Below are 56,028 nucleotides of genomic sequence, written 5' to 3' on the forward strand. Positions count from 1 at the left end.
CCTCGACCTCACCGGTATCCGGCCGCAGATCGGCAAGGAGCTGCCGCTGTCGGAGGCCGCCGAGGGCTTCCGGCTGATGCAGGAAGGTGCGACCGCGGGCAAGATCGTGTTCACCGCGGAAGCGCGCTGAGCTGCGCAGACGCTTTGTTGACATCGCGCCGACACGAGTTTGTGATCAACCTTTTCTGAGCCGAACCCGAGATTTCCTCGCTAATCTGGGTACATGACCGCAGTGCAGCGGGAAATCGAGGCGGCGCCGGGCTCCCGGATCGCCGGCCCGGAGGACATCTGGGCCGGCCACCGGAGTTTCGCCGGCGTGCGCACCAGGGTGCTCGAGGTCGGTCCGAAGCCGAAGCGGGGCACCGGAAGACTCGTCCTGCTGCACGGCTACTGCGACAGCGCCGACACCTGGCGCCCGGCGCTGGCCGAACTGGCCGCCGCCGGCATCCCCGCGGTCGCGGTCGACCTGCCCGGCTTCGGTGAGGCCGATCCCCTGCGACCGGGCGCGATCCTCGCCCAGCTCGACGCGTTCGTCGCCGAGGTCACCCGCTGCTACGCCGACCGCGGCAAGGTCGTGCTGGGCGGCAACTCCCTCGGCGGCACGATGAGCCTGCGCGCGGCCTGCCGCGAGCAGCTGCCGATCGCCGGTGTGGTGTCGATCGCCGCTCCCGGGTTCGTGGACTCCTGGCTGGTCCGGACCGTCGGGAAGTACCCGCTGCCGCTGCGGCTGGCCGCGTCGCTGCCGTTGCCGGTGCCCGGGTTCGTCGTGCGGACCATCGCCGGTCTCGTGGTGCCGTGGCTGCTCTACGCCGACCGCTCGGCCGCCGACATCGCGCACGTCTCCCGGTTCACCGGGCTGTTCCCCGACTTCCGGTCGACCACCACTCGCCTGGACCAGGCGCGGCGGCTGGTCGCCGAGCTCGCCGACGCCTACGACGGGCTGGAGTCGATCAAGGTCCCGCTGCTGGTCGTCGCGTGCGGCAAGGACCGCCTGGTGACCGCGGCCGCCGGTCAGCGCCTGCACACCCTGGTGCCGCACAGCCAGCTGATGCTGCGCGAGGAGTGGGGCCACTGCCCGCAGCTGGACGACCCGGTCGCGATCGCCGAGCTGCTGAGCTACTTCCGGGCCGGTGCCCTGCACAAGAAGCCGCGGCGGCGGGCACCCGGCGTCGCCCAGAAAGCGGCCGGCTGATCCCGTCACATCCGGCCGCGCTGTTCCGTCAGGGAGGTGTAACCCCAACGGAACAGGAGTTCATCGTGGACGCTCGTCTGAACCTCTTCGCCAGCCCGACCGCGGCAAAGTTCGTGAAGTACATCCTGTCGGCCGGGAAGGTGCTCGAGAACTCGACGCTGCCGATGACCACACAGGCGCTGGTGACGTTGCGCGCCAGCCAGATCAACGGCTGCGGCTACTGCACGGACATGCACTTCAAGGACGCGCTGGCGGCCGGCGAGGACCCGCTGCGGCTCAACCTGGTCGCGGCGTGGCGCGAGGCGACCGTGTTCACCGAGGCCGAGCGCGCGGCCCTGGAGCTGACCGAGGAGGGCACCCGGATCGCCGACGCGGCCGGCGGGGTCAGCGACGAGGTCTGGGCCAACGCGGCCAAGCACTACGACGAGGACCAGCTCGCCGCCCTGGTGGGCGCCATCGCGCTCATCAACACGTGGAACCGCCTGAACGTGATCACCCGTAACCCGGCCGGGGACTACCAGCCGGGCCAGTTCGGCTGACCGGGCGAGCTCCGGGACCGTCAAACGGTCCCGGAGCGCCACCGTCCCTAGTAACGTAGTCCGGTCTTTACCCGGACGAGTGATTGGGGACAATCAGTGGCCGTACGCGAGCTGTTCCGGCGCAAACCCGTCGAGCAGATCGAGGCCGAGGACGGCGGCGGGCTCCAGCGAACCCTGGGCCTGTGGCAGCTGACCGCGATCGGCGTGGGCGGGATCATCGGGGCGGGCATCTTCTCGCTCGCCGGCGCGGTGGCGAACGAGACCGCGGGACCCGCGGTGCTCATCTCCTTCCTCGTGGCCGGCGTCGCCAGTGCCGCCGCCGCCTTCTCCTACGCCGAGTTCGCCGGCCTGATCCCGCGGGCCGGCTCCGCCTACACCTACGGATACGCGGTGCTCGGCGAGCTGGTCGGCTGGTTCATCGGCTGGGACCTGCTGCTGGAGTACACCGCGATCGTCGCCGTGGTGGCGATCGGCATCTCGGGCTACTTCAACGATCTGCTGGGTTTCCTGCACATCCACCTGCCGCTGTGGATGTCCGGCGCGCCGGGCACCGAACCGGCGGGCGTGGCCTCGGGTTCGTACAAGGTGAACCTGTTCGCCGCACTGCTGTGCCTGCTGATCGCGTTCATCCTCAACCAGGGCATGCGGTCGGCCGCGCGGTTCGAGACGCTGCTGGTGTACCTCAAGGTCGCGCTCGTGGTCCTGGTGATCGTGGTCGGCGCGTTCCACGTCAAGACCGGCAACTGGTCGAACTTCTTCCCGTTCGGGATCAGCGGGGCGTTCACCGGCGCGGCGACGGTGTTCTTCGCGGTGTTCGGCTACGACGCGATGTCCACCGCCGCCGAGGAGTCGACCGATTCGCAGAAACACATGCCGAAGGCGATCCTGTACTCGCTCGGGATCTCCATGGTGCTGTACGTGCTCGCCTGCCTCGTGCTGACCGGCATGGTGCCCTTCACCGACATCAACCCGGAAGCGGCTTTCTCCAGCGCCTTCGCCTCCGTCGGGATGCGCTGGCTCGGCGCGGTCATCGCGGTCGGCGCCATCATCGGCATCCTGACGGTGTTGTTCACCTTCCTGCTCGGCGCGACGCGCGTCGGGTACGCGATGAGCCGCGACGGCCTGCTGCCCAAGTGGTTCTCCGGCACGCACCCGGTGCGGAAGGTGCCCAGCCGGATGACGTGGATCCTGGGCGTGGCGGCGGCGGTGATCGCCGGGTTGCTGCCGATCGGCGAGGCCGCCGAGCTGACCAACATCGGGATCCTGCTGGCCTTCGTGGTGGTGTGCGTCGCCGTCGTGGTGCTGCGGTACCGCCGGCCGGACCTGCCGCGCACGTTCCGCTGCCCCGGGGTGCCGGTGGTGCCCGCGATCGGGGTCGCGTTCTCGCTGTGGCTGATCACGTTCCTCAAGCCGGAGACGTGGCTGCGGTTCGTGATCTGGTTCGTGATCGGGATGGTGGTGTACTTCGCTTACGGGCGACGGCATTCGCTGCTGGCGCGTCACCACCAGAGGTAGACGTACCCGGGTGCGCCGGGTGCGCCGGCTGTGCCGCCGGAACCGATCCCGCCGGGCGGCTCGCTCGGGATCACTCCCGCTGTCCCGGGCTGATCGGCCGTGCCGTCGCTGCCGGCGGACACCAGTCCGGGCGAGGTCCCGCAGTCCGCGGTGCCACCGTGCCCGGACGCCCCGGACGTTCCGGCTTGCCCGCCGTGGGCCACCACGAGTGGCGGGCTGCCGGTGACGCCCAGGCTCGAGTCACCGCCCGGTGCCCCGGCGGCGCCACCCGTGCCGACGGTGACGACGTACTCGGTGGCCGGCGTGACCGCGACCGAGCACCAGGCGGCGCCCCCGCCACCACCGGTGGTGCCGGGCGCGTTGGGCGGCTGTTGCGCCGGGGTTTCCGGGGGTTTGGGTGCGGCGGCCGGCGGGACCGTCACCCCGCCCCCGCCGCCCGCGCCCCACAGGGCGATGAACACCGAGGTAACGCCCTCGGGCGCGGTGAAGGTGCCGCGGGTGGTGAAGGCCCGGTCCCCGTGGGCGGGTTCGGCCCCGGTCACCGGGGCGGTGGCCGTGATCAGGACAGCCGCGAGGGCCACGGCCTTTCCCAACACCATGCTCGAAAGGGTGCGCCGTCCGGCGGACTCGCGCACTTCTTTCAGCCGATGGGGTGAGCCCGCCGGCCGGGACCGGCGGGCTTCCCCGGCCGCCGGTCAGCCGGCGTGGATCAGCTCGACCTCGAGCTCCAGGTCGATCTCCCGCGACACGAGGAGGCCGCCCTTGGCCAGCGGCATGTTCCAGGTCAGCCCCCAGTCTTCGCGGTTGATCCGGCCGCGGGCGGAGAACACCGCGCGGTGGTTGTCCCACGGGTCCTGTGCGTAGCCGAGGTAGTCGACCGTCAGGGTGACCGGCTTCGTCACGCCCTTGATCGTCAGGTCGCCGGTCATCGAGCCGCCGTTGCCCTCCCAGCGGACGCCGGTGGACACGAAGGTGGCGACGGGGTTGCTCTCCACGTCGAAGAAGTCGGCCGAGCGCAGGTGGTCGTCCCGGGCCTGGTCACCGCTGTTCACCGACGCCATCTCGATGGTCACGGAGACTCTGCTGTCCGCGGGGTTCTCCGCGACCTCCACTGCGCCGTCCACGGCGGTGAAGCGCCCGCGGACCTTGGTGAGCATGAAGTGCCGGCCGATGAAGGCGACCTCGGCGTGACCCGGGTCGATCCGCCACGTGCCGGCGGCCGGCAGCTCCACGCCCTCCAGGACACGGGTGGGGATCACTGATTCGGTCATTGGGAACTCGCCCCTTTCTGGGTGTCTCGTACTCCCCAACCATATATGTGCGTGCGCACGCACGCAATGCGGTATGCTTCCGGTCATGGGCACGTACGAGGACAACGGCCTGCAAGCCTGGCGCGCCATGCTGCTGGCGTCCAACGCCGCGCTGCGCGCCATCGACGCGGACCTGACCAGGAGCGGCACCATCCCGCTCACCTGGTACGACGTGTTGCTCGAGCTCAACGCCGGCCCGGATCGACGGCTGCGGATGAACGACCTGGCCGACCGGGTCGTGCTCAGCCGGACCCGGGTGAGCCGGCTGGTGGACGAGATGGTCATGGCCGGGCTCGTGACCAAGGTCCGCGACGAGACGGACCGCCGGGTGGTGTGGGCGGCCATGACCGACGAAGGCGTGCGCGCCTTCCGCACCACCGCCCCGCAGTACCTGCGCGGCATCGAGCAGCACTTCTCGCAATACCTCACCGACGAGGAGAAGAACGTCATGGCAGCCGCCCTGCAGCGGGTCCGGGAGGCGCACGGGAACGTGATCGCCACACCGGATTCCCTGCGGCGCAACGGAAGGAAAAGCTGATGATCCAGTCGGTCGACGTCGCCCCGGGTGATCCCCGGCTACCCGCGGCGCCGAACGTGATCGTGGTCTATTCGGACCTCAACTGCTCGTTCGCCCACGTCGCCGTGCACCGGCTGCACGAGACGCGGGAACGGCTCGGGCTGACCGGCGAGGTGCACTTCGACCACCGCGCCTTCCCGCTCGAACTGTTCAACCTCGGCGTCAACGAGCGGCCCGGGGTCGACTCCGAGATCGCCGTACTCGGCGCGCTGGAGCCGGACGCCGGATGGCAGCTGTGGCAGGAGAAGGACTGGCGGTACCCGGTGACCATGCTCCCGGCGCTGGAGGCCGTGCAGGCCGCCAAGCACCAGGGCCTGCCCGTTGCGGAACAGCTCGACCGCGCGCTGCGGAAGGCGTTCTGGGCGCAGAGCCGCTGCATCTCGCTGCGCAACGTGATCCTGGACGTGGCGGCCGAGATCGGTGTGGTGGACGTGACCGACCTCGCCCGGCGGCTCGACCGCGGCGAGGCCCGCGCGGCGGTGCTCCAGCAGTTCGAGTCGGCACGCGACGACCGGGTCATCTGCAGCCCCCACCTGTTCCTGGCCGACGGCACCAATGCAGCCAATCCCGGTATCGCGGCGCGCTGGGTCAACGGTGACTTCGGCATCGGCTTCCCGGTGATCGACTCGGACGAGCCGGACATCTACCGGACGCTACTGGAGAAGGCGGCGAGCCTGGCGTGATCACCACTGCTGACGGCCTCCGGATGGTGGCCGACCTCGCCGCTCCGGAGCGGTGGCTCGCCGTGCTGGTTACCGCCGGGTCCGGCGGCCGGCCTGCCGTGTCCGTCGTGAACGCGGGAATCCTCCCCCACCCGGTGACCGGCGAGACCGTGGTCGCGTTCGTCTCGCGCGGCCGCACCGCGAAGCTCACCAACCTGCGCGAACGTCCACACGCGACACTCGTGTTCCGGTCCGGCTGGGAGTGGGTGTCGGTGTCCGGGCCGGTGGAGCTGGCCGGTCCCGACGACGACCTGACCGGCCTGCCGGACCTGCGCACCCTGCTCCGCGACATCTACGCCGCCGCCGGCGGTGTGCACCCGGACCTGGACGAATACGACCGGGCGATGGCCGAGGACCGCCGCACCGCGGTGCTCCTGCGGCCGGAGCGCTTCACCACCAACCCACCTGGCACCGAACACAAGGAACCGGCATGACCAACGCACCGTCCACCGTCCACCGTCCCGCGGCTGCCCCGGGCACCATCCAGGTCTGGTCGGACCTGCTCTGCCCGTTCGCGCACGTCGCGCTGCACCGGCTCCGGGTGGCCCGCGAGCGGCTGGGCCTGCAGGACCAGGTCCGGATCGACCACCACGCGTTCCCGCTGGAGCTGTTCAACGGCCCGCACCCGCGGCCGGGTACCGACAGCGAGGCCGTCGGCCTCGGCGCGATCGAACCGGCGGCCGGGTTCCGCCTGTGGACCGCGGCGGACTGGCTGTACCCGAACACCGTGCTGCTCGCCAACGAGGCGGTGGCCGCGGCCAAGGCGCAGGGCCTGGGCCCGGCCGAGGACCTCGACCACGCGCTGCGCCGGGCGTTCTGGGTGGACAACCGCACGATCGGTCACCGCACCGTCATCCTGGAGATCGCCGCCGAGACCGGCACGGTCGACGTCGGCGCGCTGACCGAGGCGCTCGACACGGGCCGGCACCGCGCGGACGTGATGGCGGACTACGCGGTCGCGCAGACCGACGAGGTGAACGGCAGTCCGCACCTGTTCACGGCGGACGGCACCGACGTGCACAACCCGGGCATCGCGGTGCACTGGGAAGGCCCGTGGGCGTCCGGGTTCCCGGTCGTGGACGCCCACGACTCGGACTGGACCGACGCCCTGCTGAAGAAGGCCGCCGGGTAGCTCCGGCGGCCCGGAACAGGGCACGGCGGCCTGTCGGCGAGTTCCGCCGGCAGGCCGCCGGTCCGGTCAGCACTCGATCACGTTCACCGCAAGTCCGCCCCGCGCGGTTTCCTTGTACTTGACGTGCATGTCGCGCCCGGTGTCCCGCATGGTCTTGATCGCCTTGTCCAGGCTCACCACGTGGCTGCCGGTGCCGCGCAGCGCGATCCGGGCCGCGTTGATCGCCTTCACCGAGGCGATCGCGTTCCGTTCGATGCACGGGATCTGCACCAGGCCGCCCACCGGATCGCAGGTGAGGCCCAGGTTGTGCTCGATGCCGATCTCGGCCGCGTTCTCCACCTGCCGGGGGCTGCCGCCGAGGACTTCACACAGGCCCGCCGCGGCCATCGAGCACGCGGACCCGACCTCGCCCTGGCACCCGACCTCCGCGCCGGAGATCGACGCGTTCTGCTTGACCAGGATGCCGACCGCTGCCGCGGTGAGCAGGAACCGCACGATCCCGTCGTCACCGGCACCGGCCACGAACCGCGTGTAGTAGTGCAGGACGGCGGGGATGATGCCCGCCGCACCGTTCGTCGGCGCCGTGACGACGCGGCCGCCCGCGGCGTTCTCCTCGTTGACGGCGAGGGCGAACAGGGTGACCCAGTCCATCACGTCCAGCGGATCCCGCGCGGCTTGTGCGGACGTGAGTTCGCGGAACAGGCCGGGTGCGCGGCGCGGCACCCGCAGACCTCCCGGCAGCACCCCTTCCCCGTGGCAGCCGGCCCGGACGCAGCCGGCCATGACCCGCCAGATGTGCAGCAGCCCGTCCCGCACCTCGCGTTCGGTTCGCCACGCCAGTTCGTTGGCGAGCATGACGTCGCTGATCCGGAGGCCGCGCTCGGCGCAGATCCGGAGCAGGTCGGCGGCCGTGGCGAACGGGTACCGCACCGGCGTGGTGTCGGCCACGATGCGATCCGCCCCGGCCGCCTGCTCGTCCACCACGAAACCGCCACCCACCGAGTAGTAGGTGCGCTCCCGCAGCACCTCGCCGCCGGCTCCGCGGGCGGTGAAGGTCATGCCGTTGGGGTGGACGGACAGGGACTTCCGGCGGTGCAGCACCACCTCGACACCGGTCTCGTGCACCCCGTTGAGCGTCAGGGCGCCCCGCTCCCGCACCCGCGCGGCCCGGGCTTCGGCGGTGCGGGTGTCCACAGTGGCGGGATCTTCGCCCAGCAGACCGAGCAGGACCGCCTTCTCCGACCCGTGGCCGTGCCCGGTCGCGCCCAGCGACCCGAACAGTTCGACCCGCACCAGCTCGGGCCGCAGCCCCTCCCCCGTCAGACCGTCGGCGAACCGCTTGGCCGCCCGCATCGGTCCCACCGTGTGCGAGGAGGACGGGCCGATTCCGACGGTGTAGAGGTCGAACGCGCTCAGCGCCACTGCAGGGCCCTCACATCTCCGGGTAGAGCGGGAACTTCGCTGCCAGCGCCGCCACGCGGGCACGCAACCCGGGCAGCACATCGTCCGGGGTGGTAGTGACGAGCGCCGTCGCGATGATGTCGGCGACCTCGGCGAACTCCGGCGCGCCGAAACCGCGCGTGGCGAGCGCGGGCGTGCCGATCCGCACTCCCGACGACACCATCGGCGGGCGCGGGTCGAAGGGCACCGCGTTGCGGTTCACGGTGATGCCCGCCGCGTGCAGCCGGTCCTCGGCCTGGCGCCCGTCGAGCGACGAGTGCCGCAGGTCCACCACGACGAGGTGGACCTGCGTGCCGCCGGTGAGGACCGAGATCCCCGCCTGCCGGACGTCGTCGGCGAGCAGCCGGCGGGCGATGACGCGGGCACCCTCGAGGGTGCGGCGCTGCCGGTCCCGGAACTCCTCGGTGGCGGCCAGGTTGAACGCCACCGCCTTCGCCGCGATCACGTGCTCCAGCGGACCGCCCTGCTGCCCGGGGAAGACCGCCGAGTCGATGCGTTTGGCCAGCGCTGCGTCGTCGGTGAGGATCACACCGCCGCGCGGGCCGCCGAGGGTCTTGTGGGTCGTGGTGGTGACGACGTCGGCGTGGGGCACCGGGCTGGGGTGCAGGCCGGCCGCCACCAGCCCGGCGAAGTGCGCCATGTCCACCATCAGGCGCGCACCGACGCCATCGGCGATGCGGCGGAACGCGGCGAAGTCCAGGTGCAGCGGGTAGGCCGACCAGCCGGCCACGATGAGCTTCGGGCGGTGCTCGGCCGCCAGCCGCTCGACCTCGGCCAGGTCCAGCCGGAAATCGGTGTCCCGCACGTGGTAGGGCACGACGCGGTAGAGCCGGCCGCTGAAGTTCGCCCGCATCCCGTGCGTCAGGTGCCCGCCGTGCGCCAGGTCGAGGCCGAGCACGGTGTCACCGGGTTCGAGCATCGCGAACATGGCCGCAGCGTTGGCCTGCGCCCCGGAATGCGGCTGGACGTTGGCGAAACGGGATCCGAACAGCCGCCGCACCCGGTCGATGGCGAGGCGTTCCACGGTGTCGACGTGCTCGCAGCCGCCGTAGTAGCGGCGACCGGGATAACCCTCGGCGTACTTGTTGGTCAGGACCGAGCCCTGCGCCTGCAGCACCGCCACCGGCGCGAAGTTCTCGCTGGCGATCAGCTCCAGGGTGTTCCGCTGACGGTCCAGTTCGGACGTCAGCGCGGCGTGCACTTCGGGGTCTACTTCGGACAGCGGGAGGTCGTGCGTGCCCATCAGGCACCTCCGGTCCGGGCCAGGTAAGCGGCCGCGTCGAGCAGGTCGCCCGCCCCGGTGACCTTCATCCGGAACAGCCAGCCCTCGCCGAACGGGTCGGTGTTGAGCAGTCCGGGGTCGTCGGTGACCTTCGCGTTGACCTCGACGACCTCGCCGTCCACCGGCGCGTAGAGCTCGCTGACCGACTTGGTGGACTCGATCTCACCGCACGGCTGCCCTGCCGCGACGGTGCTGCCGGCGGCGGGCAGGTCGAGGTACACCACATCGCCGAGGGCGTCCGCGGCGAAGGCGGTGATCCCGACGGTGGCGGTGTCCCCGTCGAGGTCGAGCCACTCGTGCTCGGCGGTGTACTTCAGCTCGGCCGGAACGGACACGGGCATCTCCTCGGGTGATCGGGCCGGCACGGCGGCGTGCGGCATCGGGTCCGGAGTGGACCGTGTGGTGAGCGGGCCGGACGGGCCGGCGGATCGCGCGGGCGTCCCGGCACGGGACGCGGAAACGGAGTTCACGGCAGGAGGCTCCCGGTGTCCGGCACCGCACCGACGCGGCACCACGGCTAGGTGGGCCTCCCCGCTCTGTCATCGATACCTGAGAGCTTCACCGCCGGAGCGGTTTGCACCGTGGGCGCAGGACCGGGTCCTGGCTTTCCAGAGTTCGCCTCGCCGGAGCGGTGGGGGTGCCTGAGAGATTCTGGGGAGTGTTGCTCCTTCGGCGTCCCGCCCGCGGCGGGAGCTCTCCCGCTCCGGTTCGAACGGCGCGATATGCAGTTTGACGGATGCCGAACCTAACGGGACCGGTCCATGCCGGTCAAGAGGCCGGCACGGCGCATCAAAAACGCCAACTGACTCTTGCTGATATCTCAACCCGAGTTTACTGTGATCCCACTTACTCGTTCAGCGAAGGAGATCCCGTGGCTTCCCGTCCCGATCCCCGACCGGCCGGCTGGCGAGTCGGCGCCGACATCGGCGGTACCTTCACCGACGTCATCGCGCTGGGTCCGGCCGGCGAGGTCGTCCCGATGAAGGTCCCCTCCACCCCGCCGGACTACGGCGCGGGGGTGGTGTCGGCGACCACCGGTGTGCTGGCCACGGCCGGGGCGCGACCGGAAGCCGTCACCGCGATGCTGCACGGCACCACCGTGGCGACCAACGCGATCCTGGAGATGACCGGTGTCCGCACCGCCGTCGTCACCACCCGCGGCTTCCGCGACGTGCTGGAGCTCGGCCGGCTGCGGCGGCCGGTGCTCTACGACCTGTCCTGGTCCAAGCCCGCGCCCCTCGCCCGGCGCCGGCACCGGTACGAACTCGACCAGCGCATCACCGCCGACGGGCAGCTCGATCCCCCGGCCGGCGAAGACGAGGTCCGCGCCCTGGCCGCCCGGCTGCGGGCGGACGAGATCCGGGCGGTGGCCGTCTGCCTGATCAACTCCTACGTCCGGCCCGACGAGGAACGCCGGGTCGCCGACCTGCTGCGGGCCGAGCTGCCCGGCGTCTACGTCACCGCGTCGGTCGACGTGTCGCCGCAGCCGCACGAGTTCGAGCGCACGAGCACCGCGACGGTCAACGCCTACGTCGGCCCCGCCGTGCACGGGTACCTCACCCGGCTGGAAGCCGGGCTGCGGGCGGCCGAGGTGACCGCACCGCTGCTGGTCATGCAGTCCAGCGGCGGGCTGCTGGACGCGGCTTCCGTCGCACAACGTCCGGTGCAGATCATCGAATCCGGTCCGGCGGCGGGCGTGACCGCGGTGCAGAAGCTGGCCCAGCTGATCGGACTGTCCACAGTGGTCGCCTTCGACATGGGCGGCACCACGGCGAAGGCCTCCCTGATCGAGGACGGCGAACCATTCGTCTCCGCCGACTACGAGGTCGGTGGCGGGATGAACGTCGCCCGCGGCCTCAGCTCCGGCGCCGGGTACCCGGTGCGCGCCCCCTCGATCGACATCGCCGAGGTCGGCTCCGGCGGCGGCAGCATCATCTCCGTCGACCCGGCCGGCGCGCTGCACGTGGGCCCCGCCAGCGCCGGATCCCGGCCCGGCCCGGCCTGCTACGGGCAGGGCGGTGAGCTGCCGACCCTAACCGACGCCAACGTGACGCTCGGGTACCTCAGCCCGCACGCCCTGGCCGGTGGCCGCGTGCCGGTCCACCCCGACCTGGCCGTGAAGGCGCTGAGCCCGGTCGCCGAGCAGCTCGGCGACGACGTGGCGGGCACCGCGCGGGGCGCCTACCAGGTGGCGGTGTCGAGCATGACGACCGCGGTCAAGGCGGTGACCAGCGAACGCGGCCGCGACCCGCGCGAGGCCACCCTGGTCGCCTTCGGCGGCGCCGGCCCGCTCTACGCCGCCGCGCTGGCCCGCGAACTGGGCATCTCCACCGTGATCGTGCCCCTGTACCCGGGCCTGTTCAGCAGCCTGGGCCTGCTCGTCGCCGACACCGAACGGCACGAGCTGACCCCGTACCGCGACGAGTTCGCGCAGACCAGCGCGCTCGCCGCGGAGTTCGGCCGCCTCGCCGCGAAGGTGACCGGCGAGCTGGGGCCGGACGCCGTGGTGGACCGGCTGCTGGACATGCGCTACCGCGGGCAGCGGTTCGAACTGCGCATCCGGGTGCCCGACGGTGAGCTCACCGGCGACCTGCTCGCCGAGGTGCGGTCGCGGTTCCACGCCGAGCACAAGCGCACCTACGGCCGGGCCGGCACGGACGAGCTGGTGGAGCTGGTCAACCTCCGGGTCCGCGGCCGCGTGCCCACCCCGGTGTCCATCGCCGACGTGCTGAGCCTGCCCGCTGCCGCCGACCGCGAACCCACCACCCGCGACTGCCGGTTCGCCGAAACCGTGCCGACCCCGGTCGTGGGACGGTCCGCCCTCGGCACCGAACCGGTGGCGGGACCGGTGGTCATCGAGGACATGGACGCCACCACCCTCGTCCCGCCCGGTGCCCGGGTGCACCGCGACCGGTTCAACAACATCGTGATCACCTGGAGTGCCGCATGATCCGCGACGCCGTGACCTTCGAGGTCTTCCGCAACGCCGTCACCGGGATCGCCGACGAAATGGCGATCACGATCCTGCGCACGGCGCACTCGCAGCTCGTGGCGTCCAGCATGGACTTCTCCGCCGCGCTGTGCGACGCCCACGGCCGCGTCATCGCCCAGGCCAACACCCTGCCGGTGCACCTGGGGTCCATCCCGGACGCGATGGAGGAGATCTTCGCCGAGTTCGGCGACCGGATCCAGCCCGGGGACGTCTACCTGCTCAACGACCCGTCCCGCGGCGGCATGCACCTGCCCGACATCTTCGCGGTCGCCCCGGTGTTCGCCGGCGCCGCGCTGCTGGGGTTCGCGGTCACCGTCGTCAACCACACCGACGTGGGCGGCTGGGCCGCCGGTTCGATGGCCGTCCAGTCGACGAGCATCTTCGCCGAAGGCATCCAGATCCCGCCGTCGCGGCTGATCGAGGCCGGCACCACGAACGAGACGTTCCTGCAGCTCATCCTGCGCAACGTCCGCGAACCCGACCTGCTGCGCGGGGACCTCGAGTCCCAGCTGGCGGCCTGCCACACGGGCGCCGAGGGACTGCGTGCCCTCGCGGCGCGGCACGGTGTCGAACGGCTCGCCGCCCTCAACGGCGAACTGCTCGACTACTCCGAAACCCTGCTGCGCGCCGCGCTCGCCGAAGCGGTGCCGGGGACCTACGAGTTCACCGACCACATCGACGACGACGGGCTCGGGTCCGGGCCGATCCCGATCGCGGTGAAGGCGACGCTGTCCGGGTCCGGGATCGAGCTCGACTTCACCGGTTCGGCGCCGCAGGTCGGCTCCGCGCTCAACGCGACCGCGTCGTTCACCCGCTCCGCCTCCTACGCGGCCCTGCAGGGTGTCCTCGCCGCCGACATCCCGGCCAACAGCGGCTTCTACCGGCCGTTCACCTTCGTCATCCCGGAGGCGTCGATCCTCAACGGGCAACGCCCCGCCGCGCGCGGTGCCCGTGGTCTGGTGGGTTTCCGGATCATCGACGCGGTGCTCGGCGCGCTCGCCCCGGTGTTCCCCGCCCGGGTGCCCGCGGCCGGGGACGGCGGACCCGACGGGATCGCGATCGGGGTGGTCGGCGCGGACGGCGAATCCGCCGTGCTGTGGGATCCGCTGGCCGGCGCGTGGGGCGCCCGGCCGGACCGGGACGGGGTGGACGGGATCAGCTCGCTGGGCGCCAACCTGACCAACACCCCGGTCGAGGAACTGGAACGCTCCGGTCAGCTCCGCATCGACGGGTACGGCTACCTGCCGGACAGCGGTGGCGCGGGCCGGTGGCGCGGTGGTCTCGCGACCTTCCGCGACATGACGCTCCTGGCGCCCGAGGCCGCCGTACAGATCAGGTCCGACCGGCGGAAGTTCCTGCCCTACGGACTGGCCGGCGGCGCGCCGGGAACACCCTCGCTCAACGTGCTCGACCCCGGTGGCCCCGGCGAACGGGTACTGGAGTCCAAACCGCACTTCGTCATGACCGCGGGCACCCGCCACCGCCACGTCACCGCCGGCGGCGGCGGCCACGGCCACCCCTTCGAACGCGCGCCGGAACGGGTCCTCGACGACGTCCTGGACGGCAAAGTGACCCGGGAGGGAGCCGAGCGGGACTACGGCGTCGTGATCACCGCGGACGGTGCGATCGACGCGGACGCCACCGCCCGGTTGCGCGGGCAGCGCTGAAACCCATGTCCACCAACACCACGGAGACACCAGCCCTTCTCACCGATTGGACCTCCCGATGGACTCCACCGCCGCTACCACCCAGGACGTCGTCGCGCCACGCACGTGGCGCAAGGTCGGCTTCCGGATCATCCCGCTGGTCGGCCTGGCCTACGTGGCGAGTTACATCGACCGCGCCAACGTCGGCTACATCGCCGCGCCCATGTCCCGGGACCTGCACCTGACGAGCGGCCAGATCGGGCTCGCCGCGGGTCTGTTCTTCATCGGCTACATCCTCGTGGAAGTGCCGAGCAACATGATGCTCAGGCGGTTCGGCGCGCGGAAGTGGATCGCCCGGATCATGATCACCTGGGGTCTGGTCACCGCGGCGACCGCGGCGGTGAACTCGCCGGCGACGCTGTACCTCGCGCGGTTGCTGCTCGGGCTCGCCGAAGCCGGCCTGGCCGCCGGCATCCTGCTCTACCTGACGTTGTGGTTCCCGCGCCGCCAGCGCTCCTGGGCGTTGTCCGCGTTCTTCCTGATGACCCCGGTGTCCTCGGTCATCGGCTCCCCGCTGGCCGCCGCGCTGCTGGCGTGGGGTCAGAACGTGTTCGGCATCGCGGGCTGGCGGTCGCTGTTCCTCGTCGAAGGCGTCCTGACGATCGTGGTCAGCATCCTGATCCTCGCCTTCCTGCCGGACCGCCCGGCGAACGCGCGCTGGCTCGACGACCGGGAGAAGGCCGCCATCGAGGCCACGCTGGCCGCCGAAGCCGACGAGCACCGCGCCCGCGGGGCGCTCACCGGGCTGCGCCAGGCGCTGACCAGCGGCCGGGTCTGGCTGATGGCCGTGACGTGGTTCGCGATCGCGTTCGGGCTGTACCCGCTCCAGTTCTTCCTGCCCACGATGATCCGGTCCATCACGCACAGCATCGGCAAGTCCGGCGATGTCAGCAGCGTGCTGCTGTCCGCCATCCCGTACGCGGTGGCCGTGATCGCCCTGCTCCTCTGGGCCCGCTTCGCCGCGCGCCGGACGGCGGTCGCCGCGACGGCCGTCCCGATGACGGTCGGGGTGGCCGGCCTGCTGCTGGCCACCTTCACCAGCAGCGGCACCCTGTTCGTGGTCGCGGTCTGCGTGAGCGTCGCCGGGATCATGACCGCGATGCCGCAGTTCTGGCGGATCCCGGCGATCGGCCTGACCGGCGCGGCGGCCGCGTCCGGGATCGCACTGATCAACTCGGTCAGCAACGTCAGCGGGTTCGTCGGCCCCTACTTCACCGGGGCCATCGCGTCCGCGACCGGCAGCTTCACCTGGGCACTGCTGGCCATCGCGATCATCATGACCGCCGGGCTGGCCGTCCTGCTCAGCGTGGGCCGCCGGATGGAGCGGCTGGACGGGAGCCTGTCGTGACCACCGCACTGATCATCGGCGACATCCAGCGGGGCATCACCGACGGCTACCCGTTCGCCAGACAGGTCGTGCCCCCGCTGACCGAACTGCTCCCCAGCGCCCGCGCGGCCGGTGTCCTCGTGGTGTTCGTCCACTTCGGATTCCGCGCCAACGGGGCCGACGTGCCGCCGGACAACGCGATGTTCCGGACGTTCTTCGACGCCGGGGACGCCTTCCACGAGGGTTCGGATGGCACCGCGATCGCGCTGCCGGTGACCGGCGAGGACGTGGTCGTGCTCAAACGCCGCGCCAGCGCCTTCGCCGGCACCGACCTCGACCTCGTGCTGCGCGCCCGCGGTGTCCGCACGCTCGCGGTCGCCGGGGTTGCCACGAGCGCGATGGTGGCCGCGACCTGCTACGACGCCGCCGACCGCGGCTACGGGGTGACCGTGCTGCGGGACGGGTGCGCCGACGGGGACCCGGCGATGCACGACTTCTTCATGGACGCCGTCTTCCCCAGCCGGGGATTCGGCGTGGTGCCCTGCGCGGGCTGGACCCCGGGACGGGACGCGTGAACGCCGCATTGCTGCAGCGGCTCCGGACGGAGCTGGACGATCGCCGGGCGAGGACCGGGTTGCGACGCGACCTGGTGGTCTCCGGTCCGCAGGGGCCGGTGCTCGGCGTGGACGGCGAGACGTTGGTGAACTTCGCCGCCAACGACTACCTCGGGCTCGCCGCGGACCCCGAGGTCCTCGACGCGGCCCAGCAGGCGCTGCGGGAGCTGGGACTCGGGGTCACCGCGGGACGGGTGCTGTGCGGCACGCGGGAGGTCCACGGCCGGCTCGAGGCCGCCATCGCCGAGCTGGTCGGCGCCGAAGACGCCGCGCTCCACGGTTCGTGCTTCGACGCGAACCTCGGCGTGTTCGACGCCCTGCTCGGCCCGGACGACGTCGTCTTCAGCGACGCGCTCAACCACGCCAGCCTGATCGACGGCATCCGGCTGGCACCGGCCCGGCGGCGCGTGTTCCCGCACGCCGACCTCGACGAGCTCGAACGCGGCCTCGCCGGGGCCGCGGACGCGCGCCACCGGGTCGTCGTCACCGACGGCGTGTTCAGCATGGACGGCGACATCGCCCCGCTGCCAGGACTGTGCGAGCTGGCGCGGCGCTACGACGCGGTGCTCGTGGTCGACGACTCGCACGCCACGGGCGTGCTGGGCGCGACCGGCGCCGGCACCGCCGAGCACTTCGGGCTCGCCGGTCGCGTCGACGTGCTGACCGGGACGCTGGGCAAGGCGCTGGGCGGCGGCGCCGGCGGTTTCGTCGCCGGTTCCCGTGCGGTCGTTTCGACGGTGCGCCAGGTGTCGCGTCCCTACGTCTTCACCAACGCGATGGCTCCGGCACTGGCCGTCGCGGCGCTGACCGCGATCGGCATCGCGCGGCGGCGGCCCGATCTGCGGGAGCGGCTGGCCGCCAACACCGCGTGGCTGCGCGGGGCGTTGCGCGACCTCGGGTACGAGGTGCTGCCGGGCGAGCACCCGATCATCCCGGTCATGCTGCGGGGCGGCTCGCTGGCCCGTGACGTGTCGGCGGCGCTGCGGCGCGACGGTGTCCTCGCCTTCGCGCTGGCCCACCCGGTCGTCCCGGCCGGTGCGGAACGGATCCGGGTGCAGGTCTCGGCGGCGCACACGCCGGCCCAGCTCGAACTCGCGGCCGCCGCCTTCGCCCGCGCACGTGCCGTCCTGGCGGCCGCATGAGCACCGCACCGGGGCTCGGCGCCCCCACCAGCGCCGACAGCAGCGAACTCGCCGGCCGGGTCGCGGTCGTCACCGGCGGCGCGAGCGGCATGGGACTGGCCACCGCGCACGCCCTCGCCCGCCGCGGAGCGACCGTCGCCGTGTTCGACCTCGCCGCACCCGGCCGCGCCGACCTGGCGGCGACGCTGGAGGTGACGGCCGACCGGGTCTGCTCGACCGCCGTGGACATCACCGACGCCGACGCGGTCCGCCACGCGTTCGACGCGCTGCTGGCCGGCTACTCGCGGCTCGACATCCTCGTCAACGCCGCGGGGGTCGCGCCGCCGACCCCGTTCGACGACATCACCGAGAACGAGTGGAACCGGGTGCTCGCGGTGAACGTGCACGGCACGTTCCTGTGCTGCCGGCAAGCGCTGCCGGCGATGCGCGCCGGCCGGTGGGGGCGGATCGTCAACTTCTCCTCCACCGCGGGCAAGACGATCAGCACCGCGGGCGGCGCGCACTACACCACGGCCAAGCACGGGGTCCTCGGCCTGACCCGGCACCTGGCGAAGACCTGCGGACCCGACGGCGTCACCGTGAACGCCGTCTGCCCCGGCCTCATCGACACGCCGATGGCCCGCGGCCTGCTGCCCGACGAGACGCTGGAGCGCGTCACCCGGTCGTTCCCGGTGCCCCGCGTCGGGCAGGCGTGGGAAGTCGCGGAACTCGTGGCGTTCCTCGCCTCCGACCGGGCGGCCTACATCACCGGCGCGGCCGTGGACATCAACGGCGGCGACCTCATCATCTGACGCCGTCCGACGCGACCGCGCGCGGACGACCCCACCAGAAAGCGAGCACCATGACAGTCCGGACGATCCTCCACCACATCGACGGCCGGGAGACCGCGGGCGCGTCGAGCCGCACCGCCCGGGTCTGGGACCCCGCGTCGGGCGAGCACCAGGCCGACGTGCTCCTGGCCGAAGCCGCCGACGTCGACGCCGCCGTGCGGGCCGCGCGCGCCGCACTGCCCGGCTGGGCCGACACGTCCGTGATGCGCCGGTCACGGCTGATGTTCGCCTTCCGCAACCTCGTCGAGAAGCACCTGGACGAGATCGCCCGGCTGGTGTCCACCGAGCACGGCAAGGTCCTCGACGACGCCAGGGGCGAGGTCGTGCGCGGCCTGGAGGTGATCGACTTCGCCTGTGGGATCCCGCAGCTGCTCAAGGGCGACTACTCCGACCAGGTTTCGACCGGCGTCGACCTCTTCTCGTTCCGCCAGCCGCTCGGCGTGTGCGCGGGGATCTCGCCGTTCAACTTCCCCGCCATGGTTCCGATGTGGATGCACCCGATCGCGATCGCGACCGGCAACACGTTCGTGCTCAAGCCCTCCGAGCGCGACCCGTCGGTGTCGAACTTCGTCGCCGGGCTGTACGCCGACGCCGGGCTGCCCGGTGGCGTGTTCAACGTCGTGCACGGCGACAAGGTCGCGGTCGACGCGATCCTGGACCACCCGGACGTCGCCGCGGTGTCGTTCGTCGGCTCGACACCGATCGCGCAGTACGTGCACGACCGCGCGAGCTCGAAGGGCAAACGCGTGCAGGCGCTCGGCGGGGCCAAGAACCACGCCGTGGTGCTGCCCGACGCCGACCTCGACCAGGCCGCCGACCACCTGGTGTCGGCGGCGTACGGGTCGGCGGGCCAGCGCTGCATGGCGATCTCGGTCGCCGTCGCGGTCGGCGACGTGGCCGGACCGCTCGTCGATCTGCTGCGGAAGAAGGCACAGGCGATCAAGGTCGGGCCGGGGCTGGCGGCCGGGTCCGAAATGGGCCCGGTCGTGTCACGGGAAGCGCTTTCACGGGTTACCGGCGCTATCAAGTCCGGGGTCGACGCGGGCGCCGAGCTCGTGCTCGACGGGCGCGAGCTCGACGTCCACGGCGGCGGGTTCTTCGTCGGCCCCACGTTGTTCGACCGCGTCACACCGGAGATGGACGTCTACCGCGAGGAGATCTTCGGCCCGGTGCTCGTCGTCGTGCGCGCCGACTCGCTGGCCGAGGCCATCGACCTCGTCAACGCCAGCGACTGGGCCAACGGCACGGCCATCTTCACCACCAGCGGCCAGGCGGCGCGCACCTTCCAGCGTTCGGTGCAGGTCGGGATGATCGGGATCAACGTCCCGATCCCGGTGCCGATGGCGTTCTACTCCTTCGGCGGGTGGAAGCAGTCGCTGTTCGGCGCCCACCACATGCACGGGCCCGAGGGGGTGGCGTTCTACACCCGCGCGAAGGCCGTCACCAGCCGCTGGCCGGAGGACGGTGCGCACCAGCGCAGCGACCTGCACTTCCCGACCGCGGTCTGAGCGGAGCCCGTCGCTCCCGCCGGCTAGGCCGGCGGGAGCGCGGGGGCCGGCATCTCGATGTGCGCCCTGCTCACGGAGGCGCTCCCGGCGAGGACCTGGATGACGTCGTGCCGCACACGCTCGCACCGGTTGCGCATCGCCGTCTCGGCGCCGTCCGCGTCGCGTTCCCGCAGCCGCTCGAAGATGGCTTTCAGCTCGCCGGGCGGGCTCGCGGCGCCGGGCGCGATCAACGCCGCCATCCGCAGGACCCGTTCCAGCTCGTCGACCACGTCGACGATCGCCTTGGCGAGGCGGTTGTTGCCGGCACTGTTGGCGATGACGGCCTCGAACTCGACCGCGGCCCGCAGCGCCTCCTCCTGTTCCACCTCACCCGCCGCGAGTGCGAAGTGGACTTCGGACAGCGCTTCCAGCCGCGCGAGCGCCGGCGCGGGCACCCCGCGGCGCGCGGCCTGGGCGGCGGCCTCGCCGGACAGCAGTGTCCGCAAGGCGCAGAGGTCGTCGGTGTCCTGGAGCGTGATCGGGCTGACGACGTACCCCGCGCGCGGCAGCGCCGTCACCAGCCCGTCGCGCCGCAGCCGCGCGAGCGCCTCGCGCACCGGCGTCTTGCTGATGCCCCACTGCTGCGCCAGCGAGGCCTCGGTGAAGCTGCTGCCGGGCGGCAGCGTGAGGTCGATGATCTGGCGCCTGATCGCCCGGTACGCCTGGCTGGTGCGATCGAGTCCGGCGTCCGCCCTGCCGACCAGCAGCAGAGCGGGGATGTGGGGCGTTCCCGTGATCACGGAATGGATGTCAGCCACCCGGTCAGTGTATCACCAGCTCAAAGCAAGATATTTCCCCTTAATTTTGATATCTCACGATGGTAGGGTGATCCCATGCTGCGTTCCGCCTCGGAGTCCTGGTCCCTCCCCGCCGCGACGCTTCTCCCCACGATGGGGGCGATGGCCACGCGCGACCGGGCAGCCCGTGCCGCGCGCGACGGGGTGGCGGTCCTCCCGCTCGTGGGCGCCCCGGTCCTGCCGATGCCGGAGCACGTGCGGCAAGCGGTCCGGCAGGCGATGGACCAGCCCGACCCGCGCGACACCCGCGGCCTGCCCGAGCTCCGCGCCGCGATCGCCGCCGAACTCGCGCGCGAGCACGGTCTGCACGTCGATCCCGAGCGCCGCCTGCTGATCACGCACGGGGCGATGCAGGGCCTGTCCCTCGTGCTGCGCACGGTGCTCGCCCCGGGCGAGGAGGTGATCGTGCCGACCCCCACCTTCTTCTTCGACGGCCCGATCCGTGAGGCCGGTGCGACCGCCGTGCACGTCCCCGCGCACGAGCGCGACGGCTGGGCGCTCGACCTCGAAGCGCTGGAAGCCGCCGTGACACCCCGCAGCCGCGTTCTGCTGCTGTGCAACCCGAACAACCCGACGGGCTACCTCCCCGATGCCACCACCGTCGCGGCGGTCGCCGACCTCGCCGCCCGCCACGGGCTCCTCGTCGTCTCCGACGACTCGTGGCAGCACTTCACCTTCGACGGCCGCCGCTACCAGCCGGTCGAGGCGTTCGCCGCCCGCTGGCCGCACCTGGTCACCGTCACCAGCTTCAGCAAGTACTACGCGCTCGCGAGCTGGCGGGTCGGCTACGTCCTGGCGCCACCGCCGGTCATCGAGGCGATCGAGCGCCGGTTCCAGTGGGAGGCGGTCTGTTGCGGCGCGGTCCCGCAGCACGCCGCGATCGCCACCCTCACCGGACCGCGCGACTGGCTCGACCAGGCGCTGTCCACCTACCAGGCCAAGCGCGACCGCGTGTGCGACGGCATCGCCGCGAGCGGCCTCCCCGAACCCGTGCGGCCGGCGGCGGGCGCGTTCCTCCTCGTCGACTGCGCGAGCCTCGGTGACACCCCGGACGACATCGACCGCGTGCTCCTGCGGCACGGCATCACGAGCATCCGCGGCGGCGACCTGCAGGCGCCCGGCACGCACGTCCGCCTCACGTTCGGCTCGCCGGAGCCCGTGCTCGACGAGCTGGTCCGCCGCCTCGCCGCGGCGCGCCGCGACGCCGGCCGTCGCCGGTGACCCGCCGCGCGGGCACGCGCGGCCGGCCCGGCGGATCGCGTCAGGCGCTGGGTTGCCGAATGCGGCCGGTCCCCGTCCGGGTGAGCGGCGCGGTGAGCTCGGCCTGCCGCCGCCGGTAGCCCGCGACGGCGGCGAGCTTGATGTCCTCGTAGCCGCGCACCATGTCGGGCAGCCCGGCGAGTTCGAGCAACGCCGCCTCGTCCATCCCGTCCGCCAGCGCGCTCGTGATCGCCTCGCGGTACTCGCCGATCAACTGCCGCTCGACGCGCCGCACCCCGGCGTAGCCGAAGACGTCCCAGCGGGTGCCCCGCAGTCGTCGCCCCGCCCGAAGCAGCCGCAGCGCGGGCCGGGCCCACCGGCCGAGCGCGATCTTGCGGTCGAGGCCGAGCGCGCGCAGCACGGGCGGGTGCAACTGGTGGGCGTAACGCGCGCCGGCACCGAACTGGGCCTCGATGTCCGCCTGGAGCGCGGGGTCGAGGGACAGCCGGGCGACCTCGTACTCGTCCTTGTAGGCCATCAGCTTGTACAGGTTGCGGGCGACGGCCTGGGTGACCGGACCGTCCCCGGCCCGCGCCCGCACCTGCTCGACGAACTCGGCGTAGGTGCGTGCGTAGTCCTCGTCCTGGTAGGCGACGAGGTCGGGCACCCGCACGTCGAGCAGCCGCGCCAGCTCACCACCCTCGGTGCGCACCAGGGACCGCACCCGGCGGACCGCCTCCGGATCGGTGACGGGTCCGGGCGCCGGGCGGGGCGGGGCGAGCTCGGCGGCCAGTGCGTCCGGATCGGCGACGAGCTGGCGGCCCCGGCGGAACGCCTGCAGGTTCGCCGGCACGGCGGTGCCGTTGACCTCGATGGCCCGCTCGATCGCAGTCGCGCTCACGTTCAGCGCGCCGGTCTGGCAGGCGGCGCCGAGCTGGAGGATGTTGGCGAACTGGTCGTCGCCGAACAGCGCCTCGGCCGCGGCCCGCGCGTCCAGGTAGTGGCCGCGGGCGGTCGCACCGTCCAGGACGGACCGGATGCTCGTCTCGTCGGGGAAGGACACGGCGGTGTCGACGATCATCCGGCCGGTGGGAACCTCCGAAGTGGACACCACGGCGACCGTGCGGTCCGCGTCGGCCACGCCCAGGTGCACCGGATCGGCCGCCACCAGCGGGTCGCAGGCCAGGTACAGATCGCACTCCCCCGCGGCGAGCTTGGCCGCCTGCTCCACCGGTGCACGGGTGATCTTGACGTCGGAGACCACGGCGCCGCCCTTCTGGGCGAGCCCGATCTGGTCGAGGGTGCGCACGTGACGCCCGTCGAGCACGGCGGCGGTGGCGAGGATCTGCGCCACGGTCACCACGCCGGTTCCGCCGATGCCGGTGATCCGCACGGCGACGTCCCCGGCCGCCACCGCCGGCTCCGGCAGCGCGGTCGCCGCCAGCGGCGGAACGCCCTTGCGCTGCTTGGCTTTGCCGGGCACCACGGTGAGGAAGGACGGGCAGTCGCCCTTCAGGCACGAGTAGTCCACATTGCACGACGCCTGGTGGATGCGGGTCTTGCGGCCGAACTCGGTCTCCACCGGCTGCACGGACAGGCAGTTGGACTTCACCCCGCAGTCGCCGCAGCCTTCGCAGACCCGTTCGTTGATGAACACCTTGGTGGCCGGGGTCTCCAGCTTGCCGCGCCGCCGCTTGCGGCGCTTCTCGGCGGCGCACTCCTGGTCGTGGATGATCACGGTGACCCCCGGGACCGCGGCCAGCTCCTCCTGCACCCGCAGCAGGTCGTCGCGCGAGCGGACCGCGACGCCGCGGGGGAACCGCAGGCGGCGCAGCCGGCGCGGCTGGTCGGAGGTGACCACGACCTTGGCGGCTCCCTCGGTGAGCAGCAGCGCGGCGAGCTTGTCCACCCGGAGCGCACCGACGGCGTCCTGACCGCCGGTCATCGCCACCGCCGAGTTGTGCAGCAGCTTGTAGGTGATGTTCACGCCCGCCGCGACCGCGGCCCGCACGGCGAGGCTGCCGGAGTGGGTGAAGGTGCCGTCGCCGATGTTCTGCACCAGGTGCCGGGATTCGACGAACGGGGCCATCCCGATCCACTGGGCACCCTCGCCGCCCATCTGCGTGATGCCGATGACGTCCCCGACCTGATCGGGTTCCATGAACAACGCCATCGTGTGGCAGCCGATCCCGGCGCCCACCAGCGTGCCGTCGGCCACCTTGGTGGAGGAGTTGTGCGGGCAGCCCGAACAGAAGTAGGGCGTGCGGGCCAGCAGCGGCACCGCGATCCGTTCCCGGCGTCGCCGTCCCCGCCACGCCTGCACCGGTTCGAGGTCCCCGAGCCGCCCGGCAAGACCCCTGGCGATGACGTCCGGATCGAGCTCGCCCAGTTCGGTGAACAGCACCCGGCCGTCCGGGCCGGTCTTGCCGTGCACCCGCGGCGCGGCGGTGCGGCCGTAGAGGATTTCCTTCACCGCCGGTTCCACGAGCGCCCGCTTCTCCTCGACCACCACGATCTCGTCGAGCCCGTCGGCGAACTCGGTGACGATCGACGGTTCGACGGGGTGGATCACGCCCAGTTTGAGGATGCGGATGCCGTAGCGGGCGAGCGCGGCCTCGTCGAGCCCGAGCGTCCGCAGCGCCTGCCGCAGGTCCAGGTAGGACTTTCCGGCGGTGATGATCCCGATCCGGTCGGCCGGGCCGGATTGCACGATCCGGTTGACCCCGCTGACCCGCAGGTACTCCAGCGCGAGCGGCATCCGCACCCGGTGCAGGCTGTGCTCCATGGCGACCAGCTCCGCGCCCACGAGGCGGCTGTTCGGCCGGTGGCCGTAGGCGCCTTCGGACAGCACCGGCGCGGCCCACGACGGCTCGACCACGGCGGTACCGGCCGCGTCGGCGACGTTGGCGACGATCTTCAGCGCCGTCCACAGCCCGCTCGCCCGCGACAGCTCCACCGCGTGCCGCCCGTGCTCCAGGATGTCCTGGGAGTCCGCCGGGAAGAACACCGGCATCGCCAGATCGGCCAGCGCGTGCTCCGAGGCGCACGGCACGGTCGACGACTTGGCGTTCGGGTCGTCCCCGACCAGCGCGACCGCACCGCCGCGGGGATGCGTGCCGGTCAGGTTGGCGTGCCGCAGCGCGTCGGTGGCCCGGTCCAGGCCCGGCGCCTTGCCGTACCACCAGCCGGTGACCCCGTCCCCGCGCAACGAGCCCACGCCCGCGGCCAGCTGACTGCCCATCACCGAGGTCGCGGCGAGCTCCTCGTTCAGGCCCGGCCGGTGCACCACCGCGTGCTCGTCCAGCAGCGCCGCGCGCCGCGCCAGCTCGAGGTCGAACCCGCCCAGTGGCGAACCCTCGTAACCGGACACGAAGGCGGCGGTGTCGCTGCCGCCGCGGCGGTCGTGCCGGACGCGGTCCAGCACCACGCGGACCAGGGCCTGCACACCCGTGAGGTAGACCGTTCCCGCTTCGCGCACGTACCGCTCGTCCAGGGTGAAAGTGGTCATCGTCGACCCTTCCTGCGTCACTGCATCACTGCGTCACTGCACCGCCTCGGTGAGACGTGGACCACTTCAACCGACGGCGGCGGGCGCACACAACAATGCCGGGACAACTGCCGCTGATTGCGCAAAGATCAGAAGCGGACAGCCGCTTTCCCTGAGATCTGTTGCGTAGGATCCGGTGCCATGACCGCGGAGCCGCTCGACGCGACCGACCACGAGATCCTGGCCCTGTTGCGCGAGGACGCGCGCCGGACGCTGTCCGACATCGCCGGCCGGGTCACCCTGTCCACCGCCGCGGTGAAACGGCGCATCGACCGGCTGCAGGAGGCCGGGATCATCACCGGGTTCACCGTGCAGATCGACCACGCCAAGCTCGGCTGGGGCGTCGAAGCGTTCGCGCAGTTGCGGTTCTTCGGCACCACCAACGTCGACGAGATCGTCCAGAGCACCACCCGGATGCCCGAGGCGCAGGCGGTGTTCACCATCGCCGGCGACCCGGACGCCCTGGTCTGGTTGCGGGTGCGCGACCTGCAGCACCTGCAGCGCACGGTCGACGAGCTCCGCCGCAGTCACCGGATCACCAACACGAAGACGCTGATCGTGCTCGACTCCTGGACGCGGGGTCAGCAATGGCCGTCCGCCGAGGCCCCCTGACCCCAGCCCGTCAAGCCGTGAGCAGGTGCTCGATCCGGCGCGCGGCGGCCATCACCTCGGCGGCCGCCAGGCCGGTGTCCAGGCCGTCGATGGCGACCACGCCGATGCTGCGCTCCAGGGTGCCCGCCCGGATCCCGGAGGCGAGACCGACCGCGCCGCGCTCCAGTTGTCCCCGGGTCAGGCTGTAGCCGTCCCGACGCGCCTGCCGCACCGCCTCCGGCTCACCGGGTACTTCCGGCCGCGCGGCCAGGATCGCGATCCCGGCCGCGCCCCGCGTCAGCGGGTGCCTGCTGCCGACCCGGTAGCCGACCGTCAGCACGGTGCCTTCGGGTTCGGCAACCATCGCCACCACGCACTCGTTGCCTTCCACCGCCGACAGGTAGGCCGTTGCGCTGGTGCGGTTGGCCAGGTCCTGCAGCAACGGCAGCACGTCCTGGTTGAAGTGCGGCTCGAACTTCGACGCGAGGTTCGCCAGCCCGGAGGCCAGCCGGACCCGGCCGTCGCCGGTGCGCGCCACGAGCCGATGGCTCTCCAGGGTGGCCACGATGCGGTAGCAGATGGCCCGGTGCACGTCGAGTTCGCGCGCCAGGTCGGCGACCGAGATCCCGGCGGGCGATTCCGCGACCACTTCCAACGCCCGCAGACCGCGGTCGAGCGTCTGCAAGGTGCTCATGCCGCTCCTCCGCCTCTCGATCTCGGCCGGACCCCGACTCTACCGACGGGCCTTGACGGTCCCCGCTCCCCCACTTACGCTCACTCCGGTTCGCTCAACGCTACACATTGTGCGTTATCAGTAAAAGAGCCGGTCACCGGGAGGCAGAACAGCATGAGCACAGGGGCGTGCCCGATCGACCACGGAGCCTCGGCGGCCGGACGGTGCCCGGTCTCGCCCCGGGCGAGCGCCTTCGACCCGTTCGGCGCCGAGTACCAGGCCGACCCGCCGGCCGCGGTGCGCTGGTCCCGGGACGAGGAGCCGGTGTTCTTCAGCCCGTCCCTGGGCTACTGGGTCGTCACCCGGTACGACGACGTCAAGGCCGTCTTCCGCGACAACATCACGTTCTCGCCCTCGATCGCGCTCGAAAAGATCACGCCCGTCTCCGCGGAGGCCACCGCCACCCTCGCGAAGTACGGCTACGCCATGAACCGGACGCTGGTGAACGAGGACGAGCCCGAGCACATGCCGCGCCGCCGGGTCCTCATGGATCCGTTCACCCCGGAGCAGCTCGTCCACCACGAGCCGATGGTCCGGCGCCTCACGCGGGAGTACGTCGACCGCTTCATCGACGCCGGCAAGGCCGACCTCGTCGACGAGATGCTGTGGGAGGTCCCGCTCACCGTGGCGCTGCACTTCCTCGGCGTCCCCGAGGAGGACATGGCGACCCTGCGCAAGTACTCCATCGCGCACACCGTCAACACCTGGGGCAGGCCCTCACCCGAGGAACAGGTCGCCGTCGCGGAGAACGTCGGCAAGTTCTGGCAGTACGCCGGCACGGTGCTGGACAAGCTGCGCAAGGACCCCTCCGGGCACGGCTGGATCCCGTACAGCATCCGCGCCCAGCGCGAGCACCCCGACGTCATCACCGACTCCTACCTGCACTCGATCATGATGGCCGGCATCGTCGCCGCCCACGAGACGACGGCCAACGCCGCCGCCAACGCCATCAAGCTCCTCCTGGAGAACCGCGAGGTGTGGGAGGAAATCTGCGCCGACCCGAGCCTGATCCCCAACGCCGTCGAGGAATGCCTGCGGCACTCGGGTTCGGTCGCCGCGTGGCGCAGGCTGGTCACCCGGGACACCGTGATCGGCGGGGTGCCGGTCCCGCGCGGCGCGAAGCTGCTCATCGTGAACTCGTCGGCGAACCGCGACGAGCGGCACTTCGACAACGCCGACGAGGTCGATGTCCGCCGGGACAACGCCACCGACCACCTGACCTTCGGCTACGGCAGCCACCAGTGCATGGGCAAGAACCTGGCGCGCATGGAACTCCAGGTGTTCCTCGAAGAGCTGACCCGCCGGCTCCCCCACCTGGACCTGGTGCCCGACCAGGAGTTCACCTACGTCCCCAACACCTCCTTCCGCGGCCCGGAACACCTGTGGGTGCAATGGGATCCGGCCGCCAACCCGGAGCGGGCCGACCCCTCGATCCGCGAGGCGCAGCGGCCGGTGCGCATCGGCGAGCCGTCGAAGCGGGGCGCCGGCCGGAACGTGACCGTCGTGTCGGTCGAGCGCGCCGCCGACGAGGTCGTCGAGGTGACGCTGGCCGCGGCCAACGGCAAGCCCCTGCCGAAGTGGACACCGGGCGCGCACGTGGACGTCGAACTCGGCGACGTGTCCCGGCAGTACTCGCTGTGCGGCGACCCGGCCGACTTGAGCACCTACCGCATCGCGGTGCTCAAGGACCCGGCCAGCCGCGGCGGTTCCCGGTACGTGCACGAGAACCTGCGGCCCGGCAGCACCCTGCGGCTGCGTGGCCCGCGCAACCACTTCCGGCTCGATCCCGCCGCCCGCCACTACGTGTTCGTGGCCGGCGGGATCGGCATCACGCCGATCATCGCGATGGCCGACCACGTCAAGGCGTCCGGCGGCAGCTACGAACTGCACTACTGCGGCCGCGCCACCTCGGCGATGGCCCTGCTGGACCGGTGCCGGCGCGACCACGGCGACCGGCTGCACATCCACTGCACCGCGGCCGGGACCCGGCTCGACCTCGCGGCGCTGCTCGCGAACCCGGCCGAGGGCACCCAGATCTACGCCTGCGGCCCGGAACGGCTGCTCGACGCCCTGGCCGGGGCGAGCGCGCACTGGCCGGAGGACACGCTGCACGTCGAGCACTTCACCACCACGCAGCAGGCCCTCGATCCCGCCGTCGAGCACCCCTTCGACGTCGACCTCGCCGACTCCGGCCTCACCGTGCGCGTCGCCGCAGACCAGACGGTGCTCGCCGCGTTGCGCGCCGCGGGTATCGACGTCCCCAGCGACTGCGAGGAAGGCCTGTGCGGCACGTGCGAGGCCGCGGTCCTCGACGGCGAGGTCGACCACCGCGACGTGGTGCTGACCAGGACCGAGCGGGCGGCGAACAACAAGATGATGACCTGCTGCTCGCGCGCCCGCGGCGACCGGATCAGCCTCCGGCTCTGACTCAACTCTCCCGTGTGGACATTCGAAAGGAACTGACAATGACGTCGACGGTGGATCACCGAGTCCGGTCCGCCACCAGCTTCCGGCGCGTGCTCGCCGGCGGCATGGCCGGGTCGGTGCTGGAGTGGTACGACTTCGCCATCTACGGCGTGCTCGCCGCGACGGTGCTCGGCCCGCTGTTCTTCCCCGGCAAGAGCGGGGTCGTCCAGCTGCTCCTCGCCCTGGCCACCCAGGGTCTGGGGTTCGTCGCCCGCCCCCTCGGCGGCGTGGTGTTCGGGCACCTGGGCGACAAGTTCGGCCGCAAACCCATGCTGGTGGTGACGTTCCTCCTGCTCGGCACCTCGACCGCGGCGATCGGCGTGCTGCCGACCTACCACCAGGCCGGGCTCTGGGCGACCGTGCTGCTGGTGGTGCTGCGCATGACGCAGGGTTTCGCGCTGGGCGGCGAGTTCGGTGCGGCCGTGCTGATGGTGAGCGAGTACGGCGAACCGAAGCGGCGCGGCTTCTGGGCCTCCTGGCCGCAGGCCGGTGCGCCGCTGGGCACGGTGCTGGCGACCGTCGTGGTCACCATCATCGGGCTGGTCTTCCCGGGTGACGCCTTCGACACCTGGGGCTGGCGGGTGGCGTTCCTCGTCGCGATCCCGCTGCTGATCATCGGGTTCTGGATCCGGCGCAGCGTCGAGGAGTCGCCGGTGTTCCAGGCCGCCAAGGCCGGCGCGGAGCAGAAGGCCGCCGGGAAGAAGAAGTCGAGCGTGCTCGAAGCGTTGGCCCGGCCCCGTGCGGTCCTGCAGGGCCTGGGCATGCGGCTCGGCGAGAACATCGCGTTCTACATCTACACCGTTTTCGTCATCGCCTACGCCACGAGGTACTTCGGCTACGCGCGCGGGGACGTGGTGCTGGCCGTGACGTTCGCGTCGGTGTGCCAGTTCGCCGGGATGATCGGCGGCGGCGCCTGGTCCGACCGCGTCGGCCGCAAGATCGCGATGCTCGTACCCGCCGTCGCGCTCGTGATCTGGGCGCCGGTCTTCTTCTGGATGGTGGGCACCTCCAGCGTGCCGATGCTGTGGCTCGGCGTCTGTCTGGGCGCGTTCTTCCACGGCATGCTCGCCGGTCCGGAAGCGGCCTGGATCACCGAGCTGTTCCCCACCCGCTACCGCTACGCGGGCTCGTCCCTGGTGTTCCAGGGTTCGTCGATCATCGCCGGCGCGCCCGCGCCGCTCATCGCGGTGTGGCTCATCGACAGCTTCGGCGTCGGCGCGGTGGTGGGCTACCTCGTGATCACGATGGCGATCACGGTGATCGCCCTGGTGACCAGCCGGGAAACGAAGGCCGTCGACCTCGACCGCGTCAGCTGAGCGGACCGGTGATGCCCGCGCCCGTGCGCACGGCCGGGCATCACCTCCTGATCGGGCGGGCTCATCAATGCACACTCCTCGCCAGCACGTTGTGCCAGCCTGAGCACTTCCGCCCGCCACCCGGGGAGAACTCACCCGAGGAACGTTGACTGCTCATCCGCACATCCTCCAGCCGAAGGCACCGGACCAGGGCGGTGATCGCCACCATCGGCCTGGCGTTCGCCGCCCTGATCGCCCCCTTCCGCATCCACGATTACCACTGCCAGACGGGGAAGCACGTTTCCGAACCGGGCCACACCGACAAGTGTGCCGAGGCGGAGGTCTACGTGAAAGACCGGAAGGCAGACAGCCGCGCCGCACTGGCAGCCATCCGGTCCTACGCCGCCGGCGACCCACCGATCCGTTTCTGCCGCAACAATCACGGCAACGGAACCTGGGCCGTCTGCACGTTCAACTGGCCGGAAGGCCCCAAGAAAGAAGTGCACGTCGGCGCGCTGGTGAGCTACACCAACCTGCACACCGACTACAAGTGCTCCTTCTCGAACAACTGACATCGGATGCCGATGAACAAGACCCCTTGAGTCGCCCGGCGATTCAGGGGTCTTCGCTACGCGGGCCCAACCAGCCGCCCGCTCTGTGGGGCCGCTATGAGCAATGGTCCCGCACACGCCGACGGCCTGCCGGCGAAGATCGCCGGCAGGCCGTCTGAACAGCGAAAAAAAACCGGTGGGCGATACTGGGATCGAACCAGTGATCTCTTCGGGCTGAACTACGTGCGTGATACCGCGCTGACCTGTAGGAATATGACTCTTGCAGCTCAGCGCTGGTCGATTAGGACTGTTGAGCCTTGTTGTGGCCCATCCAGCCCGTAGCCCTGCTCGCAGCTTGCTCCCCACGCTGCTCCCCGACGGCGTAATGGCGCTTCACCGGGTGCTCAAGTATACGTGACCTGGGTGGTGTTGTTGGCGCTGGTCCAGGTGATGTAGCCGTGTTGGAAGTCGCTGCGGCGGCCGCCGGGGATGCTGTACTCGTCACTGGACGGGTAGCCGAGGCGGCTTTTTTCCCAGCCGAGGGACGCCCAAGTGTCGCGAATTGTTCCGACGACTGCGTGCGGGCCGGTCGCGGGGCTCCAGTAGATGGAGGTGTGGTTGGTGAAGTGGTTGTAGCGCCCGATGCCATCGGGTGGGGTGGATTCGTCGGTGGTGGGGTATCCGGCGCCGGTTTCCCAGCCCAGCTCGACCCACTTGGTGCGGATGCCACCCTGGATTTCGTGTGCGCCGGAACCGGGTGACCAGTACATGGAAGCTCCGTCGCGGCCAATTCCAGCGATAATTGGCGAACTGGACCCTAGGGCACACCGGTTAGCGACCACCGGGTTACCGGACCTGGCCAGTCCGATACTGTCCAGCGATGGCATTCCACTCCCGCTCGACGTCGTGTCCCTCCGCAAACCCGAGGTCCTGATTGATGAGAGTCAGCACTTCTCTGGCACGCGCAAGCGGAATACCGACCTCCTGAGTAAGCACCCTGAGAAGATTGAAGGGTGTAGCCGCGAACGGCGCCGACCTCATGTACGAGGTCAGTTCGGTGAGTGAACCGCCGGCTACGACTAGTCGCCCGGCCTCAGCGAATGCCTCGTCCACGCCACTCGTATCTGGTGAAGATGACTTCGACATCAGTGCAGCTTCCCCGCAGTCCTGCCTCCTTGACAACCTGAGCCTTACAAGCTCGAGATGCTCCTGCAGGCCATCGAGTACCGCAAGATCGGCGTCCAGCGAGTTCAGGGCTGGATCGACAGCGCTCAAGGGCCTGTCTACCGAATCCGCCCGGCTCGTCGCCGAAGCAGCGGTCTCCGTGTCACCCCTCGCCTGGCGAGACCGGTAAGCCCGGTCGAACCACTTCAATCGCGAATAGGCAGTGGAGAATCAGCGGAATAACACCACGGGTCCCGAAAGGAACGCGTACACGTTGCCAACACGGAATTATTCCCATTCGCTTACGGGGCGAGACCGCAGAGGATCGTCACGGCGGCACCGAGCAGCAGATAGGGCGCAGAGGCCTCGGGACACCACGAGGAAGCCGCCGGGCGACGCGCAACAGCGTGCGCGCGATTCCGCCGACACGTCTGGCCACCCGCCCTGGCTGGCGACAAGAGCCGCGGCTGGGCACCACTCAATCAGGGCATGCACTTCCATGACCTACATACACGCATGAGACGTGGTTGATCGAGGACGGCGTCCCGCGCATCCTCCGGCTGGTACGCCCGGGACACAGGCGCAGGGACACCGACGACCTCTACTCCGACGTGACTGACGTCATGGTCGAGTCGATGCTGACCGCTCTGCAGCGACGCTGGGAGCAGGACGGCGGATGCAACTGGGACGAAACCCCAGGTCAGGAGCAGGATGCGGCGTGACCTCTTCGGATTCGCGAAGAGGTCAGGACGCGGTGCTCCCCACCTGGTCGCAAACGCCGACGGCCCGCCGACGATGGTCGTCGACAGGCCGTCTGAACAGCGAAAACAACCGGTGGGCGATACTGGGATCGAACCAGTGACCTCTTCGGTGTGAACGAAGCGCTCTCCCCCTGAGCTAATCGCCCGGTGTAACCAGAATCCTAGCGGATGCCGTCCGCGCGATGTGCACCTACCCCAGCCGCCGGTGCACGCGGTCGTGCGCGGCCTTCGCCTCCATGGCGAGCCGGGCCACTATCTCGGCCGCCGGGCCGGCCGTGGCGACCGAGTACGTCTGCCCGCCCCACAGGTTCACGCCCTCGGGGTCGCCGGCCCGGTGCGCGGCCGCCCGCACCGGTTTGGTCAGGTGGTGCACCTCCGGGTAGGCCGACGGCGCATACGGCGAATGCTCGGTGAGGAACCGGTTGACCAGGCCCCGCGCGGGGCGGCCGCTGAAGGCGCGGGTGATCGCCGTGACGCGCCCGCCCTCAGCCAGGGCGCGGCGGTGCGCGGGCTGCGTGCCGGCTTCGTCGGCGCGCAGGAACGCGGTGCCCAGCTGCGCCGCGTCGGCGCCGGCGGCCAGCACCGCGGCCACGTCCGCCCCGTGCACGATCCCGCCGGCCGCGATCAACGGCAGGTCCACCGCGGACCCCACCAGCCGCAGCAGCGCCAGCAGGCCGTACACCTCTCCCCCGGCCGGGTTCCCCGGGTCGTCCAGGAACAGACCCCGGTGCGCGCCCGCCTCGAAGCCCTGCACGCACAGGGCGTCGGCGCCGATCTCGGCCGCCCGCACCGCCTCCTCCGGGGTGGTGACGGTGGCGATCACCCGTGACCCGGCGTCGTGCAGCCGCCGGATGTCCGCTGTGGACGGCAGTCCGAAGGTGAACGACACGAACGGGATGTCCTGCTGCGCCACCAACTCGACCTTCGCCGGGTAGTCGTCGTCCTCCCAGCGCGGCTCACCCGGCTCGGACTCGTAGTGCCGGGCCTCCTCCTCGATCCGCCGCACGTAGGGCGCGAGATCCGCCTCGGACTGCCGCCCCGGCACGAACAGGTTGACCCCGAACGGCCGGCCGGTCAGCTCCCGGGTCTTCGCGATCCGGTCGCCGAGCGCCTGCGCGCTCAGGTACCCGGCGGCGAGGAAGCCGGATCCGCCGGCATCGGCCACCGCGGCGACGAGTTCGGGCGTGGTGGGGCCACCGGCCATCGGCGCCACGAGGACGGGGACACGCAGCTCTTCGAACATGACCCCACTCTAGGTTTTCCGGCGGCGCGTGACCTGGAGGGCAGCTAGGTTGGCCCCATGACGAACCTCGACGCCGCCCGCTCGCTCGCCGCCCAGGAGACCGGCCTGGCCACGGTGGCGGTCGCCCGCCCGGACGGGACGGTGCACGCCTCGGTGGTCAACGCCGGCTTCCTCGACGATCCGGTGTCCGGGCGTCCCGCCGTCGCCTTCGTGACCCCGGGCGGGACGAAGAAGCTGGAGCTGCTGCGTGCCCGCGGCACCGCGACCGTGCTGTTCCGGCGCGGCTGGAGCTGGGCGGCGGTGCAGGGCCCGGTCCGGCTCCTCGGCCCGGACGATGCGGACCCGGACTTCGATCCGGCCGGGCTGCCGAAGCTGCTGCGCGACATCTTCACCGCGGCCGGCGGCACCCACAACGACTGGGACACCTACGACCGCGTGATGGCGCAGGAGCGGCGGTGCGCGGTGCTCGTCGAGGCGAAGCGGATCACCGGCAGCGCCTGAGCGCCGCTACTTCTTCTTGCCCTTGTCACCCGACGGCTCGTCGGTGGACAACGCGGCCACGAAGGCTTCCTGCGGAACCTCGACCCGGCCGATGTTCTTCATCCGCTTCTTGCCTTCCTTCTGCTTCTCCAGCAGTTTCCGCTTGCGCGAGATGTCCCCGCCGTAGCACTTGGACAGCACGTCCTTGCGCATCGCCCGGATCGTTTCGCGGGCGATGATCCGCGAGCCGACGGCCGCCTGGATGGGCACCTCGAACTGCTGCCGCGGGATCAGCTCACGCAGCCGCCCGGCCATCTTGTTGCCGTAGGTGTAGGCCGCGTCCTTGTGCACGATCGCGGAGAAGGCGTCCACCGGCTCGCCCTGCAGGAGGATGTCGACCTTGACCAGGTCGGCGACCTGCGTGCCGGCCTCCTCGTAGTCCAGCGAGGCGTAGCCGCGGGTGCGGGACTTCAGCGAGTCGAAGAAGTCGAAGATGATCTCGGCGAGCGGGATGTGGTAGCGCAGCTCGACGCGCTCCTCGGACAGGTAGTCCATGCCGAGCAGGTTGCCCCGCTTGCTCTGGCACAGCTCCATGATCGCGCCGATGAACTCCGACGGCGCGATCACCGTGACCTTCGACAGCGGCTCGTGCACCTCGGCGATCTTCACGCCGGTCGGCCAGTCGGACGGGTTGGTGACGTGCACGTCGGTGCCGTCGTCCTGCACCACCCGGTACTCCACGTTCGGCGCGGTCGCGATCAGGTCCAGGCCGAACTCGCGCTCGAGCCGGTCGCGGGTGATCTCCAGGTGCAGCAGGCCGAGGAAGCCGCAGCGGAACCCGAAGCCGAGCGCGACCGACGTCTCCGGCTCGAAGGTCAGCGCGGCGTCGTTGAGCTGCAACTTTTCCAGGGCCTCACGCAGCTCGGGGTAGTCCGAGCCGTCGACCGGGTAGAGGCCGGAGAAGACCATCGGCTTCGGGTCGCGGTACCCGGCCAGCGGCTCGGTGGCGCCCTTGCGCTCGGAGGTGACGGTGTCCCCGACCCTCGACTGGCGGACGTCCTTCACGCCGGTGATCAGGTAGCCCACCTCGCCCACGCCGAGGCCGGCGCTCGGCTTGGGCTCGGGCGAGATGATGCCGACCTCGAGCAGCTCGTGCGTCGCGCCGGTGGACATCATCCGGATCCGCTCGCGCGGGGTGATCCGGCCGTCCACGACGCGGATGTAGGTGACGACACCGCGGTAGGTGTCGTACACCGAGTCGAAGATCATCGCGCGGGCCGGGGCGTCCGCGTCACCCACCGGCGGCGGCACCTGGCGGACCACTTCGTCGAGCAGCTCCGTCACGCCGGCGCCCGTCTTCGCGGAGACGCGCAGCACCTCCGACGGGTCGCAGCCGATGATGTGCGCCAGCTCGGCGGCGTACTTGTCGGGGTCGGCCGCGGGCAGGTCGATCTTGTTCAGGACCGGGATGATGTGCAGGTCCTTCTCGAGCGCCAGGTACAGGTTGGCCAGGGTCTGGGCCTCGATGCCCTGGGCCGCGTCGACCAGCAGGATCGCGCCCTCGCACGCCTCCAGGGCCCGGGAGACCTCGTAGGTGAAGTCCACGTGCCCGGGCGTGTCGATGAGGTGCAGGACGTGGTCGCGGCCGTCGAGGCGCCACGGCAGCCGCACGTTCTGGGCCTTGATCGTGATGCCGCGCTCGCGCTCGATGTCCATCCGGTCGAGGTACTGCGCGCGCATGGCCCGCTCCTCGACCACGCCGGTGAGCTGCAGCATCCGGTCGGCCAGGGTGGACTTGCCGTGGTCGATGTGCGCGATGATGCAGAAGTTCCGGATCTGCTCCGGCGGCGTGAAGGTCTGGTCGGCGAACGTGCTCACTCGGGTCCTCGGCTCGTCGTGGGGTACGCCTCCATGTTCCCATGCCCGATTTCCGGGTCATCCCCGATGCCGGTGAGCGGTGCCGAGTGCTGACCTGGAGGTATGAGCACAACGATCGAGGAGATCCGCGACCGGGCCTTCGGCCACCCGCGGGGGCTGCTGGGCCGCCTGGGCGGGATCGTGATGGCGTACGGCAACGGCGCGACGGAACGCCACGTGGTGGATGTGGCCAGGCTCACGCCGGCGGAGACGGTGCTGGTGGTGGGGCCGGGGCCGGGGGTCGGGCTGCAGCTGGCCGGACAGCGTGCCCGCAGCGCGATCGGGGTGGACCCGTCGCCGGAGATGCGAGCGCTCGCCGAGGCCCGCTGCGCGGCCGAGGTGTCCGCGGGGCGCGTGCGGCTGGCGGCCGGGTCGGCGGGGCGGACCGGCCTGGCCCCGGCCGCGGTGGACGTCGTGCTGAGCGTGAACAACGTCGAGTTGTGGCCCGACCGCGCCGAGGGGTTCGCCGAGCTGCTGCGGGTGCTGCGCCCCGGTGGCCGGCTGGTGCTCTCCGCGCACGAGAAGTGGCTGCCCGTGCCGCGGCACGCGCTCGCGGCGGAACTCACCGAGGCGGGCTTCACGGACCTGCAAACCTGGGTGTGGCAGCCCCCCGGCCTCACCGCGCCACTGGCCGCGCAGTTCCGCGCCCGCCGCCCGGAATAGCGCCGGCGCCGCACTCCGCCGCCGCGGACCCACGCCCAGCGGCCCCCAGCGCGACAACCACGGCCCCACCGCTCACGTCCTGCCGCCCTTGACCCCGCGGTCACCGCCGCACACCACGCTCAGCGCCTTCAGGAGTGCCGCCTCAGGTGCGGCGGAGCGGGTCACTGCGCACGGATGTCCGTCCGTAGTGGATGGTCCGGCGGGATCTCCACCAGCACGATCGTCGTCCCGTCCGGGTCGGAGATGTGGGCCTCGTCCAGGCCCCACGGCTCGCGGCGAGCTTCCCGGTCGGGCCGCACGCCCCGCTCGGCCAGCTCGGCCAGCGTGGCTTCGAGGTCGCGAACCTGGAACCACAGCTCGACGTCGGGACTGGCGCCCTTCTCGCCGCGGCCGACGACCTCCAGGTACCCCTGACCGGTGAAGAAGACGGTGCCTCCGGGGAACGTGCGGTAGATCGCCAGGCCGAGCACATCCCGGTAGAACGCCGTGGTCTTCTCCGGGTCGCGGGGGTGGATCAGCACCCGGCTGCTCAGCACGTCCATGTCTCCTGCCTACCCCAGCCGCTCAGGACGCCGCAATCGCGGCGATCCCGGCCAGGACGACCACGGAGCCGATCAGCCGGCGCGCCGGGTGCGGCTCGCGCAGCACGAGCCACCCGGCGAGGCCGCCCAGGACGATGCTGACCTCCCGGGCCGGCGCGACCAGGCTGACCGGGGCCATGCGCATGGCGTAGAGCACGAGCACGTAGGCGACCGGCGACAGCACCCCGACGAGCACGACCTCCCGCCGGTGCGACCGCCACAGCACGCCGGTCTCGCCGCGGGAACGCAGGGCGGTGGGCGTGAGCAGCACGCTCTGCAGCACCGCGCCGGACGCGAAGTAGATCAGCGGCGGGACGGCGAGGGCGGTCACGGCGTGGTCGTCCCAGAGCGTGTAGGCGGCGATGGTGACGCCGGTGAGCAGCCCGTAGAGGACGCCCGCGCGCCGGGCCCGCGCATCGGCCGCCGAACGTGACCCCAGCCCGATCACCAGCACCCCGGCCACGACCAGGAACGCCCCGGCGAGCCCGAGCCACCCCGGCCGCTCCCCGAGCAGGATGACGGCGGAGAGCACCGACAGCAGCGGTCCGCTCCCCCGGGCCAGCGGGTAGACGACGGACAGGTCACCCACGCGGTAACCGCGCTGCAGCACGACGCCGTAGGCGATGTGGAAGATCGCGGTGAGCAGCGCAGCCGGCAACCATGTCCAATGTGGACGTTCGCCGCCCACCAGGAGCGCGAGGATGGCGAGTGGGGCGCACACGACCGCGGAGACCGTGTAGTAGAGGAAGACGAACGGGGCGCCGGCATCGACCCGCTTGGCCGCGAGGTTCCACCCGGCGTGCACGACGGCGGCGGTGAGGACGAACCCCAGCGCGGTGCCGTTCACGCGCCTCCCTCCCGGCCGGTGCGAATGCCACCCTAACGCCCTGCTAACCTTGACGGTCGTTGCCGTGTGGCATTCCGCCAGGGAGGAAACCCGCACGCCGGGGCCGGTACAGCGCGGCAGCGACACCCACCGACAGATCGAAGGAGCGCCTTCATGGCCAACATCAAGTCCCAGATCAAGCGCATCAAGACCAATGAGAAGGCGCGCCAGCGCAACCAGTCGGTCAAGTCCTCGGTGAAGACCGCGATCCGCAAGTTCCGCGAGGCCGCCGAGTCGGGCGACAAGGCCAAGGCCATCGAGCTGCAGCAGGTCGCGGCTCGCGCCCTGGACAAGGCCGCCGGCAAGGGCGTCATCCACGCGAACCAGGCCGCGAACAAGAAGTCGGCCATGGCCAAGCGCGTCAACCAGCTCTGAGCTTGATCTTCGTGTAACGCGGCGTGCATCCGGCAGGGTGCCCGCCCCGCTCACGTTTCCCCTCGCACCGGCACCCCGCCGCCCAGTTCCCGGAGCCGGCGTCCCACGCCTCGCCCGGGGCCATCCGCCGGCCTGCGCGACGTGCCCTGCATCAGCCGGCGCCCCGCCCAGCTCCAACGCCATCCCGGGCGGCCGCCAGGACCAATCACAGCGACCACCGGCGCCGGTCCGGAGCGGCTCTCCCGCGAGGCTGCCGGTAAACCTCCAGATCACCGCGTGTGCAGCGCGCCCGGGGCCGCCTCACGGCGCAAGCGCCGCCCGCCGAGACGCACCACAGCGCCACCCCCGGCGCACGTCGCGAGCGGATGCCCGCAAGACCTACCCCGGGCGTACGGCACGAGCAGCTCCGCACGAGGCCCGCCCCAAATACCCGCCCCAGCACGACCCGAGCGGCTCCCGCCACGGCCAGCCACAGTGCCCGCCGCAAGCGCCGGCGCTCAGGACGCATCGCAGCGCCAACCTCGCAGGTCACCAGCGCGGAGCCCCACGGCCGCACGACAGCGCCAGGCGCAAGCGCCGCCGCGTGAGGCCCACCCCAGCGCACGCCGCAGCGGACGCCGCAAGCACGGCCGGCCCCAGGCGCCACTGATCGTCCGGTCAGCGCTTGTCGCGGGCCGAGGCGAGTTCCAGGACGGCCCGTTCGAGGGCGTACGAGGGGTCCGCGGCCTGGCCCTTGACCTCGGCGTTGACCCGGGCCACCACGGCCATCGCCTCGGCGAGGCCGGCCTGCGTCCAGCCGCGGGACTGCCCCTGGGCCTTGCGGATCTTCCACGGCGGCATGCCCAGCTCGCCCGCCATCTGGTTCGGGTTGCCGCGGCCTGCCGCCGATACTCGCGCGATGGTGCGCACCGCGTCGGCGAGGGCGTCGGCGATCAGGACGTGCGCGACGCCGATCTGCAGCGCCCACCGCATCGCTTCCAGCGCCGCGCCGCGCTCCCCCGCAACGGCTTTCTCGGCGACGGCGAAGCCGGTCACGTCCGCCCGGCCCCGGTGGTACCGGCGCACCGCCTCCTCGTCGACCCGGCCCCCGGAATCGGCCACCAGCTGCGACGCGGCCGCGGCCAGCTCGCGCAGGTCCGACCCGACGGCATCGATCAGGGCCGCGACACCCGCGGGGTCGATCTTGCCGCCGGCCTGCCGGACCTCGTTGCGGACGAACGACTCCCGCTCCGCCGGTCGGGTGATCTTCGGGCACTCGGTGACCCCGGCTCCCGCCTTGCGCAGGGCCGCCGGCAGGGCCTTGGCGGCCTTGCTGCGGCCGCCGCCGGTGTGGACGACGACGAGGACGACCCCCTCGGCCGGCATCTTCGCGTACGCGAGCACCGCGTCGGCCAGTTCCTGCCCGATGTCCTGCGCACCGTCGAGGACGATCACCCGGCCTTCGCTGAACAGGGACGGGCTGACCAGCTCGGCCAGGGCCGGTGGCGTGAGGTCGGGCACGCGGACCTTCGTGAGCTCGGCCGTCGGGTCGTCCCGGCGGGCCTGCTCCAGAGCGTTCCGGACGGCGCGCTCGACGAGCAACTCCTCTTCGCCGAGCACGAGCTGCAAGGGGGTGGACGTGGTTGCCGACGCGGTCACGTCCCGAATCCTGCCACGAGCCACCGACAGCTCCGGAGCGTGATGAAACCCGCAGGGGCATGGCGTGGCCCGAGCGGTGTGCCGTATGTTGTCACACAGGCATCGCCCGAGGGCGATCACCACCACAACCGAATACCGCTCATCCAGAGGGGCAGAGGGAACGGCCCGACGAAGCCCCGGCAACCGGCGTCAGCCTGTCATCTCGAGTCCGCGAGGTAGCTGGCGATCACGGTGCCAATTCCGGCCCGCGTCAGCGGGACAGATGAGGAAGGAACCTCGCGATGACCGCAGCCCTCGATTCGACCACCACCCGCCGCACCGTCGACCTCGGACCGGCCGTGGAACTGGTCTCCAAGGAAGAGGGCCACCGCCAGCCGCTCGCTCCGGAGTTCGTCTCCGCCGAGGACTTCTCACCGCTCGAGGTCGCCTACGACTTCGGCCGGGTGCGCCGCGAGGACATCCAGGCCGGCCCGCGCAACATCTGGCGCTACAAGAAGCTGCTCCCGGTGCCCTCGAACGTCGAGGAGATCCCGAACACCGAACCGGGCTGTACCAGGCTGGTGAAGGCCGATCGGCTCGCGAAGGCTCTCGGCGTGAAGAGCCTCTGGGTCAAGGACGACACCGGCAACCCCACCCACTCGTTCAAGGACCGCGTCGTCGCCGTCGCCCTCGCCGCCGCCCGCGAGTTCGGGTTCGACACCCTGGCCTGCCCGTCCACCGGCAACCTGGCCAACGCTGTCGCCGCGGCGGCGGCCCGCGCCGGCTGGCAGTCCGTCGTGCTGATCCCGTCGTCGCTCGAGCGCGCGAAGGTCCTGACCACCGCGGTCTACGACGGCAACCTCGTCGCGGTCGACGGCAACTACGACGACGTCAACCGCCTGGCCACCGAGCTGGCCGCCGAGCACGAGAACTGGGCGTTCGTGAACGTCAACGTGCGCCCCTACTACTCCGAGGGCTCGAAGACGCTGGCCTACGAGGTCGCCGAGCAGCTCGGCTGGCGGATCCCGCAGCAGATCGTCGTGCCGATCGCCTCGGGCTCGCAGCTGACCAAGGTGGACAAGGGCTTCCGTGAGTTCGCCAAGCTCGGCCTGGTCGAGGACACCCCGTACAAGGTTTTCGGCGCCCAGGCGGCCGGCTGCTCGCCGGTCTCCACGGCCTTCCGCAACGGTCACGACGTGGTCCAGCCGGTCAAGCCGGACACCATCGCCCGCTCTCTGGCGATCGGCAATCCGGCCGACGGCCCCTACGTGCTCGACACGGTCCGCCGCACCGGTGGCGCGATCGAGGACGTGACCGACGCGGAGGTCGTCGAGGGCATTCGCCTGCTGGCCCGCACCGAGGGCATCTTCACCGAGACCGCCGGCGGGGTCACCGTCGCGACGGCGAAGAAGCTCATCGAGGCCGGCAAGATCGACCCGGACGCCGAGACCGTCCTGCTGATCACCGGCGACGGCCTGAAGACCCTGGATGCGATCGAGAACGAGGTCGGGCCGAAGGCGACGGTCCCGCCGTCGGCGGCAGCCGTGCACGAGGCTCTCGGTCTCTGATCACGCTGCAGCTCACTTTCCCCGGCGCACCACGGCGGGGCCGGACTGATCGGGGATCACCGCGGTGTCGCCGTCGGTGTCCGTGCGGGCGACGAGCGCACCGTCCGCGGTCAGGGTGTCGAGTGTCGTGCGGTTCGGGTGACCGTAGCGGTTGCCCGAACCGACGCTGACCAGCGCCAGCCGTGCGGACACCGCGGCGAGGAACTGTGGCAGTGAGAACCTGCTGCCGTGGTGCGGGACCTTGATGACGTCGGCGCGCACGTCTGCGCCCGAGGCGAGCAGGTCGGCCTGTGCGGCCAGCTCCACATCACCGGTCAGCAGCACACGGCCCGCCGGTGTAGCCGCGCGCAGCACGACCGAGCCGTTGTTGATCTGTGTTCCGTCGTCGTCCTCCTCTTCGGACACGTATCCGGGGCCCAGCACCTCCAGGGTCAGCGCGGGCCACTCGAGCCGCCGTCCCGGTTCCAGTTCGAGCAGGGGGACACCGTGGCGCGCCGCGATCTGGCCGACTTGCCGCCAGGCCCAGTCCGGCTGCCGGCCGGGCCCGACCGCGACCGCCCCGACCGTCCGACCCTCGAACACCGAGGCCAACCCGCCGATGTGGTCGGCGTGCAGGTGGCTCAACACCACCAGCGGCACCCGCTCGACCCCGAGCCGGTCCAGGCACCGGTCCACCGGGCCCGGCTCCGGGCCGGTGTCCACCACGATCGCTCGTCCCGGTTCCCCGGTGGCCAGCGCGAGGGCGTCCCCCTGACCGACGTCGCACGCCACGACCGTCCAGCGCGCCGGCGGCCACCCGGGCGCGATGACCTTGCCCGGCACGACGATCAGCAGCCCGCCGACCAGGATCAGCGCCAGCAGCACCCGCAGGCCCCGCCTCCGCAGGGCCAGCACCACGGCGGTCGCGACCACCAAGGCGAGGAAGCCGCCCCACCAGCCGCCGGGCCACGGCAGCACCGCTCCGGGCACCGCCGACGCCCGTCGAGCGACGACGATCAGCCACCCCGCCTCCGGACCAGCCAGACGCGCAACCACCTCACCACCCGACGGCCACACGACGGCGACGAGCGTCGCGAGCACCCCGAACACCGTCGCGGAAGCGACCACGGGCGCGGCGAGCACGTTCGCCGCCACACTGACCACGCTCAGCTGCCCGGCCATGCCGGCCACCACCGGCGCGGTCACCACGAACGCCGCCGCCGGGACCGCGAGCCCTTCGGCGACACCCGCCGGAACTCCCCGGTGCTGGAGGACTTCCGCCCACCGCGGCGCCAGCAGCACCAGCCCAGCGGTCGCGATCACCGACAACGCGAACCCGAAGCTCACGGCCATCGCCGGGGAAAGGTTCGCCTACCTGCGCGAATAGGGTCGATCACGGCCCTGAACAGGGCATTCGACGTTTACTGACGTTGGTCGGAGTTGAACGCTTTCGACTGTCGAACGGAACAGAGACGGAACGGACCCAGCCCGCGATCACCCCGTCGCGGGTCCTGTACCTCCCATGCTGGCCGGCCTCGTTCCCGGATCCGGCCCACGAGCGGTGTGTAAATCCCGGCCACGCCCGAACGACCGTGGTGGAGTGCGAGTGGCCAGCCCTAACGGTCAGATGAGACGACCCCGAAGTGCGCGGCGAGTCTCGCGAACTCCGGCCCGAGGCGGCGTGGTGCCCGCTCCAGCAAGCGGCGCATGACGGCCTCGCCCAGCGGCTGGGAGCGGGCCCAGTCGGGGGCGAGGTCGCGAGCTTCGGCTAGGTAGCGCAGCGCCTGCCTGTCCTGCCGTAGCTGGAGTGAGGCGGCGGCCAGCCGGAGCCGGTGGCCGGCCTCCCAGAACGCGGGGACCTCGCCGCGCGCCTCGGGCACGGACAGGGCCAGCTGGAGTGCCTTCTCTGGGTCCCCCGCCCGTGCGGTGCTGTCGACGAGCTGGAGCGCGGCGACGCGGGGCCCGAAGATCGCGGCTTCACTAGCACTGTCGCTGCGCGCTCGCACTGCGGCTGCCTGCGCCTCGGCCAACAGGTCGTCCGCGCGCTCGGCCCGTCCGGCGGTGACGGCGGCGGTGGCCGCGTTGAATAGCAGGTTGCCGAAGATCCCGGCGCGTGTAGCGTCCCGGTCGAGCATTGTGGGTTGGATCTGTTCCGCGGCCTTGACCGCGACCCGCTCGGCGTCGTCGAGCCGCCCCTGCCGGACCAGGGTCCACACGAGGTACCGCATGGAAATCGCCGTTTCCACGTGGGGCGCATCGGAGTGCCGGGCCGCGTCCAGTGCGCGCTCGGCCGAGGACCATGCCAGGTCGTCGAAGCCCATCCGTCCGGCCATCCCCGCGCCGAGTCGGTAGGCGGTGGAAAGCACGCGGTGCGCCCCAGCTTTCTCGTCGCCGTGTGCGGTGCGGGCCAGGCGGCGGGCGTCGACCAGCACCGTGGGCAGTGCGTGCAGCAGCTCGACATGCCGTCCATCGACGTAGGCCCGCCAGGTGCCGTGGGTGGTCTTCACGAGCTCGTCGAGCGGGACCACGTCCTGCGCCTCGGCGAAGTCCAGGCCGGGCAGGTCGTCGATTGCGGTGATCGCGTGCCGCAGCGGGGTCACAGCGAGGTCGGCGGCCCGGTGTGCGGGCGCGGTGCCGAGCAGGTCGGCGACGGTGACGCCCAGGGCGTGCGCGAGCTTGCGCAGGGTGTCCGGGCGCGTGGTGGTGCGACTGCCCTGCTCGATACGGGACACGGTGTCGACGCTGACCCCGGCGGCTTCGGCGAGCCGTTCCTGGGACAGGTCGCGGGCCTTGCGGTAGCGGGCCAGGTTCTCCGGCAGAGCGTGCCCGGTCATGGTCGGCCTCCCCAAGCGGCGCGATGTCGGCTGATCAGCCTAGGCCGTTGACGGGCTTGCCGCCCTCGCACAGCGCGAGACCACCCGAATGGACGGCTTCCAGTGCGACGGCGAGCCGGGCCAGCAGCGATGGCTTCAGCATCACCGTCGCCTCATCCAGCGAGTAGAGCCCGGCGAACAGGACCTCCGGATCGGTCAGCTCCAGGTCGGCCACTTGAGGCTCGCTTATCAGCCCGCCGTCGAAGATGAAGGCCAGGCCCTCGGGGAACCGGCCGTCGTCGCGCAGGTAGTCGATGACGAGTGGTCGGCCAATCGGTCGGGTCAGGCCAATCTCCTCCCGGACCTCTCGTGCGGCTGTGGTCCAGGGTGCTTCGTCGGCGTCGACCGCGCCGCCGGGAATGTCCCAGTGCGGCTTGTAGGACGGCTGGACGAGCAGCACCCGGTCTTCGCGGTCGTAGAACAGGACCCCGGCCGACATCCGCTTGCGGTTCAGGGAGCGCACGTACTCGTCGAAGGGCACCAGGTCCACGCGCCGAGGCTACCGGGTGACCGCATCCGGGCGCCTGATCTAGGCGCGAGAGGCATAGATCGGCGGCCGACCAGCGCGAATACCGCTCTTGATGCTGTGTTCCACCCGGCTACGCGGAGTGATCATTTCCGCATGGTCTTCGACGTGGGACAGCACTCGCAGCAAAAGCCTCGTGTCAACGAGGACGAGACCGTGCCCCAGCCGAGGCCCACGCCGCAGTACGGGCCGCCATTGGTCTGCTCGGTCTATGACCACCTGGCCCACCGGTGCAACTGCTACCGGCCGGAGCGACGACGGTGAGCGTGAACATCTCGGCGTCCGGCCGCATAGACCGGCTGGACGATCAGCCAATCCCGAGCTGGATCGTTCGCCCACCGCGCCGCCGGAGTCAACGCCAGTGCGAGGACACCATGAACCTCTCGTACACGGAATTCCAGCGCGATCCGCTGGTCAAGGACGTGAACCGCGCACGCCGCACGTCGTACTTCGAAGCACATGACGGCACGATCACGCTGCTGAACACCGGCGAGACCCTGCCGCCGGAGCCGGGCGAGGGCTCCGCCGCCGAAGACGTGCGCCGTTCCTGATCAGGGACAGTCCAGGCGCACTGAGGAACCCCCGGTCCCCGTACACCTCCCATGTCTCGGGCCGGGGGTTCCGCCTATTCGATGTGCTTGTTCGGCACGCGCCAGACGCCGTAGATCGTGGCGCCGGCGGCGACGAGCGCGGACAGGGCGGCCGGGAGTTCGCCGGCACCGATGACGTTGTCGGCGACGATCGGGGCGAGTGCGGTGCACAGGCCGCCGACCGCGGCGACGATCGCCTTCGCGGCGTTGCCGAGGTTCACGCCGCATCACCCAGCTTCGCCAGCACCTGGTCGACCTTGTTTCGCAGCTCGGTGAGCGCTGCCCGGTCCTCGAAGGTCCACTTCGCGGAGTCAAACACAATGTCGGCCAGGTTGGTCCGGTTCTTGTCCCCGTCGATGCGGGACGGCTTGTTGGCCAGCACCGCGTCGAGCAGGGTGCGGACCATGTCGACGAGGGTCTTGCTGCCGGCCGCGGTGGGCCAGCCGGGGTACTCGCCGTTCTTGAACGAGCCGGTGAGCTGGTTGTAGATGGCGTCGAGCTTGGCGCTCTGGTCGGGGGTCAAGTCGTCCTCCTCGGTGCCGGTGGTCAGGGCTGCGAGGACGGCGGCGCAGAACGCCTCGCCCTCGACGATCTCGAAATGCATGCCGTCCTTGCGGCCCGTGTAGTCCCCGCCCCACCGCACCGCGCCACGTGTCGCGGCGACGATCTCGCGGATGGTGCGGATCTGCGCCGCGCTGAAGTTCGCAGCCGGGTCGGTGCCGAGCGGGTGCCGGGTGGCGTTGGCGTCCGCCGCTGTGCCGCTGGCGTGGTTGGACAGCGTGGTGCTGCTGCCGCGGATGGTGCGTTCCGCATAGCCCCAGTCGTCCAGCTGCCCGTCGTCGAGATCCTCGACCCGAGCGTGAAACTGGGCGAGCACCCACACCAGCAGCTCCCCGGCCGGCCCCTTGCGGAGCCGGATGGTCCGCGTCGTGCCGGGAACGGTGTAGACCTTGGTCAAGCTGATGTCGTTGGCGGTGTAGCCGTTCTGCGACTTCGCCATGTCACCCTCCTGTGAACGCGGTGATCAGGGCGCCGGCGATCGCGCCGAGCGCGCCACCGCCCCCGGTGGCGACCCACACGCGGCGCTCCAGGGCGCGGATGCGGGTCTCGTGGTCCGCGCTCTGCGCCTTGACCTCTTCGCGCAGGGTCTTCATCTCGCCGCGAATCTCCTTCACGGCGTCGTGCGTGGCGCGCACCTCGTCGTACATCTCCTTCGTGGTGATCACCACGTCGCCGGGCTGAGCCATGACTCCTCCCCTCAGTCCCTGATCTTGATCGCCCAGAAGGTGGTCAGGCCGCCGCCGTTGTTGCCGGTCGTGCCGCCTTCCAACCACCTGGTGGCGCCGGAGGTCTGGCCAGCGTTCACGCGAAGCACGTCGCCCACCACGAACCGGCGCCGGTTCGTGGCTTCCTGGCCGTTGCCCTCCGGGGCGTTGGTGGAGCTGGGCATGAGGTTGAAGGCGACCGTGTTGGCGTAGGCGAACCCGCCTGATGCCTTGTTCTTCGTGATGCCCAGGACCCGGTAGCCGGTGGTGTCGGCCGACCACTGCCCGCGCACGCCGATGTCGTACAGGCCATTTTCGCGGATCACGATCGAGTAGGGGTCTCCGGCAAGAGACCACATCGGGTTGCCGCCGACGCTGTCGTTCTGCTCGGACCCGGTCATGGGAACGGTCTGCGGGGTGCCGGTGGTGATGCCACGGGCCGTGTCGTTATAGAGCACGCAGGCGGGCATGCCGGGGTTGAGCGGCACCCAGGCGCTGCCCGTCCACCGGTAGGTTCGCCAGTCCAAAGAGGACACAAGTAGCTGGTTGGTTGCGCCGGAGGCGGGCAACGAGGGCACCACGCGCAGCGTCCGAAGGAACTGGTTTTCGACACCCTCGGCGAGCGCCTGCATGTCCGCCGGAACGTTCGGCGGATCAGTGAGCGCCGGGTATGGGAGGGCGAATTGCGGTGTGCTGGGCAAAATTTTCCTCCCCTAGTACGGCATGACCGTGAGTCGCCGGGACTGAAACTGAATGTTGTTGCCGTTGGCGCTGATGTACTTCAACCGGAACCGGTATTGACCGGGCGGAAGTTCGATCGTGTCGGTAACCATCACCGACGCTGCCGAGTAGACGTTCACCGCTGCTAGCTGTGCCGGGTCGAACGCGGTCGGGCCGACGCTGGTGGGGCCGGTGACCTCGACGCTGATTCCCCCGGTTTTCGACTGCGCGCCGCTGGCGTCGCACAAGATCATTCCGCCGTACGTCATCTGGACGCGGCCGTTGCAGTAGGTCGTCACGTCCGGCCCCACAGTGGCCAGGTCGGTCCACGAAGTCGACGAGGTGCTCTCGCTAGTGCCGACGCGGGCCGTGGCTAGGCGAAGCCCGGCGCCCCGCCCGGCCGCGCGGACGGCGCCGAGCACGAAATACTGGGTGCCGACACGGATGATGCCGACCACTTCGCCTTCTTCGATCCGCACCGTGTTGTTCGACGCGAGCAACGGCAGGTTCGAGAAGATGTTGCCGTTGATCCGCACCGAGTTGAGCCCGGTGAGATCGTCCCAGGATTCGATAACACCCGTGTGCCAACCGATGTTGCTGTTACCGTTGGCCTGTTGCTGCATTCCCGCAACCATCAAAGCCGCGATCTCATCGGCTCTCACAACGCACCTCCGAGGATCTGTTCGCGGGTAGTGGCCTGCATGACTCCGCCGGCATCGAGTGGCACGGTCAGCGTCTGGATCACGTGCCGCTCGGCGGTGAGCCGGTTCGCGTAGGACAGCTCGATGGGGTCGAGCGGCTCGAGCGCGACGTTGGGCACCATCGAGAAGTCGACGTTGTACGGGAGACCGAGCTGCCGCGCGAGCATCGCGTCGGCTGCGGCCTGGGCCTGCTCGGTGGTGGTGATGAACGTCGAGCTGTAGAACTTCGGGACCTTGCCGAACGGGCCGTTCCAGTAGGTCGGGCTGTTCGGGTTGAGGTCGTAGGCCACAGCCCGCACGGGCGGGGTTTCCCCAGCCTGCTCGCCGGTAGCGACGACCGCGTTGTAGACCCCGTCCCGCTTCAGCCGGCGCGCGACGCTGGCGACGACCCCGTCGCGGCCGTGGTTGACGGTGAACACCGGCACGGTCGGGTCCGGCGCGGTCTCCACCCGCAAGCGCCCGGCGTAGTCCCAGTACATGACCTTGCCGAGGCTGTCGGCGATGTCCTTGAGGAAGCTGTACCGGTCGTCCTCCAGCACGTGGCTGGACGGGAACGTGGTGGCGCCGGCGTCGAAGTCGAACAGGATGATCGCGCCGGGGTAGACCTCGCCGACAAGGAAGTTGAAGATCGCCGCGACGGATGTGCCGGCGCCGAACTCCATCGGCGCCAGGGGGCGGGCGTCGATAATCCCGGACATCCGGTCGCGCCCGTCGAGCTGGATTTGCCCGTCTGGCGCGTTGGGCTGGTCAGTCTCGTACATGCGGAAGTAGCCCTGCGAGACCCACTCGGTGCCGCCGTCGCCGTACACGATGCCGCGCTCCACGAACAGCTCGTTGCCGTAGGGCGTGAGCAGCCCGCTCGCGCTGGTGGGGAACTCCCACTCCGTGGTGAGGTCAAGGGTCGCGCGGATCTCGGCGGTGGCGTCGAGCTTCACGTCCCCGGCCACGATCGGGATCTCCACCCCGACGGGGTCGACGCCGGTCTGTCCGGGCGCGCACACGCGGGCGCGGGAGGCCATCGCGTGCGAGCCGCGGACGGTGGCGAGGAAGCGATCGGACACGGGCCTCATGGCACGATCACGTCCGTGGGGTCGGCGATCCGGTCGAGCACGTCGGCGTAGGTCGGCTCGGCCGCGATCAGCGCGGTGTAGCTGGTGAACGCAGTGAGCAGGTCGGCGTAGAGCACGGTCTGGCCGACGATCGTTCCGGCCGGCGCGGCGACCTCGGTCAGGGGCAGGTCGAAGAACCGGCGCTTGGTGCGCTTGGAGTGCCGGTCCATCGTGATGTCGCCGATAACGTAGTAGCCGCCCGGGAACGGGGCGCCGGCCGGGACGTGCAGCAGCACCGGTTCCCCGGTGGAGAGGCACAGGTCCAGATCCGCGGCCGCATCGAGGTCCACGGCGGTGATGGTGAGTGTGTATCGCCGCGACCCGCGCAGGTCTGTCACGGCGACCGGGAGCGAGCGGGAGATCACGTCGATGACCCCGGCGCGGGCCGGGCGCGTGATCGCCGACCAGTCGGTGACCGTGACCGCCCGGTTCAGGTAGGGCCGCTGCAGGTTTTTGATCCACGCCACCTGAATGTTCGGGGTGGTGCTGGCCGTGTCGCGGGTGACGTAGGCAGCTTTCTGGAAGGTCAGCAGCGTGGCCTTGGACACCGCGGCTGCGCCGCCGGTGACGATGACGTTTCCGGCGGGGACCGAGGTGGGGTAGGCGGCCAGGAACACGAACGTGCTGTCGCCGGAGCCCTGCGCGTTGCTGACCCGGGTCACGTCGACGAACCCGGCGGGGGTGCCCCATCCGGTGTGTTGCGCCTGCTTCCAGGCGAACAGCACGGTCAGCCGATCGTTGCTGCCGCCCGCGGTGATGGCCGGATAGGCGACGTTCTGCGCCGAGGCGTTGTTCTGCCACACCGACACCGCCGGCAGCAGCTCCGCGTTGCGCAGCGCCCACACCACCGCGGTAGTCGAGTCGCCGGCAGCGCCGCCGGTGAACGTGACCGTCGGCGCCGCGTCGCCGGGCAGGTAGCGGCGGCCGAACACGGCCGTGCTGCCGGTGGTGTGCACCGCGGTCCAGCCGGCCGGAGCGACCGGCGCCGCCGCGGTGTTGCGGATCGTGGCGAAGGCCAGCAGCAGATCGCCGGCGGTGATGCCGCTCGGCAGCGCGGGCGTCAGGGCCGTGTTGTTCCCGGTGACCGGGCCGCCCGGGGTGAGCCCGACGGACGTGACCGCCCCGCTGTCCACGTAGGAGGCGCGGTAGTAGTTCGGCACGCCGGCCGCAAACTCGTAGTCATCCAGCTGGCCGGCGCCGCTGGACAGCGGCACCGTGTCGCCGCCGCGGACCGTGGCCCAGGTGATCTGGTCGGTGCTGCGCTCGATGAGCGCGTAGTCGGCCTGCGCCGGGGCGCCGGTGATGGCGAGCCGGACGCGGGACAGGTCGTCGGCGTAGGTCGCGGTCAGGGTCATCTTGCGGCTCCCACTCCGGCCGTCAGCGCTCGGCGCATCTGCCGGTTGTCCCGGTCGGTCTTGATCCGGAACACCTCGGTGATGCCCTCGCTGAGGTCCAGGTGCAGCTTGATCACCTGCGCCTCGGCGCCGCCGCCGATCGCCTCGGCGGTGGTGTTCGCGTTCGTCACCCGCCCGGTCCGGCCCGGCGTGAACAGCTCCGGCCCGCGCTCACCGACGAGATAGGACTGGCCGGCCCGGGCGGTGCCGCCCTTGGCCAGCATCGGAATGTGCGGGATCGCCGGGATCCCGACGACTCCGGTCACCGCGTTGACCCCGCTGATCGCGCCGTTGACCACGCGGATCACGGCGTTGATCGCCGACTTGGCCGCGCCGGAGATTCCGGACCACACCGACCCGGCGAAGTCGGCCAGCCCGGAGAAGAACCCGCGCACCGCGTTGACCGAGTTGTTCCAGGCGTTGCGGAAGAAGTCCGCCACGCTCGACACCGCGCCGCGAATGCCGTTGAACACGCTGCCGAAGAACGAGCCGACGCCGCTGATCGCGCCCTGGATCCACGAGAAGACCGCGGCCCACACCCCGCGGAACCAGTTCACCACCGCGGTGATCACGTCGGAGACGAACTTCCACACGGCGGCCCACACGCCGCGGAAGAAGTCCAGGTTCTGAACGATCAGCACGATGATCGCGATCAGCGCCGCGATGCCGGCGATGATCAGCCCGATGGGGCTGGCGGCCATGGCGGCGTTGAGCGCCCACTGCACGACGGTGTAGGCGGCGACCGCGGCCTTCCACAGATTCACCGCAGCGGTGACCGCCTGGATCCCCAGCGCGAGCCCGCCGACGGCGATGGCCAGTGGGCCGATCCAGGTCATGTTCTGCGCCAGGAACGTCGCCAGCCCCTGCAGCAGCGGCCCCAGCAGCTGGATCGCCGGCACGAGGAAGGACGCAACCTGCGTAGCCAGCTGCGCGAAGGCATCGAGCAACGCCGGCAGCGCCGGGGCGATCGCCGTCAGCGCCGCACCCAGCACGCCCGACACCGCATGCCCCACGGCGGCGACCGCCTGGGCCAGGGCGACGATCGCGTCGTGCCCCTGTGCGGACTCCAGGAAGGCGCGCACCTGCTTGGCGAGCGGGCCGAGCACCCCACCCAGCCCCACACCGGCGTCGGACAGCGCGTCGAACACCGCGCCGACGATGCCGCCGATGTCGCCGAGGATCGCGAACAGCTCACGGAACGCCTCGATGGCGGTCCGGATCCACTGCTCGATGTTGCCGGTGTCGGCCATCCGCTGCACCCAGGCGTTGAACCGCTCGCCCGCGGCGCCCAGCCCGGCAGTCAGCTCGACCAGGATCGGCGCCGCCACCGCGCCCACGCGCGAGAACCCGGCGACCACCGGCGCCAGGAACGCGCCGATGTTCTGGATCAGCCGCGCCGTGGCGGACAGGATCGTGTTCACCTGCCCGACCGCGGCCGGCGTCTTCAACCACGCGGTGACCTTGGTGAGCACCCCGCCCATCGCGGTCGCGATCTGCTGGAAACCCGAGGTCAGCTGCGGCAGCGTCACGCGCAGGTTGTTCACCGCCGGCGCCAGCGACTTCTCGAACGACGCCGACACCTTGGACTTCAGCGTGTCCAGGGTCGGCGTCAGCTGGTCGAACGCGCGCTTGATCCCGTCCGCGCCGAGCTTCACCGCGACCATGGCGGCGGCCGCGCCCAGCATCACCGCGGGTACCAGCCCGGCCGCGCCCGACATCGCGACGAACGCCGACGCCAGCGCCAGCACCACGCCGATACCGCCCGACAGCTGCGAGAGCACCAGCGCGCCGCGGCCGGCCGCGGCCCACGCCGCCCCGACCGCCGAGGTGAACTTGCCGAGGTTCTTCCGGTTGGTCTCCGTCTGCTTCTCCAGCGCGCGCAGCTCGGCCATCGCAACACCGGTCGCCGCGACGAGCCCCTTCGCGGAGCCGTCGAACTTGATCCTGATCGTGCGCGTGCCCGTGGCCGCCATCAGCCGTCCTCGCTGAACTCGGCGATGATCGCGTCAGCCGCCGCCGACCACTTCGCAGCGATCTCGGCCTGGCTGTTCTCCACCACGGGGAAGAACCAGTAGGCGTCACGCCCCCGGTGTGGGCGGCCGAACTGGCTGTAGAAGTTCGAGCCGAACACCGAGCCGAACAGCAGCTTGTAGGCCGGCGCCCGGTTGCGCCCCAACCGCTTCGTGCCGCCGGCCTGGATCGCCGGGACCCGGTCCCGCACCGCCTTCACCGTTGACGCGACGAGCGGGGACTGCGGCGCCTCGTCGCTCATGCCGTCGGCCTTGACCTTCTCGGCCAGGGCGCGGGACAGCTCCAGCGTGGCGTCCTTGAGCCGCGTGGTCGCGTCCTTGGGCAGATCCGCGAACGCGCGCAGCGTCGGGCGCAGACCAACGATGCTCATCTTCACCGTGAGCGAGGTCTTGGCCACGAGAATCACCTCCGGGGACGGCCGGTCAGCCTGAGTACTGCGGGCCCCCGGCCCCGGGCTCACGGTGGGCGGTTGTGCCCTTGCCCCGTGAGGCGGCTTTCTCGCGCTCCTCCAAGATGGCCAGTGCGGTGACGACGGTCGCCTGGTGCTGGTCGTCCTCGGCAACCCAGACGCTGGGCGGGATCCCGGTCTCGATCGCGAGGGCGACCAGGGTCCGGCGCAGGCTGCCTACTGGGTAGGGTCCGGCTCCTTCACCGTCTCCTCCAGCTCGAACTCGAGGTCACAGCTGGCCTCGAACTCCTGCAGGGTGCCGGTGAACTGCTGGGTGCGGCGGGCCGCGAAGTGCGCGACCTTGTACAGGTCCGCAGTGTGCAACTCGTCCATCAGCTTCTTCAGCGACGCGCCCCTCGTGGTGCGCTCCCAGTTCAGAATGTCCCGCGTGGTGGCGGTGACCTCGAACTTTCCGCCACCGTCAGGTGCGATCTTGAAGTCGATCACAGCGCAAACACTCCCCTCGTCACACCGGCGAGCGTTCCGGTGTAGTCCACATACGCACGGCCCGCGTCCGGGGTGCCGACCAGCCGACCGAACGTCGACGGCTTCAACGGCCCGATGTAGCGCCTCGTCCCGGACGGGATCGTGACGGCCAGCTCCTCCAGGTCCAAACCGTCCACGGTGACCGGCGTCTGCACAGACACCGTCAGCGACGCGCCGGAGGCGTTGTCGACGACGAGGAACACCCGGCCGGTGTCGATCACGTCGCCGTCGCTGTTCGGCGGCCCGGTCAGGGCCGGGGTGATGCCCTCCTTGACGATCTGCTGCGTCGTCAGCGAAGTGCGCGCCATGTCAGGCCACCCTCTCGTAGGTCAGGCCGTCACCGAGGGTGCCGATGATCTGCAGCGTGACCTCGCTCGTCTCGGTCGCGCGCGCGTCCCCACCGACCGGCGGCGGCTTGAGCAGCACCTGCCCGGCCCACCGGACGTGCTCGCCGGCGATGTCCGGGTGGTGGTCCAGCACGAAGTCGGCGACCTGGTTGGCGTGCGCCCACAGGTAGTCCGACAGCCCGTTCGAGCGCCAGTCTGAGAAGAAGGTGAGCTCGAGCGTGGGCTCGTCGTCGGTCTCCTCGACGAAGCTGTTCGCGCCGCTGCTGCAGAACGTGTACTGCCGGTCCCCGTCCTGCACCCCGGGGTCCAGGTTCCACGTCTGGATCTGGCATTCGAACGCCTGGCCATCGATGGTGAAGTTGATGATCTTGAGTCGCCGCTGATGGATCGCCATCAGAGACTCACCTCCACGGAAAACGAGTAGCAGGGAAGGTTCTGGCTGCCGGCGGGGAACGTGCCGGGGTCGGCGCTCTGCACGACCGCGTCCTGCACTGTGTCAAGTGCGGCCGTGACCGGGGTGACGAGCTGCCACAGCAGTTCCAGGGCCCGCTCGTCCATCGCGACGATCAGGAACACTGGGAAGGTCGCTGTGGTGGGCGCGGACCCGTATCCGTCCCAGGTCAGCTGCGGCGCACCGATCAACAGCCCAGGCGGGTCGATGTCGTCGCCGAGCGGGTAGACGCGCAGCTTGTCGACGGTCTTGAGTGCCGTCTCGATCTGCTGCGCGGCCTCGGACACGGTCCTCATGCGAACACCGGTCCCCGGTACTTGCCGATGCCCAGCAGCCGCTCGATGTCCGGATCGAACGAAGGCACCCGGGCGGAACCGAGCTCGGGCCCCATCGTGACGAGCGCGTCCGGCGACCGGCGGCGGGTGTACCACCGCTCGGCCAGCCGGATCGTGCCCAGCACGAGGTCGGGCCCCGGCTTGGGCCGCGGGTCCAGCACGTCCTCGGTGTAGTCGATGTCCGACCGCACACGCTCGACGAACGCCACCGCGGCGTCGAGCTGCGTCTGCAAGAGCTCGTCGTCGCGGTCGTCGGTCGGCTCGAGCTTCTTGTCGAGCTTCAGCTCCACGAGCGTGGGCGGCCAGGACATCATCAGCTCGCAGCCGTGACCGTCAGGACCGCCACCGAGTTCGGGTGGCGAACCAGAGTGCCGACGTAACCCCAGATGCCCATGCGGACAAACGAGGGGCCACCGACCTGGTCGTAGCTGAAGTCCTGGACATCGGACT

57 protein-coding genes, 1 tRNA gene, 1 pseudogene and 3 riboswitches (2 of these 62 only partly in view) are annotated in these 56,028 nt (G+C 71.0%); of the genes and pseudogenes, 26 read left to right on the forward strand and 33 right to left on the reverse strand.

What is annotated here, in order from left to right; translation table 11 throughout:
- The 4 genes from FHX46_RS20785 to FHX46_RS20800 form a co-directional block, all read left to right on the forward strand.
- Positions 1-130, forward strand: partial view of a quinone oxidoreductase family protein gene (locus FHX46_RS20785; protein WP_167117649.1) — the end only. It extends 845 nt beyond the left edge of the window; the window shows 130 of its 975 coding nt (coding positions 846-975); the start codon falls outside the window, past its left edge; the stop codon is at positions 128-130.
- Positions 131-223: 93 nt separating this feature from the next.
- Positions 224-1,192: an alpha/beta fold hydrolase gene (locus FHX46_RS20790; protein WP_167117652.1), complete on the forward strand. Its 969-nt coding sequence runs from the start codon at positions 224-226 to the stop codon at positions 1,190-1,192.
- Positions 1,193-1,257: 65 nt separating this feature from the next.
- Positions 1,258-1,731, forward strand: coding sequence for a carboxymuconolactone decarboxylase family protein (locus tag FHX46_RS20795; protein ID WP_167117655.1), 474 nt, complete (start codon positions 1,258-1,260; stop codon positions 1,729-1,731).
- Between the two features lie 96 nt (positions 1,732-1,827).
- Complete coding sequence (locus tag FHX46_RS20800) at positions 1,828-3,246, forward strand: amino acid permease (protein WP_167117658.1); 1,419 nt, start codon at positions 1,828-1,830, stop codon at positions 3,244-3,246.
- Here the strand turns inward: FHX46_RS20800 and FHX46_RS20805 are convergent.
- Positions 3,231-3,845 carry a glycine-rich domain-containing protein gene (locus tag FHX46_RS20805; RefSeq protein ID WP_167117661.1) on the reverse strand — a complete coding sequence of 205 codons (615 nt, stop codon included), beginning with the start codon at positions 3,843-3,845 and terminating at the stop codon, positions 3,231-3,233. The two genes, FHX46_RS20800 and FHX46_RS20805, sit on opposite strands and share 16 nt — an antisense overlap.
- Before the next feature lie 96 nt (positions 3,846-3,941).
- Positions 3,942-4,517, reverse strand: coding sequence for a YceI family protein (locus FHX46_RS20810; RefSeq protein ID WP_167117664.1), 576 nt, complete (start codon positions 4,515-4,517; stop codon positions 3,942-3,944).
- Between the two features lie 85 nt (positions 4,518-4,602).
- On the opposite strand from FHX46_RS20810, the gene FHX46_RS20815 reads away from it, so the two are divergent.
- Genes FHX46_RS20815 through FHX46_RS20830 form a run of 4 tightly spaced genes read left to right on the forward strand, consistent with a single transcriptional unit; the run spans position 4,603 to position 6,987 of the window.
- The gene (locus FHX46_RS20815; protein ID WP_167117667.1) at positions 4,603-5,094 is read left to right on the forward strand and encodes a MarR family winged helix-turn-helix transcriptional regulator; all 492 of its coding nucleotides are present in this window, start codon (positions 4,603-4,605) and stop codon (positions 5,092-5,094) included.
- Positions 5,094-5,816: a DsbA family oxidoreductase gene (locus FHX46_RS20820; protein WP_167117670.1), complete on the forward strand. Its 723-nt coding sequence runs from the start codon at positions 5,094-5,096 to the stop codon at positions 5,814-5,816. Before FHX46_RS20815 ends, FHX46_RS20820 begins: the two co-directional genes overlap by 1 nt.
- Positions 5,813-6,289 (forward strand): TIGR03618 family F420-dependent PPOX class oxidoreductase, encoded by a 477-nt coding sequence (locus FHX46_RS20825; RefSeq protein WP_313886208.1) that lies wholly within the window; start codon positions 5,813-5,815, stop codon positions 6,287-6,289. The genes FHX46_RS20820 and FHX46_RS20825 overlap by 4 nt, the downstream gene beginning before the upstream one ends.
- Positions 6,286-6,987: a DsbA family oxidoreductase gene (locus FHX46_RS20830; RefSeq protein ID WP_167117673.1), complete on the forward strand. Its 702-nt coding sequence runs from the start codon at positions 6,286-6,288 to the stop codon at positions 6,985-6,987. The genes FHX46_RS20825 and FHX46_RS20830 overlap by 4 nt, the downstream gene beginning before the upstream one ends.
- A 66-nt stretch (positions 6,988-7,053) precedes the next feature.
- Here FHX46_RS20830 and FHX46_RS20835 read toward each other — a convergent pair whose 3' ends face one another.
- The 3 genes from FHX46_RS20835 to gcvH are packed head-to-tail and all read right to left on the reverse strand — an operon-like array spanning position 7,054 to position 10,071.
- Positions 7,054-8,409, reverse strand: a complete 1,356-nt coding sequence (locus FHX46_RS20835) for an L-serine ammonia-lyase (RefSeq protein WP_167117677.1) — start codon at positions 8,407-8,409, stop codon at positions 7,054-7,056.
- Between the two features lie 10 nt (positions 8,410-8,419).
- A complete protein-coding gene (gene glyA / locus FHX46_RS20840; RefSeq protein ID WP_167117680.1) occupies positions 8,420-9,691 on the reverse strand; it encodes a serine hydroxymethyltransferase in 1,272 nt (423 codons plus the stop codon).
- Positions 9,691-10,071 carry a glycine cleavage system protein GcvH gene (gcvH, locus tag FHX46_RS20845; RefSeq protein ID WP_167121598.1) on the reverse strand — a complete coding sequence of 127 codons (381 nt, stop codon included), beginning with the start codon at positions 10,069-10,071 and terminating at the stop codon, positions 9,691-9,693. Before gcvH ends, glyA begins: the two co-directional genes overlap by 1 nt.
- Positions 10,072-10,256: 185 nt before the next feature.
- A riboswitch (glycine riboswitch) is annotated at positions 10,257-10,348 on the reverse strand.
- 1 nt (position 10,349) lies between these two features.
- Positions 10,350-10,441: riboswitch (glycine riboswitch) on the reverse strand.
- A gap of 160 nt (positions 10,442-10,601) precedes the next feature.
- Here gcvH and FHX46_RS20850 point away from each other — a divergent pair.
- Genes FHX46_RS20850 through FHX46_RS20880 form a run of 7 tightly spaced genes read left to right on the forward strand, consistent with a single transcriptional unit; the run spans position 10,602 to position 19,849 of the window.
- The gene (locus FHX46_RS20850; RefSeq protein ID WP_313886209.1) at positions 10,602-12,680 is read left to right on the forward strand and encodes a hydantoinase/oxoprolinase family protein; all 2,079 of its coding nucleotides are present in this window, start codon (positions 10,602-10,604) and stop codon (positions 12,678-12,680) included.
- Positions 12,677-14,389, forward strand: a complete 1,713-nt coding sequence (locus FHX46_RS20855; RefSeq protein WP_167117686.1) for a hydantoinase B/oxoprolinase family protein — start codon at positions 12,677-12,679, stop codon at positions 14,387-14,389. The genes FHX46_RS20850 and FHX46_RS20855 overlap by 4 nt, the downstream gene beginning before the upstream one ends.
- A 58-nt stretch (positions 14,390-14,447) precedes the next feature.
- Positions 14,448-15,776 (forward strand): MFS transporter, encoded by a 1,329-nt coding sequence (locus tag FHX46_RS20860; RefSeq protein ID WP_167117689.1) that lies wholly within the window; start codon positions 14,448-14,450, stop codon positions 15,774-15,776.
- Positions 15,773-16,330, forward strand: coding sequence for a cysteine hydrolase family protein (locus FHX46_RS20865; RefSeq protein ID WP_167117692.1), 558 nt, complete (start codon positions 15,773-15,775; stop codon positions 16,328-16,330). Before FHX46_RS20860 ends, FHX46_RS20865 begins: the two co-directional genes overlap by 4 nt.
- Complete coding sequence (locus FHX46_RS20870) at positions 16,327-17,511, forward strand: glycine C-acetyltransferase (RefSeq protein WP_167117695.1); 1,185 nt, start codon at positions 16,327-16,329, stop codon at positions 17,509-17,511. The genes FHX46_RS20865 and FHX46_RS20870 overlap by 4 nt, the downstream gene beginning before the upstream one ends.
- Positions 17,508-18,302 (forward strand): SDR family NAD(P)-dependent oxidoreductase, encoded by a 795-nt coding sequence (locus FHX46_RS20875; RefSeq protein WP_167117698.1) that lies wholly within the window; start codon positions 17,508-17,510, stop codon positions 18,300-18,302. The genes FHX46_RS20870 and FHX46_RS20875 overlap by 4 nt, the downstream gene beginning before the upstream one ends.
- Positions 18,303-18,352: 50 nt before the next feature.
- Positions 18,353-19,849, forward strand: coding sequence for a CoA-acylating methylmalonate-semialdehyde dehydrogenase (locus tag FHX46_RS20880; protein WP_167117701.1), 1,497 nt, complete (start codon positions 18,353-18,355; stop codon positions 19,847-19,849).
- Positions 19,850-19,872: 23 nt separating this feature from the next.
- Here the strand turns inward: FHX46_RS20880 and FHX46_RS20885 are convergent, their stop codons facing one another.
- Positions 19,873-20,646 carry a GntR family transcriptional regulator gene (locus FHX46_RS20885; protein ID WP_167117704.1) on the reverse strand — a complete coding sequence of 258 codons (774 nt, stop codon included), beginning with the start codon at positions 20,644-20,646 and terminating at the stop codon, positions 19,873-19,875.
- Positions 20,647-20,721: 75 nt separating this feature from the next.
- Between FHX46_RS20885 and FHX46_RS20890 the strand changes: the two genes are divergently transcribed.
- A complete protein-coding gene (locus FHX46_RS20890) occupies positions 20,722-21,906 on the forward strand; it encodes a pyridoxal phosphate-dependent aminotransferase (protein ID WP_167117707.1) in 1,185 nt (394 codons plus the stop codon).
- A 40-nt stretch (positions 21,907-21,946) separates the two neighbouring features.
- Here FHX46_RS20890 and FHX46_RS20895 read toward each other — a convergent pair whose 3' ends face one another.
- Positions 21,947-25,393, reverse strand: coding sequence for an indolepyruvate ferredoxin oxidoreductase family protein (locus FHX46_RS20895; protein ID WP_167117710.1), 3,447 nt, complete (start codon positions 25,391-25,393; stop codon positions 21,947-21,949).
- Between the two features lie 180 nt (positions 25,394-25,573).
- Here FHX46_RS20895 and FHX46_RS20900 point away from each other — a divergent pair, with 180 nt between their 5' ends.
- Entirely contained in the window at positions 25,574-26,044 is a 471-nt protein-coding gene (locus FHX46_RS20900) for an Lrp/AsnC family transcriptional regulator (RefSeq protein WP_167117713.1), read from the forward strand.
- A 10-nt stretch (positions 26,045-26,054) separates the two neighbouring features.
- On the opposite strand, the gene FHX46_RS20905 is transcribed toward FHX46_RS20900, so the two are convergent.
- Positions 26,055-26,717, reverse strand: coding sequence for an IclR family transcriptional regulator (locus tag FHX46_RS20905; RefSeq protein WP_167117717.1), 663 nt, complete (start codon positions 26,715-26,717; stop codon positions 26,055-26,057).
- Between the two features lie 153 nt (positions 26,718-26,870).
- Here FHX46_RS20905 and FHX46_RS20910 point away from each other — a divergent pair, with 153 nt between their 5' ends.
- The 3 genes from FHX46_RS20910 (at position 26,871) to FHX46_RS20920 (ending at position 31,089) form a co-directional block, all read left to right on the forward strand.
- A complete protein-coding gene (locus tag FHX46_RS20910) occupies positions 26,871-29,183 on the forward strand; it encodes a cytochrome P450/oxidoreductase (RefSeq protein WP_167117720.1) in 2,313 nt (770 codons plus the stop codon).
- A gap of 38 nt (positions 29,184-29,221) precedes the next feature.
- A complete protein-coding gene (locus tag FHX46_RS20915) occupies positions 29,222-30,538 on the forward strand; it encodes an MFS transporter (protein WP_167117723.1) in 1,317 nt (438 codons plus the stop codon).
- 194 nt (positions 30,539-30,732) lie between these two features.
- On the forward strand, positions 30,733-31,089 hold the full coding sequence (locus FHX46_RS20920; protein WP_167117726.1) for a hypothetical protein: 357 nt from the start codon (positions 30,733-30,735) through the stop codon (positions 31,087-31,089).
- A gap of 383 nt (positions 31,090-31,472) precedes the next feature.
- On the opposite strand, the gene FHX46_RS20925 is transcribed toward FHX46_RS20920, so the two are convergent.
- Positions 31,473-31,838, reverse strand: a complete 366-nt coding sequence (locus tag FHX46_RS20925) for an LGFP repeat-containing protein (RefSeq protein WP_313886211.1) — start codon at positions 31,836-31,838, stop codon at positions 31,473-31,475.
- A gap of 921 nt (positions 31,839-32,759) precedes the next feature.
- Between FHX46_RS20925 and FHX46_RS20935 the strand changes: the two genes are divergently transcribed.
- Entirely contained in the window at positions 32,760-32,954 is a 195-nt protein-coding gene (locus tag FHX46_RS20935) for a hypothetical protein (RefSeq protein WP_167117731.1), read from the forward strand.
- Between the two features lie 113 nt (positions 32,955-33,067).
- Here FHX46_RS20935 and FHX46_RS20940 read toward each other — a convergent pair.
- Both FHX46_RS20940 and FHX46_RS20945 read right to left on the reverse strand, forming a co-directional pair.
- Positions 33,068-33,139 (reverse strand) — tRNA-Val (locus tag FHX46_RS20940).
- Between the two features lie 44 nt (positions 33,140-33,183).
- Entirely contained in the window at positions 33,184-34,236 is a 1,053-nt protein-coding gene (locus FHX46_RS20945; protein ID WP_167117735.1) for a nitronate monooxygenase, read from the reverse strand.
- 57 nt (positions 34,237-34,293) lie between these two features.
- Here FHX46_RS20945 and FHX46_RS20950 point away from each other — a divergent pair, with 57 nt between their 5' ends.
- Entirely contained in the window at positions 34,294-34,737 is a 444-nt protein-coding gene (locus FHX46_RS20950) for a pyridoxamine 5'-phosphate oxidase family protein (RefSeq protein WP_167117738.1), read from the forward strand.
- Between the two features lie 6 nt (positions 34,738-34,743).
- Here the strand turns inward: FHX46_RS20950 and lepA are convergent, their stop codons facing one another.
- Positions 34,744-36,594, reverse strand: a complete 1,851-nt coding sequence (gene lepA / locus FHX46_RS20955; protein ID WP_167117741.1) for a translation elongation factor 4 — start codon at positions 36,592-36,594, stop codon at positions 34,744-34,746.
- A gap of 102 nt (positions 36,595-36,696) precedes the next feature.
- On the opposite strand from lepA, the gene FHX46_RS20960 reads away from it, so the two are divergent.
- A complete protein-coding gene (locus FHX46_RS20960) occupies positions 36,697-37,296 on the forward strand; it encodes a class I SAM-dependent methyltransferase (protein WP_167117745.1) in 600 nt (199 codons plus the stop codon).
- 161 nt (positions 37,297-37,457) lie between these two features.
- Here FHX46_RS20960 and FHX46_RS20965 read toward each other — a convergent pair whose 3' ends face one another.
- On the reverse strand, positions 37,458-37,838 hold the full coding sequence (locus FHX46_RS20965) for a VOC family protein (protein ID WP_167117748.1): 381 nt from the start codon (positions 37,836-37,838) through the stop codon (positions 37,458-37,460).
- A gap of 22 nt (positions 37,839-37,860) precedes the next feature.
- The gene (locus FHX46_RS20970) at positions 37,861-38,724 is read right to left on the reverse strand and encodes an EamA family transporter (protein ID WP_167117751.1); all 864 of its coding nucleotides are present in this window, start codon (positions 38,722-38,724) and stop codon (positions 37,861-37,863) included.
- Between the two features lie 153 nt (positions 38,725-38,877).
- On the opposite strand from FHX46_RS20970, the gene rpsT reads away from it, so the two are divergent.
- The gene (rpsT, locus tag FHX46_RS20975) at positions 38,878-39,138 is read left to right on the forward strand and encodes a 30S ribosomal protein S20 (RefSeq protein WP_167117754.1); all 261 of its coding nucleotides are present in this window, start codon (positions 38,878-38,880) and stop codon (positions 39,136-39,138) included.
- A gap of 657 nt (positions 39,139-39,795) precedes the next feature.
- Here the strand turns inward: rpsT and holA are convergent.
- A complete protein-coding gene (holA, locus tag FHX46_RS20980; RefSeq protein WP_167117757.1) occupies positions 39,796-40,776 on the reverse strand; it encodes a DNA polymerase III subunit delta in 981 nt (326 codons plus the stop codon).
- Positions 40,777-40,912: 136 nt separating this feature from the next.
- A riboswitch (SAM riboswitch) is annotated at positions 40,913-41,045 on the forward strand.
- A 12-nt stretch (positions 41,046-41,057) separates the two neighbouring features.
- On the opposite strand from holA, the gene thrC reads away from it, so the two are divergent.
- Positions 41,058-42,323, forward strand: a complete 1,266-nt coding sequence (thrC, locus tag FHX46_RS20985; RefSeq protein ID WP_167117760.1) for a threonine synthase — start codon at positions 41,058-41,060, stop codon at positions 42,321-42,323.
- A 12-nt stretch (positions 42,324-42,335) separates the two neighbouring features.
- On the opposite strand, the pseudogene FHX46_RS20990 reads toward thrC, so the two are convergent.
- From FHX46_RS20990 to FHX46_RS21000, 3 genes and pseudogenes are all read right to left on the reverse strand, one after another.
- Positions 42,336-43,661: pseudogene (locus FHX46_RS20990) on the reverse strand (ComEC/Rec2 family competence protein); the annotation flags it as partial.
- Between the two features lie 257 nt (positions 43,662-43,918).
- Positions 43,919-45,136, reverse strand: a complete 1,218-nt coding sequence (locus FHX46_RS20995; RefSeq protein WP_167117763.1) for a helix-turn-helix domain-containing protein — start codon at positions 45,134-45,136, stop codon at positions 43,919-43,921.
- 34 nt (positions 45,137-45,170) lie between these two features.
- Positions 45,171-45,665: an NUDIX domain-containing protein gene (locus FHX46_RS21000; protein ID WP_167117766.1), complete on the reverse strand. Its 495-nt coding sequence runs from the start codon at positions 45,663-45,665 to the stop codon at positions 45,171-45,173.
- A 296-nt stretch (positions 45,666-45,961) separates the two neighbouring features.
- On the opposite strand from FHX46_RS21000, the gene FHX46_RS21005 reads away from it, so the two are divergent.
- Positions 45,962-46,252, forward strand: coding sequence for a hypothetical protein (locus tag FHX46_RS21005; protein WP_167117769.1), 291 nt, complete (start codon positions 45,962-45,964; stop codon positions 46,250-46,252).
- A gap of 74 nt (positions 46,253-46,326) precedes the next feature.
- Here the strand turns inward: FHX46_RS21005 and FHX46_RS21010 are convergent, their stop codons facing one another.
- The 15 genes from FHX46_RS21010 to FHX46_RS21080 all read right to left on the reverse strand — a co-directional run.
- Complete coding sequence (locus FHX46_RS21010) at positions 46,327-46,512, reverse strand: hypothetical protein (protein ID WP_167117772.1); 186 nt, start codon at positions 46,510-46,512, stop codon at positions 46,327-46,329.
- Complete coding sequence (locus tag FHX46_RS21015) at positions 46,509-47,291, reverse strand: M15 family metallopeptidase (RefSeq protein WP_167117775.1); 783 nt, start codon at positions 47,289-47,291, stop codon at positions 46,509-46,511. The genes FHX46_RS21010 and FHX46_RS21015 overlap by 4 nt, the downstream gene beginning before the upstream one ends.
- A gap of 1 nt (position 47,292) precedes the next feature.
- Positions 47,293-47,538, reverse strand: a complete 246-nt coding sequence (locus FHX46_RS21020; protein WP_167117778.1) for a hypothetical protein — start codon at positions 47,536-47,538, stop codon at positions 47,293-47,295.
- Between the two features lie 11 nt (positions 47,539-47,549).
- Positions 47,550-48,188, reverse strand: coding sequence for a hypothetical protein (locus FHX46_RS21025; protein WP_167117781.1), 639 nt, complete (start codon positions 48,186-48,188; stop codon positions 47,550-47,552).
- 81 nt (positions 48,189-48,269) lie between these two features.
- On the reverse strand, positions 48,270-48,938 hold the full coding sequence (locus tag FHX46_RS21030; RefSeq protein WP_167117784.1) for a hypothetical protein: 669 nt from the start codon (positions 48,936-48,938) through the stop codon (positions 48,270-48,272).
- Positions 48,935-50,038: a DUF5047 domain-containing protein gene (locus tag FHX46_RS21035; protein WP_208400225.1), complete on the reverse strand. Its 1,104-nt coding sequence runs from the start codon at positions 50,036-50,038 to the stop codon at positions 48,935-48,937. Before FHX46_RS21035 ends, FHX46_RS21030 begins: the two co-directional genes overlap by 4 nt.
- 5 nt (positions 50,039-50,043) lie before the next feature.
- Positions 50,044-51,441: a hypothetical protein gene (locus tag FHX46_RS21040; RefSeq protein ID WP_167117790.1), complete on the reverse strand. Its 1,398-nt coding sequence runs from the start codon at positions 51,439-51,441 to the stop codon at positions 50,044-50,046.
- Positions 51,438-53,453 (reverse strand): phage tail protein, encoded by a 2,016-nt coding sequence (locus tag FHX46_RS21045; protein WP_167117793.1) that lies wholly within the window; start codon positions 53,451-53,453, stop codon positions 51,438-51,440. Before FHX46_RS21045 ends, FHX46_RS21040 begins: the two co-directional genes overlap by 4 nt.
- A complete protein-coding gene (locus FHX46_RS21050; RefSeq protein WP_167117797.1) occupies positions 53,453-53,908 on the reverse strand; it encodes a hypothetical protein in 456 nt (151 codons plus the stop codon). The genes FHX46_RS21045 and FHX46_RS21050 overlap by 1 nt, the downstream gene beginning before the upstream one ends.
- Positions 53,909-54,136: 228 nt before the next feature.
- Positions 54,137-54,406, reverse strand: coding sequence for a hypothetical protein (locus FHX46_RS21055; protein ID WP_167117800.1), 270 nt, complete (start codon positions 54,404-54,406; stop codon positions 54,137-54,139).
- Positions 54,403-54,753: a hypothetical protein gene (locus FHX46_RS21060; protein ID WP_167117803.1), complete on the reverse strand. Its 351-nt coding sequence runs from the start codon at positions 54,751-54,753 to the stop codon at positions 54,403-54,405. The genes FHX46_RS21055 and FHX46_RS21060 overlap by 4 nt, the downstream gene beginning before the upstream one ends.
- 1 nt (position 54,754) lies before the next feature.
- Positions 54,755-55,186 carry a hypothetical protein gene (locus FHX46_RS21065; RefSeq protein ID WP_167117806.1) on the reverse strand — a complete coding sequence of 144 codons (432 nt, stop codon included), beginning with the start codon at positions 55,184-55,186 and terminating at the stop codon, positions 54,755-54,757.
- Positions 55,186-55,539 (reverse strand): hypothetical protein, encoded by a 354-nt coding sequence (locus FHX46_RS21070; protein ID WP_167117809.1) that lies wholly within the window; start codon positions 55,537-55,539, stop codon positions 55,186-55,188. The genes FHX46_RS21065 and FHX46_RS21070 overlap by 1 nt, the downstream gene beginning before the upstream one ends.
- Entirely contained in the window at positions 55,536-55,892 is a 357-nt protein-coding gene (locus tag FHX46_RS21075) for a phage head-tail connector protein (RefSeq protein ID WP_167117812.1), read from the reverse strand. Before FHX46_RS21075 ends, FHX46_RS21070 begins: the two co-directional genes overlap by 4 nt.
- Positions 55,892-56,028 carry the 3' end of a phage major capsid protein gene (locus tag FHX46_RS21080; protein WP_167117815.1) on the reverse strand. It continues 1,174 nt past the right edge of the window, so only the last 137 of its 1,311 coding nucleotides appear in the window; its start codon lies off the right edge, out of view; the stop codon is at positions 55,892-55,894. Before FHX46_RS21080 ends, FHX46_RS21075 begins: the two co-directional genes overlap by 1 nt.

The organism is Amycolatopsis viridis, assembly GCF_011758765.1.
Taxonomy (GTDB): Bacteria; Actinomycetota; Actinomycetes; order Mycobacteriales; family Pseudonocardiaceae; genus Amycolatopsis_E; species Amycolatopsis_E viridis.

Bases quoted from the DNA above. Each gene is read 5' to 3' on its own strand.
- FHX46_RS20925 (WP_313886211.1), bottom strand. From the start codon at position 31,838: ATGTACTGGTCACCCGGTTCCGGCGCACACGAAATCCAGGGTGGCATC.
- FHX46_RS20965 (WP_167117748.1), bottom strand. From the start codon at position 37,838: ATGGACGTGCTGAGCAGCCGGGTGCTGATCCACCCCCGCGACCCGGAG.
- FHX46_RS20945 (WP_167117735.1), bottom strand. From the start codon at position 34,236: ATGTTCGAAGAGCTGCGTGTCCCCGTCCTCGTGGCGCCGATGGCCGGT.
- FHX46_RS20900 (WP_167117713.1), top strand. From the start codon at position 25,574: ATGACCGCGGAGCCGCTCGACGCGACCGACCACGAGATCCTGGCCCTG.
- FHX46_RS20875 (WP_167117698.1), top strand. From the start codon at position 17,508: ATGAGCACCGCACCGGGGCTCGGCGCCCCCACCAGCGCCGACAGCAGC.
- FHX46_RS21015 (WP_167117775.1), bottom strand. From the start codon at position 47,291: ATGGCGAAGTCGCAGAACGGCTACACCGCCAACGACATCAGCTTGACC.
- FHX46_RS20890 (WP_167117707.1), top strand. From the start codon at position 20,722: ATGCTGCGTTCCGCCTCGGAGTCCTGGTCCCTCCCCGCCGCGACGCTT.
- FHX46_RS21040 (WP_167117790.1), bottom strand. From the start codon at position 51,441: ATGACCCTGACCGCGACCTACGCCGACGACCTGTCCCGCGTCCGGCTC.
- FHX46_RS20910 (WP_167117720.1), top strand. From the start codon at position 26,871: ATGAGCACAGGGGCGTGCCCGATCGACCACGGAGCCTCGGCGGCCGGA.
- FHX46_RS20895 (WP_167117710.1), bottom strand. From the start codon at position 25,393: ATGACCACTTTCACCCTGGACGAGCGGTACGTGCGCGAAGCGGGAACG.
- FHX46_RS20810 (WP_167117664.1), bottom strand. From the start codon at position 4,517: ATGACCGAATCAGTGATCCCCACCCGTGTCCTGGAGGGCGTGGAGCTG.
- FHX46_RS20905 (WP_167117717.1), bottom strand. From the start codon at position 26,717: ATGAGCACCTTGCAGACGCTCGACCGCGGTCTGCGGGCGTTGGAAGTG.
- FHX46_RS20960 (WP_167117745.1), top strand. From the start codon at position 36,697: ATGAGCACAACGATCGAGGAGATCCGCGACCGGGCCTTCGGCCACCCG.
- FHX46_RS20790 (WP_167117652.1), top strand. From the start codon at position 224: ATGACCGCAGTGCAGCGGGAAATCGAGGCGGCGCCGGGCTCCCGGATC.
- FHX46_RS20915 (WP_167117723.1), top strand. From the start codon at position 29,222: ATGACGTCGACGGTGGATCACCGAGTCCGGTCCGCCACCAGCTTCCGG.
- thrC (WP_167117760.1), top strand. From the start codon at position 41,058: ATGACCGCAGCCCTCGATTCGACCACCACCCGCCGCACCGTCGACCTC.
- glyA (WP_167117680.1), bottom strand. From the start codon at position 9,691: ATGGGCACGCACGACCTCCCGCTGTCCGAAGTAGACCCCGAAGTGCAC.
- FHX46_RS20855 (WP_167117686.1), top strand. From the start codon at position 12,677: ATGATCCGCGACGCCGTGACCTTCGAGGTCTTCCGCAACGCCGTCACC.
- FHX46_RS21020 (WP_167117778.1), bottom strand. From the start codon at position 47,538: ATGGCTCAGCCCGGCGACGTGGTGATCACCACGAAGGAGATGTACGAC.
- rpsT (WP_167117754.1), top strand. From the start codon at position 38,878: ATGGCCAACATCAAGTCCCAGATCAAGCGCATCAAGACCAATGAGAAG.
- FHX46_RS20805 (WP_167117661.1), bottom strand. From the start codon at position 3,845: ATGGTGTTGGGAAAGGCCGTGGCCCTCGCGGCTGTCCTGATCACGGCC.
- FHX46_RS20820 (WP_167117670.1), top strand. From the start codon at position 5,094: ATGATCCAGTCGGTCGACGTCGCCCCGGGTGATCCCCGGCTACCCGCG.
- FHX46_RS21025 (WP_167117781.1), bottom strand. From the start codon at position 48,188: ATGCAGGCGCTCGCCGAGGGTGTCGAAAACCAGTTCCTTCGGACGCTG.
- FHX46_RS20860 (WP_167117689.1), top strand. From the start codon at position 14,448: ATGGACTCCACCGCCGCTACCACCCAGGACGTCGTCGCGCCACGCACG.
- FHX46_RS20880 (WP_167117701.1), top strand. From the start codon at position 18,353: ATGACAGTCCGGACGATCCTCCACCACATCGACGGCCGGGAGACCGCG.
- FHX46_RS20995 (WP_167117763.1), bottom strand. From the start codon at position 45,136: ATGACCGGGCACGCTCTGCCGGAGAACCTGGCCCGCTACCGCAAGGCC.
- FHX46_RS21070 (WP_167117809.1), bottom strand. From the start codon at position 55,539: ATGAGGACCGTGTCCGAGGCCGCGCAGCAGATCGAGACGGCACTCAAG.
- FHX46_RS20815 (WP_167117667.1), top strand. From the start codon at position 4,603: ATGGGCACGTACGAGGACAACGGCCTGCAAGCCTGGCGCGCCATGCTG.
- FHX46_RS21060 (WP_167117803.1), bottom strand. From the start codon at position 54,753: ATGGCGCGCACTTCGCTGACGACGCAGCAGATCGTCAAGGAGGGCATC.
- FHX46_RS21075 (WP_167117812.1), bottom strand. From the start codon at position 55,892: ATGATGTCCTGGCCGCCCACGCTCGTGGAGCTGAAGCTCGACAAGAAG.
- FHX46_RS21045 (WP_167117793.1), bottom strand. From the start codon at position 53,453: ATGGCGGCCACGGGCACGCGCACGATCAGGATCAAGTTCGACGGCTCC.
- gcvH (WP_167121598.1), bottom strand. From the start codon at position 10,071: ATGCCCGTGTCCGTTCCGGCCGAGCTGAAGTACACCGCCGAGCACGAG.
- FHX46_RS20950 (WP_167117738.1), top strand. From the start codon at position 34,294: ATGACGAACCTCGACGCCGCCCGCTCGCTCGCCGCCCAGGAGACCGGC.
- FHX46_RS21065 (WP_167117806.1), bottom strand. From the start codon at position 55,186: ATGGCGATCCATCAGCGGCGACTCAAGATCATCAACTTCACCATCGAT.
- FHX46_RS20830 (WP_167117673.1), top strand. From the start codon at position 6,286: ATGACCAACGCACCGTCCACCGTCCACCGTCCCGCGGCTGCCCCGGGC.